Genomic DNA, 55939 nt, shown 5'->3' with positions numbered 1-55939 from the left:
TGAGCCGCTTCCGGGCGAACCAGCAGGGAGATGCGCCGCTGACGCTGGCGCGTCAGGCTGAATGCAACGGCTACTGGAACCAGCTGGCCGGGCTGACCCTGTCAAGCTGAGGCGGCCTGGAAAAACGGGCGCACAGGGCGCCCGTTTAATTTTTGCGTCACCGCCGTGGCTCACGAGGCCTTGCGCGCCATGATCTCAATAATCTGGGTATCCGTCTGGCGCATCGCGCCGCTGGCCAGCGCGCACAGGTTGGCGATCGACTGATCCACGTCGTGCGCCACGATCCCCTCGTTACCGCTCACCGCGCTGTCGTCCAGCGCCATCAGCACCGCCTTAAACGCGGCGCTGGCGCTGGTGGAGACCTTCATCGCACAGCTGTTGGAAGCCCCATCGCAGATCATTCCGCTCACATCGCCGATCATGCTGCCGATCGCCATGGCGACCGCCTCATAGCGACCGTCGATCAGCCAAGCGATGCCGGCCGCCGCGCCCATCGCCGCCGTCGTGGCGGCGCACAGGGCTGACAGCGTCGGCAGCTTACTGTGGATGTAGATCGCCGTCAGATGCGACAGCATCAGCGCTCGCGCCAGCTGCTCCTGCGAAGCCTGCATATGCTCGGCGACCACCACCACCGGCATCGTCGCGGTGATCCCCTGATTGCCCGAGCCGGAGTTACTCATGGCCGGCAACACCGCCCCCCCCATACGCGCATCGGAGGCGGCGGAGGTGCGGATCATGATCTCGCTGAGCAGATCGTGAGAGAGCAGGCCACGCTCACGCTGCTGGGCCAGCGTAGCGCCGATGTGCAGACCATAGCGACTGCGCAGCCCTTCTCGCGACAGCGCGCCGTTCAGCTCCGCCGCATCCAGAATAAAGGAGATACGCTCCAGCGGGACATCGCAGGCAAAACGGTAGACCTGCGCCAGCGAGGCCTGGGCCAAACAGTATCCCGCCTCCGTCGCGGCGTTCGCCACATCGGCAGCGCGAAAGATCTCGCGATCGTTATGCACGATACGCACCACGCGGGTATGATCGCCGGCGATGGTCACCTCCGCCCACGCCTCACCGGCGTAAACCCGAGCGCAGGAGAGCAGCACCTGCTCGCAGGGCTGCTCCATACCGACGCTGACCCGGCCCTCTGCCAGCAGCGCACGGGCGGCCGCCACCGACGCGGCGGAGGCGTTTTTAATCACCTCCAGTCCGGCGTCCGCGTCGCCCCCGAGCGCCCCCAGCGCCGCCGCGATCGGCAGGCCGACCATCCCGGTCCCCGGCACCGTGACGCCCATACCGTTCTTCATCAGGTTCGGCGACACGCGGCAGACAATGCGATCCACCGGCGCTGCCAGCTGACGCGCCGCGATGGCGGCGGCCAGGGCCAGAGAGACCGGTTCGGTACAGCCGACGGCCGGCTTGACCTCCTGACGCACGGCGCGAATAAACTCCGCCCACAGCGCGTCAGTATCACAGGCGTTTTGTATCGTATTCATGCTTCAAACCTTTGGTTATTACCGCTATCGTTGCACGTTATCCCTCAGGAAAAGGCCAGCAGCGGTGAGATACACAGCAGCAGCCCGGTGATAATAATCACCAGCAGGGATACGCCCTTATACTTATGCAGCGCCGGAACCCGGTACACCAGATAGGCGGGGATCAGGCATCCCACCATGCCGAAGATCGGGCTGCAGATGGAGGTAAAGCTCAGCACCGGCGCATTAAGGATAATCGCGCCCCAGGCCAGCAGGACGGCAAACACCATGATGCCGTTTTGAACCCAACGCGCCTTGATTCGCTCCGGCGGCATCATGCGCCGCAGCAGGTTCATCACGATTCCCTGAGTGGCTTCGCGAAAGCCCAGATACACCCCAAAGAATGCCGTCATCACCGCGAAGATATTCAGGATGACGCTCACCACGGTGACCCAGTTGCCGGCTCCGCCGTCGATGAACTGCGCGGCGATGGCCAGCGCGGAAATATTCTGCTGATAGGCCTTCACCGCCTCATCATGCCCCATCGCCAGCGTGAAGGAGACCGCATAAAAGAAGACCGTCACGAACAGAACGCCAAAGGCGATGTTCATCGCGCGCAGCGCCTTATAGCGTGCCACCTCGCGCGATTTGCAGTGCGCCCGGTATGAGATAACCATCGGGCTGAGCGTCTGAATGAACAGGATCGACGTCAGGGTAAACGGCAGCGTGATCACCGCATTTTTCACCAGCAGCCCCAGCGGCGGCAGCGCGCCCACGTTATACAGATGCCACATTCCGACCATGGCAATCCCCAGCGCGGCCACCACCAGCAGTTTGGTCAGCACCATAAAACTGGACAGCTTAAACAACAGCAGCTCACCGCGCGATGAGATGGCCACCAAGACACAGATCAGCGCCAGCCCGTAAAAGGGGTTCTCCGAGAGCAGCCCCTCCGTCACGCCGAAGGTGTGCAGGTAAGAGGCGCTGTCATTGGTAATGGCGGTGGAATAGACGAACATCCAAATCACCAGCATCACGAAGTAGAGCGCCCCCAGCAAGATCCCCCAGTTTTTCCCCAGGTAACCGCTGATCACGCTGGGATAATCGCGACACTCCGGCGACTCGGCCAACGTGTTGATAAACAGGCGCTGAAACAAATACATCGCCGGGTAGCCCACGACGGACGACAGCAGGAAAACCCACAGTCCCATCAGCCCAACCTGAACCGGCAAAAAGACGATACCGGCCCCGATCGCCATCCCGATGCTCATAATCACCCATCCCACATCGGTACTGTCAAAACGGGTGGCCTCCCGCCACTCGCTGTCGCTCATACCGTCCCGGGTGACGGCGGGGTGATCCGTCAGTGCCACACTGCTCATTTGTGTCGTCTCCATCGTCGCTCTCACTTGCCATTCAACGGCGGGATCCGTGGCCAATAGGAGTCTGTCTCTACCGTGCCGGAGCCGCCTGTAGGGAATTATCATCGTTATGATTTACAGAGTCGGATGCCGCGCAGCAGAGCGATGGCGCAATAACATCAGTAGGTGCAGGCGTTATTATTGTGATGTGATCATAGCGCTGTCGCGGGAGAAAATTTTTTCAACTCATCGCTCTGCTATCGGGGGTTACATAAAAAATTTTCTCTAAAAAGGGGAATATTTTGAATATTTACCTACAGAAAGAGGTAAAGGTAAAATTATTTTTTATATGAATAAGGAATATATTAATAATTTATTGATATCTGGCTTCTTTTTCTATCGAAGCGAAGGCAGAGGGGGTGAACGAGAAAAAATGCATCGGGAAAAAAAGTGTGCCGGCGATCCCAGTTTTTTATAGATATAGCGCACATTTTAGTTGATTGTTCTGTTTTTTTATTATTTTACTAAATTTCAAAATAAAACACTATCAACATGCCTGCGGCTGGACCATAAAAAAGGCCAGCCCGAGGGCTGGCCTGTTACGCGCTTATCGCTGCCGATTACGCATCGTTAAAACGGCGACGGCTGTGGCCGTTGTCGTCTGAGCGGGTGCTACGACTATCGCGATTGAACCCGCGATCGCCGCGGCGATCGTCAGAGAAACGACGCTGACCGCCAAAGCTGCGGCGATCGCCATCACGACCGCCGTCGCGGCCGCCGAAGCTGCGACGCTCACCGCCGCGCTCACCACCACGTTCGCCGCTGCGCTCGCGACGCTGCTCACGCGCCGGCGCATCACCGATCAGCTGCATGTTCATCGGCTTGTTCAGGATGCGGGTACGGGTAAAGTGCGTCAGCAGATCGCCCGGCATGCCTTTCGGCAGCTCGATGGTGGAGTGCGAACCGAACAGGCGAATGTTGCCAATATAGCGGCTGCTGATATCGCCTTCGTTAGCGATAGCACCCACGATATGACGAACTTCAACGCCATCGTCACGACCCACTTCGATGCGATACAGCTCCATATCACCGACTTCGCGACGCTCGCGACGCGGACGATCGCCGCCGCGCTCATCGCGCTCGCGACGGGCGAAGCGATCGCCACCGCGCTCATCACGCTCGCGGAATTCACGACGCGGACGACGCTCAACAACCGGATCCGGCGGCAGGATCAGCGGACGTTCGCCCTGCGCCATCTTCAGCAGCGCAGCGGCCAGCGTTTCCATATCCTGCTCGTCTTCCGGCTGCAGCTTAGCCAGCAGCGCACGGTACTGATCCAGATCGCTGCTCTCCAGCTGCTGCTGAACACGGGCGGCAAACTTGGCCAGACGGCGAGTGCTGAGCAGCTCGGCGTTCGGCAGTTCGACTTCCGGAATGGTCAGCTTCATGGTGCGCTCAATGTTGCGCAGCAGACGACGTTCACGGTTATCAACGAACAGCAGCGCACGACCGGCACGGCCGGCGCGGCCGGTACGACCGATACGGTGCACGTAGGATTCGGCATCCATCGGGATATCGTAGTTAACGACCAGGCTGATGCGATCGACGTCCAGGCCACGGGCAGCCACGTCGGTCGCGATCAGGATATCCAGACGACCGTCTTTCAGACGCTCCAGGGTCTGCTCACGCAGCGCCTGGTTCATGTCGCCGTTCAGCGCCGCGCTGCTGTAGCCGTTACGCTCCAGCGCTTCGGCCACTTCCAGGGTGGCATTCTTGGTGCGCACGAAGATGATCGCCGCATCAAAGTCTTCCGCTTCCAGGAAACGCACCAGCGCTTCGTTTTTACGCATCCCATACACCGTCCAGTAGCTCTGGCTGATGTCTGGGCGGGTCGTCACGCTGGACTGAATGCGCACTTCCTGCGGCTCATTCATAAAGCGACGAGTAATACGACGGATAGCCTCCGGCATGGTGGCAGAAAACAGAGCGGTCTGATGCTCCGCCGGGATCTGCGCCATGATGGTCTCAACGTCTTCAATAAAGCCCATACGCAGCATTTCGTCGGCTTCATCCAGCACCAGGCCACGCAGGCTGGTCAGGCTCAGCGTACCGCGCTTCAGGTGATCCAGCAGACGGCCCGGCGTACCGACCACGATCTGCGGCCCCTGACGCAGGGCGCGCAGCTGAACGTCATAGCGCTGGCCACCGTACAGGGCGACCGCGTTGATGCCGTGCATATGCTTAGAAAAATCCGCCATAGCTTCAGCAACCTGTACCGCCAGCTCACGGGTCGGCGCCAGCACCAGTACCTGCGGTGCTTTCAACGACGGATCGATATTGTTCAGCAGCGGCAGAGAGAACGCCGCCGTTTTACCGCTGCCGGTCTGCGCCATGCCCAGCACGTCGCGCCCGTTCAGCAGGTGAGGAATACAGGCCGCCTGAATCGGTGACGGCTTCTCATAGCCCAAATCATTCAGGGCTTCAATAATAGGTGCAGCTAACCCCAGGTCAGCAAAAGTAGTTTCGAACTCAGCCATGTAAACGTGCCTCATATGCAATGGCGGCCAGTCTGCATAACTCGTCTAGAAAACGAACAACATTTTTCATTGAAAAGTGTGAACCGGCTCAAATTAGATGAAATGACGAACAAAAAAACCTCGCCCGTTAGGACGATTAAATCAATGATTTAAGGATATAAATGCCCGTCAGCTTATTGCTGGTCCGATTCTGGTATGTCGTCTTGCTCTTGACCCAAGCGGGCCAATTCCAACAGTGCGTAACGGTTCTCAACAAAGTTATGAACGTTGTTGGCCACCGTCAGTTTGAACAATGCAGAAGCACTGCTCTTTTCCCCCAGACTCAGGTAATGTTTACCTAAATAGAAGTCAGTTTCACTGAGATGCTCAGCGAGCGAAGTGTTATCCGTTGCATCTGCCTGTAAACGTTCCATCAGCGTTTTCTCGCTGATTTTGCCCAGGTAGAATTCGACAATATTCCATCCCCATTGACTCCGGTTCGCTTTATTGTAGCGCTGGCTCAGCGCCGTAAGCGCCTGCTCCTGGTTAAGCTCACGCTCAGCCAGGTAAAGCCATAACGACCGGAACGGATCGTTGGGATCGTCTTGATAAAACGCCTGCAGATCATCTTGCGCTAGCGAATACCGCCCGCCGTAATAGAGGGCAATACCGCGATTTAAACGCGCATAGCTGTAAGTTGGATCAAGCTCTAGTACAGAATCAAACGCTTCATAGGCGGCATCAAAGTTGCCCGCCTGCGTTAAATAAATACCCAGATAGTTAAAAACCTCTGGCATATCAGGACGAATGGCCAGCGCCTGCGAAAAATCATTACGCGCTAACGCCCTCAGTCCGAGACTATCATACAGTACTCCGCGCTCATAGAGAAGCTGTGCGCGTTCATCATCCGTTAATGCTCGGCTGGCAAGGATCTGCTCCATGCGCGCAAGCATTACTTCCTGCTGCAGCGACGGCTGCAAAGGAATGGCCAGTACTTCGTTTTGGCGCCAATCAGCGTTGCTGCATCCTGCCAACAGAATTGCTGTCGCAACATAACACCAGCGCAAGATAGGCTTCATTTCCCAACTCCCGAAGACCAACACGGATAAACTTCCTATCATCCATCAACGTGCCACCACATCCGGCGATAGCGTAACAAACGGCTTCCCGAAAACGGGAAGCCGTAATACCAACGAGATTACTCTGCGTCAGCCGGTGCGTCCTGACCCGCAGCTGCGCTGGCGTTGGCTTCCTTGATGCTCAGACGTACGCGACCCTGACGGTCGACTTCCAGCACCTTAACAGCCACTTCCTGACCCATCTGCAGGTAGTCGGTCACTTTCTCTACGCGCTTGTCGGCGATCTGAGAAATATGAACCAGACCTTCTTTACCGCCGCCAATGGCCACAAAGGCGCCAAAGTCAACGATACGGGTCACTTTACCCTGATAGATACGGCCAACTTCGATCTCGGCGGTGATCTCTTCGATACGGCGAATGGCGTGTTTTGCCTTATCACCGTCGGTCGCTGCGATCTTAACGGTACCGTCATCTTCGATTTCGATGGTGGTGCCGGTCTCTTCCGTCAGCGCACGGATCACAGAGCCGCCCTTACCGATCACGTCCTTGATTTTCTCAGGATTGATCTTAATGGTATGGATACGCGGTGCGAACTCGGAGATATCGCCGCGCGGTGCATTGATCGCCTGCTCCATCACACCCAGGATATGCAGACGCGCACCCTTGGCCTGGTTCAGGGCAACCTGCATGATCTCGCGGGTGATGCCTTCGATCTTAATATCCATCTGCAGCGCGGTCACGCCGTCGCGGCTACCGGCCACTTTAAAGTCCATATCACCCAGGTGGTCTTCGTCACCCAGGATGTCAGACAGAACGACAAAGTTATCCTGCTCTTTCACCAGACCCATGGCGATACCAGCCACGGCGGCTTTGATCGGCACACCGGCGTCCATCAGCGCCAGAGAGGCACCGCAGACAGAGGCCATAGAAGAGGAACCGTTGGATTCGGTGATTTCAGAGACCACACGCACCGTGTACGGGAACGCATCCTGAGACGGCATTACCGCCAGCACACCGCGCTTAGCCAGACGGCCATGGCCGATTTCACGGCGCTTCGGTGAGCCCATCATCCCGGTTTCACCGACGGAGTACGGCGGGAAGTTATAGTGTAGCAGGAAACGGTCAGTACGCTCGCCGGTCAGCTCATCGATGTTCTGTGCGTCGCGCTCGGTACCCAGGGTCGCCGTCACCAGCGCCTGCGTTTCACCGCGGGTAAACAGCGCAGAGCCGTGGGTACGCGGCAGCACGCCGGTACGTACGTCCAGCGCACGGATCATGTCCTTCTCACGGCCATCGATACGCGGCTCACCGCGCAGAACGCGGCCACGCACCACGGCTTTCTCCAGCGCACCCAGGATGTCGCTGATCTCACCGGCATCCAGCGCATCGTCTTCTGCCAGCAGATCGGCGATGACGGATTCTTTGATCTCGTCAACTTTCGCGTAGCGGGCCTGCTTTTCAGTGATGTGATAGGCTTCACCCAGGCGGGCTTCGGCCATCTCGGCCACGCGGTGCTGCAGCGCAACGTTCACTTCCGGCGCATGCCATTCCCAGCGCGGTTTACCGACTTCAGCCGCCAGCGCCTTAATATTTTCAATCACAACCTGCTGCTGATCGTGGCCGAAGACCACCGCGCCCAGCATCTGATCTTCGCTGAGCAGATCGGCTTCAGATTCCACCATCAGCACGGCGTTATCAGTACCGGCTACCACCAGGTCCAGACGGCTCTGCTTAAGCTCATCCATGGTCGGGTTCAGCACGTACTGATCGTTGATGTAACCTACGCGAGCGGCGCCGATCGGGCCGTTGAACGGGATCCCAGACAGGCTCAGCGCGGCGGATGCGCCGATCATCGCCACGATATCCGGGCTGACCTGCGGGTTCACGGAAACCACGGTCGCAACGACCTGCACCTCATTGAGGAAGCCTTCCGGGAACAGCGGACGGATCGGACGGTCGATCAGACGCGCGGTCAGGGTCTCACCTTCACCCGGACGGCCTTCACGGCGGAAGAAGCCGCCGGGGAAACGACCGGCCGCGTAGGCGCGCTCCTGGTAGTTAACGGTCAGCGGGAAGAAGTCCTGACCTTCACGGGCTTTTTTCGCCCCCACCACGGTAACGAATACCGCGGTGTCATCCATGGTAACCATCACGGCTGCGGTGGCCTGGCGGGCCATCATGCCGGTTTCCAGCGTAACGGTATGCTGGCCGTATTGGAATTTGCGAACGGTTGGCGTTAACAAAGTCATTTTCCTTGTATCAATCGCGCACCGCCCCTGCGGAACGGTGCCTTCATATAACCGGAGGCGTTGCCACATTCTCGCGACTAATGCAAAGCGCCGTCCCAGACGGCGGCTTGCATTAGCCGCGCGAACCTCTGTAACAAGACGCCGGCTACACCCTTTTTATCTGCAACGACAATACATTAACCTGATTTGCCATTGCTTCCTAGAAGAAAGGGGCCAACGTTGGCCCCTTTGCTTCAGAAAATCGTTAGATTAGCGACGCAGACCCAGACGCTCGATCAGGCTGGAGTAACGTGCTACATCTTTACGCTTCAGGTAGTCCAGCAGCTTACGACGCTGGGAAACCATGCGCAGCAGACCACGACGGCTGTGGTGATCTTTTTTGTGCTCAGCAAAGTGGCCCTGCAGATGGTTAATCTGCGCGGTCAGCAGTGCAACCTGCACTTCGGTGGAACCGCTGTCGTTGGCATCACGACCGAACTCAGCAACGATTTTAGCTTTCGCTTCAACGCTTAGAGACATTATAGAACTCCAAATTTGAAAAGTTTAAAAAAACGGGCGCCGATCTCTAATTCAGCAACCCAATGTATAAGCCGCGCCATTCTACTCTGCACCCCGCTCATTGGCAAGAAATCAGCCGATTCTGAGCGCGGTTGGCACGCCGAAAATCTCAGGTCGGATCGTCCTCGGAGAGGCGCGACTCCACCACCATACGACGCGGCGCCAGGCGCCCCTGATCGTCCACTTCGCCGACGCCGATAAAGCGGTGCGCAGCCCCGACGCTGATGCGCACCATTCCGCTTTGCGGCAGGTCCGGCGTCTGTACCGGCTGCCCCAGCTGTACATAGCCAGCGACGATCTCCGACAGATTCACCTCCGGCAGGTGCGCGGCGGCCGTATCCATCGGCAGCAGCAGCGGATCGAGCAGCAGGCGAGGATCGCGCTCTTGCTGCTGCGCCTGCGCCAACAGCGCCTGCAGCTGCTCCAGCGTAACCATCCGCTCGCTCGGATAGCCGGAAACCTGCAGACGCCGCAGATAGATAACGTGCGCGCCGCAGCCGAGCACTTCGCCCAGATCGTCGATGATAGTGCGAATATAGGTGCCCTTGGAGCAGTGGATCTCCAACTCCAGCTCATCCCCTTCCCAGCGGATAAAGCGCAGCTCAAACACCGTGATCTCACGCGATTCGCGCGGCACGTCGATCCCCTGGCGGGCATATTCGTACAGCGGGCGCCCCTGGTACTTGAGCGCCGAGTACATGGAGGGCACCTGGCGGCCAGGGCCGCGGAACCCTTCCAGCGCCTGCGCCAGCTCGGCCTCGCTAAAGCTCAGCGGTCGCTCACACACCACCTGACCATCGGCGTCAGAGGTATCGGTACGCTGCCCCAAGCGGGCGATGACACGATAGCGCTTGTCGGCATCCAGCAAAAACTGAGAAAACTTGGTCGCTTCGCCCAGGCAAATCGGCAGCATCCCGGTCGCCAGCGGATCCAGCGCACCGGTATGCCCCGCCTTGTTGGCGTTATAGATGCGCTTTACCTTCTGCAGCACATCGTTAGAGGACATCCCCTGCCCTTTATCCAGCAGCAGGACGCCGTTAATATCGCGGCCGCGGCGACGGGGTCGAGACATTACGCCTCCTCATCACGATCGGCGGCGGTGCGGCGCGCCTCATCGTCTTTCACCACGTTGCTCACCAGATTGGACATGCGCATCCCCTCAACCAGCGAGGCGTCATAGGCAAACGTCAGCTCCGGCACCACGCGCAGACGCATCGCTTTGCCCAGCAGCATACGGATAAAACCGGACGCATCCTGCAGCGCCTTCAGACCGGCTTTTACCGTCTCCGGCTCACCGTCGTTCAAAAAGGTGACAAACACCTTGGCATAGGCCAGATCGCGTGAGACTTCGACGCCGGATACCGTCGCCATGCCAACCCGCGGATCTTTGACCTCACGCTGCAGGATAATGGCGATCTCTTTCTGCATTTCCTGCGCCACGCGCTGAGTACGGCTAAATTCTCTTGCCATGATAGTTTCTCCAGACAAACAGGGGGGCCAGAGCCCCCCGATTAGCTTATGCTGTTGTAACGCATATCACCGCCCGACGCGGGCGGTGCGACAGACTTAGTCGATAGAGCGTTTCACTTCGATGGTCTCGAAGACTTCGATCACGTCGCCCGGACGGACGTCGTTGTAGTTCTTCACGCCGATACCACACTCCATGCCGTTACGCACTTCGTTGACGTCATCCTTGAAGCGACGCAGGGATTCCAGCTCGCCTTCGTAGATAACCACGTTCTCGCGCAGAACACGGATCGGGCTGTGACGTTTGACTACGCCCTCGGTCACCATACAGCCGGCGATAGCGCCAAACTTCGGTGACTTGAACACATCGCGAACTTCCGCCAGGCCGATGATCTCCTGCTTGTACTCCGGCGCCAGCATACCGCTCATCGCCTGCTTAACTTCGTCGATCAGATCATAGATCACGGAGTAGTAGCGCAGATCCAGGTTCTCGGCTTCCACCACGCGGCGGGCAGAGGCGTCGGCACGGACGTTGAAGCCCAGCAGAATGGCGTTGGACGCCGCGGCCAAGGTCGCGTCGGTTTCGGTGATACCACCTACGCCAGAGCCCACGATCTTCACCTTCACTTCGTCGGTAGACAGCTTGCGCAGAGAGTCGGCAATCGCCTCGACAGAGCCCTGAACGTCGGCTTTCAGCACGATATTCAGCTCGGACACTTCGCCTTCCACCATGTTGGAGAACATGTTCTCCAGCTTGGCTTTCTGCTGACGCGCCAGCTTCACTTCGCGGAACTTGCCCTGACGGTACAGCGCCACTTCACGGGCTTTCTTCTCGTCACGCACCACGGTCGCTTCATCACCGGCCGCCGGCACACCGGACATCCCGAGGATCTCAACCGGAATGGACGGACCGGCTTCCGTGATTTCACGGCCCAGTTCGTCACGCATGGCGCGCACGCGGCCATACTCAAAGCCACACAGAACGATATCGCCCTTGTGCAGGGTACCTTCACGTACCAGCACCGTCGCGACCGGACCACGGCCCTTATCCAGGAAGGACTCGATCACCACGCCGCTGGCCATGCCGTTACGTACCGCTTTCAGCTCCAGTACTTCAGCCTGCAGCAGGATGGCGTCCAGCAGGTCATCGATCCCGGTACCGGCCTTGGCAGATACGTGGACGAACTGAGCTTCACCGCCCCAATCTTCCGGCATAACGCCGTACTGGGACAGCTCATTCTTCACGCGATCCGGATCGGCTTCCGGCTTATCGATCTTGTTCACCGCCACCACCAGCGGAACGCCGGCGGCCTTGGCATGCTGGATCGCTTCGATGGTCTGCGGCATCACGCCGTCATCGGCAGCCACTACCAGCACGACGATGTCGGTCGCCTGGGCGCCACGCGCACGCATTGCGGTAAACGCGGCGTGCCCCGGGGTATCCAGGAAGGTGATCATGCCGTTATCGGTCTGTACGTGGTACGCACCGATGTGCTGGGTAATACCGCCGGCTTCGCCTGCCGCCACCTTGGTGGAGCGGATGTAGTCCAGCAGAGAGGTTTTACCGTGGTCAACGTGGCCCATGATGGTCACGACCGGTGCACGCGGCTCAGCCGCTGCGCCGGTATCACGATCGTTCAGCACCGCCTCTTCCAGCTCGTTCTCACGACGCAGGATTACCTTGTGGCCCATCTCTTCAGCGACCATCTGAGCGGTTTCCTGATCGATAACCTGGTTGATGGTCGCCATTGCGCCCATCTTCATCATCGACTTGATAACCTGGGAACCCTTCACCGCCATCTTGTTGGCCAGTTCGGCCACGGTGATGGTTTCACCGATCACCACGTCGCGGTTAACCGCCTGAGCCGGTTTGGTAAAGCCCTGCTGCAGCGAGCTCGGCTTGCGCTTACCGCCTTTACCGCCGCGGTTGACCGCACGGGCCTCTTCGCGATCGGCCTTAGACTCAGACAGCTTGCTGCCTTTCTTCTGCTTAGCCGCTTTGCCACCGCGACCGCGTGCACGACGATCGCCTTCAACCTGGCGATCGTTCTCATCTTCCGCTTCGCGCGCGTGATGAGAGGTGGTCACGTGGTAATCGCTGTTATCTTCTTCGCTGGCGTTTTCGGTCCACTTGCCTTCGTTAGCTTCGGCCATACGGCGGGCTTCTTCAGCCACCTTACGGGCGTCTTCTTCCAGCTTGCGGCGCGCTTCTTCTTCAGCCTTGCGTTTCAGTTCAGCGGCTTCAGCTTCGCGCTTGGCCTTTTCCGCCTGCGCAGCTTTAGTTTTTTCGTCGATATGTTGGTTAGTCACTTTTTCTTTTTCCGCTGCTTCACGCTTAGCTTTTTCAGCGGCCTCACGTTTGGCTTGTTCTTCTTGTTGACGCTTGGCCTGCTCTGCAGCTTCACGCTTGGCCTGTTCGGCCATCTCGCGCTGTGTCTGCTCTTCTGCCTCGCGTTTCGCCTGTTCTTCCGCTTCGCGCTTCGCCAATGCCTCGGCTTCCGCCTGCTGGGCCGCCGCGTCGCTCTTCACATAGGTGCGCTTTTTACGGACTTCAATCTGCACTGACTTGCTTTTGCCGCCGGTGCCCGGGACACTCAGCGTGCTGCGGGTTTTACGCTGCAGCGTCAGTTTACCGGAAGATCCGCCGTGCTCACGGTTTAAATGAGCCAGCAGCGCTTCGCGTTCCTGGGGGCTCACAGAGTCGTCGGGTGATTTATTAATGCCTGCGTCAGCCAGCTGCTGTACCAGGCGCTCAACCGAAGTTTGGATCTCTGCTGCCAGTGATTTTACCGTTACTTCTGCCATGCTGTTCCTTCCTGCTACAGTTCATTATTCACTATCGCCAAACCAACAGATATTACGCGCAGCCATAATCAGCTCGCCCGCCTGTTCATTGTTCAGGCCTTCAATATCGGTCAGGTCGTCGACACCCTGCTCGGCAAGATCTTCCAGCGTGCATACACCGCGTGCGGCCAGCTTAAAGGCCACGCTGCGTTCCATCCCCGGCAGATTGAGCAGATCGTCCGCCGGTTTGTTGTCGCCCAGGCTCTCTTCCTGCGCCAGCGCCAGCGTCGTCAGCGCGTTCTTGGCACGGGTGCGCAGCGCCTCGACGGTCTCTTCATCCAGACCATCGATGGACAGCAGCTCGCGCTCCGGTACGTAGGCCAGCTCTTCCAGCGTGGAGAAGCCTTCCTCGACCAGCAGCGTAGCGAACTCTTCATCGATATCCAGATGCTTGGTGAAGGTATCGATGGCCGCATGGGCTTCCGCCTGGTGCTTGGCCTGCAGATCCTCCGCCGTCATCACGTTCAGCTCCCAGCCGCTCAGCTGAGACGCCAGACGGACGTTCTGACCGTTACGGCCGATGGCCTGAGCCAGGTTGGAGGCCTCTACGGCGATATCCATGGTGTGCTTGTCTTCGTCCACCACGATGGATGCAACGTCGGCAGGCGCCATGGCGTTAATGACGAACTGCGCCGGATTATCATCCCACAGCACGATATCGATACGCTCGCCGCCCAGCTCGCTGGAAACGGCCTGCACGCGCGCACCGCGCATACCAACGCAGGCGCCGACCGGATCGATACGCTTATCATTGGTCTTCACGGCAATCTTGGCTCGGGAGCCCGGATCGCGCGCGGCGCCCTTGATTTCGATCACTTCTTCGCCGATCTCCGGCACTTCGATGCGGAACAGTTCAATCAGCATCTCCGGACGGGAGCGGGTGACGAACAGCTGCGCACCACGGGCCTCCGGACGCACGGCATACAGTACGCCGCGAATGCGGTCGCCCGGACGGAAGTTTTCGCGCGGCAGCATGTCTTCACGGCCAATCACCGCTTCCGCGTTGTTGCCCAGATCCAGGGAGATGCTGTCACGGTTAACTTTCTTGACTACGCCGGTGACGATTTCGCCTTCGTGCTCACGAAACGCATCAACCACCATCGCACGCTCGGCCTCGCGTACTTTCTGTACGATAACCTGCTTGGCGGTCTGGGTGGTGATACGGTCGAAGGTCACTGATTCAATCTGATCTTCTACATAGTCGCCCAGATCCAGCGCCGGATCTTCAAAACGCGCCGCATCCAGCGTGATTTCACGGGTCGGCTGGGTCACTTCGTCAACGATCAGCCAGCGGCGGAAGGTATCGAAGTCACCGGATTTACGATCGATGGCGACACGCACATCGATTTCTTGCTCATATTTTTTCTTGGTGGCCGTGGCCAGCGCGGTTTCCAGCGCCTCAAAAATCTTCTCGCGCGGCAGCGCCTTTTCGTTGGAAACGGCCTCCACAACAGCCAGAATCTCTTTATTCATCCTAGTTGCCTCATCCGAACGTTAAAAGTGGGGTACCAGGTTCGCTTTCTGGACATTGCTCAGCGCGAACACTTCATCTTTGCCATCAACCGTGACCGTAATCATCTCGCCGTCTACCGCCTTGATGATACCCTGCCACTTCCGGCGGTTCTGCATCGCCATCCGCAGTACCAGCGTCACTTCCTCATTCAGAAAATGGGTGTAATGTTCGGCGGTAAACAGGGGGCGATCCATCCCCGGTGAGGAGACTTCCAGGTAATAGGCGACCGAAATTGGATCCTCTACGTCAAGAACAGCGCTGACCTGGTGGCTAACATCAGCACAATTATCAACAGTGATGCCTTCTTCACTATCGATATAGATTCGCAGCGTTGAATGGCGACCACGGATGAACTCAATGCCAACCAGCTCAAAGCCCAAGGCTTCTACCGGCGCCGTAATCATCTCTGTTAACTTTTGCTCTAATGTGGACAAGCCCACCCCCAAGACATAAAAAAAGGGCCTTATAGCCCAGTGATTCTGTTGTCAGATAACAAAAAACCCCGAATAATCGGGGCTTTATGCAACTGGACCCTATATACCGCCAAGCGGGATTCGAAGCCAGTCTCGCAAGTATATTTTTCAAATGATACTTCGCGGCCCGAGGCTCTGCGCTAACAGTATATTTGAAAACAGATACTGAAGGAAATTGGTTGCGGGGGCCGGATTTGAACCGACGACCTTCGGGTTATGAGCCCGACGAGCTACCAGGCTGCTCCACCCCGCGTCCGAATCGTGGCGAATTCTACTCTAACAGCGTAGAAAAAACAACATATCTAGGATTGGTACCGAGGACGGGACTTGAACCCGTAAGCCCTATTGGGCACTACCACCTCAAGGTAGCGTGTCTACCAATTCCACCACCTCGGCATTTTGGCACCATGACGCCTGACGCATCATGGCAAAACTCTCTGTGGGTACGATCAGTTCGGAATATCGCTGCTCGGCGTAGCCGGCGCTGCCGGAGTCGCAGGCTGTTCAGTCTTCACAGGCTGACCCAGGTTATCCCACTCACTGCCTTGCTTGCTCTGATGACCGCTCAGGTTGCCCAGCACCAGGCTCAGCACGAAAAACAGCGTGGCCAGGATGCCCGTAGTACGGGTCATAAAGTTACCGGTACCGCTGGAGCCAAACAGCGTCGCTGAGGCGCCTGCGCCAAATGAAGCGCCCATGTCAGCACCTTTACCCTGCTGCAGCATAATCAGGGCGATCAGCGCCACAGACACCAGCAGGAAAATTACCAAAAGAGCTTCATACATAGTCGTACCTGATTCCTTGCGGCCCATCCGCAGTCAAAAGCTTCTATCGAACCCATGGATAAAACATCCACTGAAGCGGGTGTGAATACTACCCAATGCCGTCATAGGGCGCAAGGGTAAATTTTCCACGCCGACGTGATTGGAGAAAAAACCAGCAAAAGAGAGCTTTCGCCGGTCAACTCGCCCTTAGCTGGCCGCCTTCACCGCATCGGCAATGACGTTCGCCAGATCGGTAACCTGTTGCAAATCCTCGCCCTCCACCATGACGCGGATCAGCGGTTCGGTACCGGATTTACGCAGCAGCACGCGGCCTCGCCCGGCCAACTGCCGCTCGACCTCGGCGCAGGCCTGCTGCACCGCGGCATCCTGCAGCGGATCGCACTGCCCGGCAAAGCGGACGTTGATCAGCACCTGCGGCAGCAGGGTCATGCCGCTGCACAGATCGGCCAGGCTCATATGGTTACGCGCCATCGCCGCCAGCACCTGCAGGCCAGCGACGATCCCATCGCCGGTCGTGGTCTGATCGAGGATGATGACATGGCCCGAGTTTTCAGCCCCCATGCGCCATCCCTTCTCTTGCATCGTCTCCAGCACATAGCGGTCGCCCACCTTAGCGCGCGCAAAGGGGATCCCCAGCTGCTTCAGCGCTAGCTCCAGCCCCATATTGCTCATCAGGGTGCCGACCACGCCGCCGTGCAGCTTACCCTGGCGCAGCGCCTCGCGCGCCACGATATACAGGATCTGATCGCCGTCGACCTTGTCGCCGCGGTGATCGACCATGATCAGGCGATCGCCGTCGCCATCGAAGGCCATGCCCAGATCGGCGTTTTCCGCCACGACGCGGGCCTGCAGCGCGCGGACATCCGTCGCCCCGCACTCTTTATTGATATTCATCCCGTCCGGCGAGGTGCCGATGGTGATCACCTCCGCCCCCAGCTCGCGCAGCACGTTCGGCGCAATATGATAGGTGGCGCCGTTGGCGCAGTCGGCGACGATCTTCAGGCCGCTCAGGCTCAGCGCGTTAGGGAAGGTGCTCTTGCAGAATTCGATGTAGCGCCCGGCGGCGTCAACGATACGGCTCGCCTTGCCCAGCTCAGCGGATTCCACGCAGGTCAGGGGTTTATCCAGCTCGGCCTCGATCGCGGCCTCGACCTCATCCGGCAGCTTGGTGCCGTCGATGGAAAAAAACTTGATCCCGTTATCGTAGTACGGGTTATGGGAGGCCGAAATAACGATACCGGCCTCGGCGCGGAAGGTGCGCGTCAGGTAAGCCACCGCCGGAGTCGGCATCGGCCCGGTAAAGGCGGCAGACAGACCGGCCGCCGCCAATCCAGCCTCCAGCGCGGACTCCAGCATATAGCCGGAGATACGGGTATCCTTACCGATGATGATCTTGCGTGAGCCGTGACGCGCCAGCACCTTACCTGCGGCCCAGCCCAGCTTCAGAACAAAATCCGGGGTGATCGGGCTGCTGCCCACTTTGCCGCGAATACCATCGGTACCAAAATATTTACGTTCGCTCATCTCTTTATTATTCCTTTGCTGAAAGCGTGGCTTCCACCACGCGCATGGCATCAACCGTTTCACGTACGTCGTGTACCCGGATAATCTGCGCCCCCTGCATGGCGGCGATCACGGCACAGGCGACGCTGCCCGCCACCCGCTGCGCGGGAGGCACATTCAGCAGCTGTCCGACCATAGACTTACGCGACATTCCCACCAATAGCGGCAGACCGTGGTGATGAAAGTGCGCCAGGTTAGCCAGAAGGCGGTAATTATGCGTCAAGTTCTTACCGAAGCCAAAGCCGGGATCGAGCAACAGCCGCTCCCGGGCGATCCCGGCGGCCACGCAGTGCGCGATCTGCGCACTGAGGTAAGCGTCCACTTCCGCCACCACATCGCTGTAGTGGGGGCTATGCTGCATGCCCTTCGGCTCGCCCTGCATATGCATCAGACAGACCGGCAGGCCGCTCTCCGCCGCCGCCGCCAGCGCCCCCGGCTCGCTCAGTGAACGGACGTCGTTAATCATATCGGCCCCGGCGGCGCTGCAGGCGCGGATCACCGCCGCCTTGGAGGTATCGACCGACACCCAGACCTCAAAACGCTGCGTCAGCGCCTCCACTACCGGCACCACCCGCGCCAGCTCCTCAGCCTCGCTCACCTCGGCGGCACCCGGCCGAGTCGACTCCCCGCCCACATCGATGATGGTCGCCCCGGCAACGATCATCGACTCCGCGTGTCGCAGCGCGGCATCCAGCGCGTTATGACGCCCTCCGTCAGAAAACGAGTCGGGGGTGACGTTCAGGATCCCCATCACCTGGGGATAGTTGAGATTCAGGGTGAGTTCACGTGACCTAAGCAGCATCGATGACACCTGTGCAAAAGAAAAATCATGCGTTATTGGAACGCAAAAAAAAACCCCGGGCAAGCCGGGGTTTCCATGCGCGACGGCGTAATTACTTTTCGCCGTCGTTATGCCGATCGTCATCGCTACGCGCGGCGTCGCTATCCGCGGCCGGCGCGGCCTGCTCCGCAGCGGCAGGCTGAGCTGCCGGTTGCTGGGCCTGCGCCTGGCGATTAGCCTGCTCGTCCAGCCAACCGGCCGGCGGGCGAACTTCGCGGCGCGCCATCAGATCGTCGACCTGCGGTGCATCGATGGTCTCATACTTCATCAGTGCATCCTTCATGGCATGCATGATATCCATATTGTCGGCCAGCAGCTGGCGGGCACGCTGATAGTTACGCTCGATCAGTGCCTTGACTTCCTGATCGATAATGCGGGCCGTCTCATCGGACATATGCTTCGTCTTGGCGACAGAGCGACCGAGGAACACCTCGCCCTCTTCTTCCGCATACAGCAGCGGCCCCAGCTTCTCGGAGAAGCCCCATTGGGTCACCATGTTACGGGCGATCGTCGTCGCCTGCTTGATGTCCTGCGAGGCGCCGGTAGAAACGTGCTCAGTGCCGTAAATCAGCTCTTCAGCCAGACGACCGCCGTAGGCCACGGAGATCATGCTCTCCAGCTTCTGACGACTGTAGCTGATAGAGTCGCCCTGCGGCAGGAAGAAGGTTACCCCCAGCGCACGACCACGCGGGATGATGGTGACCTTATGCACCGGATCGTGCTCAGGCACCAGGCGGCCGATGATCGCATGCCCGGCCTCGTGGTACGCCGTCGACTCTTTCTGCGCTTCGGTCATCACCATGGAACGGCGCTCGGCCCCCATCATGATCTTGTCTTTGGCCTTCTCGAACTCGACCATCGACACCACGCGCTTGTTGTTACGGGCGGCAAACAGCGCCGCTTCGTTGACCAGGTTAGCCAGATCGGCACCGGAGAAGCCCGGCGTACCACGCGCGATAACCGACGCGTCGATATCGGTCGCCAGCGGAACGCGGCGCATATGCACCTTCAGGATCTGCTCACGGCCACGCACGTCCGGCAGGCCTACCACCACCTGACGGTCAAAACGGCCGGGACGCAGCAGCGCCGGGTCCAGCACATCCGGACGGTTGGTCGCTGCGATAACGATGATACCCTCGTTACCCTCAAAACCATCCATCTCGACCAGCATCTGGTTCAGGGTCTGCTCACGCTCATCGTGGCCGCCGCCCAGGCCTGCGCCACGCTGGCGACCCACGGCGTCGATCTCATCGATAAAGATAATGCACGGTGCCGCCTTCTTGGCCTGTTCGAACATATCGCGTACGCGCGAGGCGCCGACGCCAACGAACATCTCCACAAAGTCAGAGCCGGAAATGGTAAAGAACGGAACCTTGGCCTCACCGGCAATGGCTTTAGCCAGCAGGGTCTTACCGGTCCCCGGCGGCCCCACCATCAGGATACCCTTGGGGATCTTGCCGCCGAGTTTCTGGAAACGGCTCGGATCGCGCAGGTACTCCACCAGCTCACCCACTTCCTCTTTGGCCTCATCGCAGCCGGCCACATCGGCAAAGGTGGTTTTAATCTGGTCTTCCGTCAGCATGCGCGCCTTGCTCTTACCGAACGACATGGCGCCTTTCCCGCCGCCGCCCTGCATCTGGCGCATGAAGAAGATCCACACCCCGATCAGCAACAGCATCGGGAACCAGGAGATAAAGATGGAGGTCAGCAGGCTCGGCTCTTCCGGCGGCTCACCGATCACTTTTACATTCTTGGTTAACAGGGAATCCAACAGTTTAGGATCGTTAATCGGGATATAGGTTGTATAACGGTTACCATCCTTCTTGGTAACGTTAATCGCACGCCCGTCGATACTGACCTCGCGTACCTGATCCTGGTTAACCTCGGTCAGGAACGTCGAATAGTCCACCCTACGGCTATTTGATTCGCTGGGCCCAAAGCTCTGGAAAACCGACATCAGCACGACCGCGATGACCAGCCAGAGAATTAGGTTTTTCGCCATGTCACTCAAGGGATTAACCTCTTTTTACAACTGTGTTAACAAACAGCGTTAGGGTACTACAGTTTCCGCCCTGTCGCTACGATGTATACTTCCCGCGAACGCGCGCGCGAAGCATCCGGCTTACGAATCTTAACCTTCGTAAACAGGGAGCGGATCTGGCCCAGATACTCGTCAAACCCCTCTCCCTGAAAGACTTTCACCACAAAACTACCGCCGGGCGCCAGAACATCCTTGGCCATCTCCAGCGCCAGCTCAACCAGGTACATGGAGCGCGGGATATCCACAGACGGCGTGCCGCTCATGTTCGGCGCCATATCCGACATCACCACCTGAACCTTAGCATCGCCAACTCGCTCCATCAGTGCGCCCAGCACCAATTCATCACGAAAATCCCCCTGGAGGAAATCGACGCCGACGATAGGATCCATAGGCAAAAGATCACATGCAATTATCCTGCCTTTATCGCCGATTTGTGTGACCACATACTGTGACCATCCCCCGGGAGCGGCGCCCAAATCTACCACGGTCATGCCTGGTCGGAAGATCTTATCCGAGCCCTGGATCTCGTCCAGTTTAAACCAGGCGCGCGAACGCAGCCCCTTTTTCTGTGCCTGCTGCACATATTTATCGCTAAAATGTTCCTGTAACCAGCGACTCGAACTGGCCGAACGTTTTTTACCCATCTTGAATACTCACTAAATCACAGGTTCATCTGCTTTGAAAACACCGAGGCGGCGCAAGACCGATTTGGTGATAATGCTGAGATGGCGCTAGAATGTACCGTTTTCAATCCCAACCTAAGCAAAAAAGACGATGAATCTGACTAACAAGCAAAAACAGCACCTGAAAAGCTTGGCCCATTCGCTGAAGCCTGTTGTGCAACTCGGCGCGAACGGCCTTACCGAAGGGGTGCTCGCAGAAATTGAACAGGCGCTGGCGCACCATGAGCTGATCAAGGTGAAGATCGCCGCTGAAGAGCGCGAAACCAAAACCCTGATCGCCAACGCCATCGTCCGTGAAACCGGTGCGTGCAACGTTCAGCTGATCGGTAACATCCTGGTGATTTACCGCCCGAGCGAAGAACGCAAGATCAGTTTACCCCGTTAATCTCTTTTCGTATAAAGAAAAGATATAACACAGAAAGACGTGCTTTCTCAGCATAACGCAAAGGCCGCAACGCGGCCTTTTCCTATCTTTACACTAGCGGACACGCTGCTGCACGGACGAGGGGCGCAGAGCGGGTAAAAGATCAGAGATACTCAACCTTAAGGATTTCGTACTCAACCTCACCGCCCGGCGTTTTGATCGTCACCACGTCACCCTCTTCTTTCCCGATCAGACCACGCGCAATCGGCGAGTTGACCGAAATCAGATTGTGTTTGAAATCTGCCTCATCGTCGCCCACGATGCGGTAGGTCTGCTGGTCTTCCGTATCCAGATTCTCCACGCTGACGGTTGATCCAAAGATAACCCGGCCATTGTTGGGCATCTTGGTCACGTCAATCACCTGGGCATTGGACAGTTTGGCTTCGATCTCCTGAATGCGGCCTTCGCAGAAACCCTGCTGCTCACGCGCGGCGTGATACTCCGCATTCTCTTTCAGGTCGCCGTGCTCACGCGCTTCGGCGATGGCCGCAATAATTTGCGGACGACGGGTTCCCTTCAGAAAATCTAACTCTTCACGCAGTTTCTCTGCACCACGCAACGTCATCGGAATCTGATTCATTGTTTTAGTCACCTCGAAATCTGCTTTGTCGGCGCCCGGAAGCCACGGCACGGGTAGCGCCCATCCGGCCCGGCGCCATACAAAAGAAACCTGACCAGAACGGCGATCCCGGTCAGGCACTATGCTGTCTTTTGTCGGCCATTCTAGCCTAGAGTCAGCGAAGTATCATCGTTTACTTTGACCCACATTGCGCCTTAGTATGACAGGCACATCACTTATTCGATTCACTTATCGGCTTCCGCGGGACTATGCGATTTTCACGATTATTGAGTGGACTGGCCTGTGCACTGGTGTTCAGCGTCCAAGCAACACCTGTGCAAGACTATGCCCAATATCTGCCAGAAGGCACCAATCTGGCGCTGATGGTGCAAAAAGTCGGCTCAACCACGCCGACCATCGACTATCACGGTCAGCAGATGGCGCTGCCCGCCAGCACCCAGAAGGTGATCACGGCGCTGGCGGCGCTGCTACAGCTGGGGCCGGACTTCCGCTTTAATACCACCTTTGAGACCCGTGGACAGATCAGCGCAGGCGCCCTAAACGGCGACCTTATCGTGCGCTTCGACGGCGATCCGACGCTGCGCCGCCAGAATATCCGCAACATGGTCGCCGCCCTGAAGAAACAGGGCGTCACGCGCATCAGCGGCGATATTCTCATCGATACCTCGGTGTTTGCCAGCCATGACAAAGCCCCCGGCTGGCCCTGGAACGATCTGACCCAGTGCTTCAGCGCACCGCCGGCCGCCGCCATCGTCGATCGCAACTGCTTCTCCATCTCGCTGTACAGCGCCCCGAAAGCCGGCGATCGCGCGTTTATCCGCGTCGCCTCCTATTATCCGGTGCACATGTTCAGCGAGGTGAAAACCCTGGCTCGCGGTTCTGCTGAGGCCCCCTATTGCGAGCTGGACGTCGTCCCCGGCGAACTCAACCGCTACACCCTGACCGGCTGCCTGACCCAGCGCGCCGACCCGCTGCCGCTGGCCTTCGCCGTACAGGACGGCGCCGCCTACGCCGGCGCCATCGTCAAAGACGAGCTACAGCAGGCCAACATCGATATTGCCGGCCATCTGCGCCGAGAAACCCAGGTCACCCCGCAGGGCACCATACTGGCGCAGACCCAGTCGGCGCCGCTGCACGATCTGCTGCGCGTGATGTTGAAAAAATCGGACAATATGATTGCCGATACCGTCTTCCGCACCATTGGCCACAGCTATTTTAACGTTCCCGGCACCTGGCGCGCCGGCTCCGATGCGGTGCGTCAGATCCTGCGCAAAAAGGCGGGGGTCAACCTGGGCAACTCCGTGGTGGTCGACGGCTCTGGCCTGTCGCGCCATAACCTGATCTCCCCGGCGACCATGATGGAGGTCCTGCAGTACATCGCCCAAAATGACAGCCAGCTGAACTTCATCAGCATGCTGCCGCTGGCCGGCTACGATGGAACGCTACAGTACCGCGGCGGTCTACATGAGGCGGGCGTTGACGGCAAGGTCTCCGCCAAGACCGGCTCCTTGCAGGGGGTGTATAACCTGGCCGGTTTCATCACCACCGCCAGCGGACAGCGTATGGCCTTTGTGCAGTACCTATCCGGCTATGCGGTTCCACCGCAGGATCAGCGTACCCGCCGTCAGCCGCTGGTGCGCTTTGAAAGTCGCCTGTACCGCGATATTTACCGCAATAACTAACGGGCCGCTATGAAAATTCTGATCGTGGAAGACGATACCCTGATCCAGCAGGGACTGGCCCAGGCGATGGCGCGGGAGAACTACGCCTGTGACTGTGCGGGCAGCGCGGCGAGCGCCAGCGCGCTGCTGCAGAGCGGTCACTACAGCCTGATCATCCTCGATCTGGGGCTGCCCGGTATGGACGGTGCCAGCGCGCTGCGTCAGTGGCGACGCGAGGGCATCGACGCGCCGGTGCTGATCCTGACCGCCCGGGACACCGTCAGCGATCGGGTCGGCGGGCTGGACGCCGGCGCCGATGACTATCTGGTGAAACCCTTCGCACTGGCCGAGCTGCTGGCGCGCGTCCGCGCCCTGATCCGTCGCATGCAGGGACTGTGCAACAACGCTCTGCAGGTCGACGATATCCATCTGGATCTCTCCAGCCAGCAGGTCAGCTGCGGCGGCCTGCCGCTGGAGATCACCCCCAAAGAGTTCGCTATCCTGACGCGCCTGATGATGCGCGCCGGGCAGACCATCAGCCGCGAAGTTCTCCAGCAGGATCTCTACTCCTGGCAGGATGAGCTTAGCTCCAACTCGCTGGAGGTACATATCCATAACCTGCGGCGCAAGCTGGGGAAAAACCGGATCAAAACCCTGCGCGGCGTCGGCTATCGGCTGGAGAAAACGCCGTGATCAGCCTACGCCGTACGCTGCTCATTATGCTGGCGCTGATCCTGCTGGTCACCCAGTTGGTCAGCGCGCTGTGGCTATGGCACGAAAGCCGGGAGCAGATAAGCTTTCTGGTTAACGAAACCCTCAGCGCCAAGGTGCGCACGGAGCAGGTTGATAAAGAGATCCGCGAGGCCATTGCCGCCCTGCTGATCCCCTCCCTGGTGATGATGGCCGTCACGCTGCTGCTCTCCTGGCTGGCCGTCAGCTGGATAGTCCGCCCGCTTAACCAGCTACAGGCGCGGCTAGAGAAACGTTCGCCCAGTAACCTGACGCCCATCGATATCGACAGCAGTATGACGGAGATCACCTCGATCACCCGTACCCTCAACCACCTGTTTAGCCGCCTGCAGCACACCCTGCGCCAGGAGCGTCTGTTCACGGCGGACGCCGCACACGAGCTACGCACCCCCCTCGCCGGCGTACGCCTACACCTTGAGCTGATGGAGCAGAGCGGCGTGCCGGAGGCCACTACGCTGGTGCAGCGCATCGATCAGCTGATGCACACGGTCGAGCAGCTGCTGATGCTGTCGCGCGTCGGACAGAATTTTGCCAGCGGCCATTACCCGCAGTTGGAGCTGATAAGCGAGGTGGTGCTCGCCCAGCGCAGCGAGCTGTGCGAGATGCTGGCGCTGCGTGGACAGCACCTGCGGCTGGAGACGCCGTCACAGCTAGCGATGCACGGCGATGCGATGCTGCTCCGCCTGATGCTGCGTAATTTGGTGGAGAATGCCCACCGCTACAGCCCAGAAGGCAGCGATATTCTCCTGCGGGTCACGCTGAGCGCGGACGAACACGGCTGTATCCTGCAGGTCATCGACAGCGGGCCCGGTATCGATGAATCGCGGGCCAGCGAGCTGACCGAGCCCTTTCACCGCCTTGATCGGCGCTTCGGCGGCAGCGGCCTGGGGCTGAATATCGTGGTGCGCATCCTACAGCTGCACAAGGGGCAGCTCACCCTGCGTAATAACCGCCCGGGGCCGGGGCTCAACGCCTGCTGCCGTCTGCCGCTGACGCCGCAGGATTTCGGTTAAAAAAAGGGCTGCCCTACAGGCAGCCCCAGATTCCGCGCGGATTGATTAACGCTGATAGATGATTTCGACGCCTTCGTCGTCGTCTTCATCCCAGTCGTCATCCTCTTCCCACTCGGCTTCGGCCTGCTCCAGCTGTTCACGATGGTAGTCATCCCACATGAACTCGGCTTTCTTGGCCTTCTCTTTCTCTTCTTCCACTTCCGCTTCGCGCGGATGGGCTTCCAAGAAGTTCATCACATCCCAGCACAGGGCGTTCACCCCTTCACGGTTGGCCGCAGAGATCAGATAGTGTTCGCCTTCCCAGCCCAGCGCATCGGCGATCGCCTGAGCGCGCGCCTTCGCCTCCTCCGGCGCCAGCAGGTCCGTCTTATTGAACACCAGCCAGCGCGGCTTCTGAGCCAGCTTCTCGCTGTACTTCTCCAGCTCACCGATGATCACCCGGGCATTCTCGACCGGATCGGACTCATCGATCGGCGCGAGATCGATCAGGTGCAGCAACACGCGGCAGCGCTCCAGATGACGCAGGAAACGGATCCCCAGGCCGGCGCCTTCTGATGCGCCTTCGATCAGCCCCGGAATATCCGCCACCACGAAGCTCTTCTCGCTGTCCATGCGTACGACGCCCAGGCTTGGCACCAGCGTGGTAAACGGATAGTCGGCCACCTTTGGCTTGGCAGCAGAGACCGCGCGGATAAAGGTGGACTTACCGGCGTTGGGCAGCCCCAGCATGCCGACGTCGGCCAGCAGCAGCAGCTCCAGGCTCAGATCGCGTTTATCCCCCGGCGTTCCGTTGGTTTTCTGGCGCGGCGTACGGTTAACAGAGGATTTAAAGCGGGTGTTGCCCAGGCCATGCCATCCCCCTTTGCCGACCATCAGCTTCTGCTGGTGGCGCGTCATATCGCCCAGCACCTCGCCGGTATCGACGTCCGTTATCCGGGTGCCGACCGGGACCTTAATCGTTACATCCTGACCACGTTTACCGGTGCAGTCACGGCTCTGGCCATTCTGGCCGCGTTCGGCGCGGAAAGACTTTTCAAAGCGATAGTCGATCAGCGTGTTCAGGTTTTCATCGGCCAGCAGGTATACGTCACCGCCGTCGCCGCCGTCGCCGCCGTCCGGTCCCCCTTTCGGGATATACTTCTCGCGGCGGAAGCTGACGCAGCCATTGCCACCATCACCTGCTTCGATGTGGATCACGGCTTCATCTACAAATTTCATTTACTGTCTCCGTAAATCAGTGACCGGACCGCCCGCTGGCAATCCGGTTTATGCGCGCTGGCGCGGCCACCAACGGTGACCAATCGCAGAAAACATGGCGCCGGCAACCACCACAAAAGCGCCGATATACCCCACCGTATTCAGGCTGGGCGTCATAAAGGTTTCCGGCCAGGCTAGCGCTAAAACGTCAGAAAACATCAGGGTAAACAGCGGGGTCAGCGTCACTATCGCCCCCACTTTCGCCACCTGCCAGCGCACCATGGCCTCGGCCAGCGCGCCGTAACCGACCAGCGTATTGACCCCACAGAACAGCAGGCACAGCAGCTGCCAGCCGCTCAGCTGATAAATCTGGCCCGGCTGCGCTAACGGCCACAGGCAGATCGCACATAAAGCATACAACAGACACAGGATCTGCTGCGAGGCCAGGCGACGCAATAATACTTTCTGGGCGATGCCATAGCATACCCAGACCCCGGCCGCCGCCATCCCGAGTAACACGCCCAGCGTGTAGTCCGTTAGACGGGTAAAAATCTCCGCCAGGCTGGTATTAAAAAACAGGAGCAGCCCACCGATCAGCAGCGCCGCGCCAATCACCTGCGCTGGCCGCATCCGCTCTTTCAGCACCAGTACGCTGGCGAACATCAGACCGACCGGAGAAAGCTGTCCAATCACCTGCGAGGTGGTTGGGCTCAAATACTGTAGCGAGGTGCTAAACAGGATAAAGTTCCCCAGCAGCCCCGCCGTCGCCACGGACAGCAGCAACAGCCAGCGTCGCTGTCGAAATACGCGCAGCGGCGGCAGCTGACCACGCAGGCACAGCACGCTGCCCAGCCCTAATGCCGCCATGGAGAAACGGTACCAAACGATGGTCTCAGGCGCCATGTCAGGCAGAACCTGCTTCATCGCGATCGGCAGCGCGCCCCAGAAAATCGCCGTCGTCAGCGCCAGCGAGATGCCCAGCGCCGCACTCTGTTTACTCTCCATGGACGCCCCTGTCCCTCTCTGTCTTCATAACGCAAAAAAGCCCCGCAAAGTATTGCGGGGCCTTACATCATTCAGGACGCGAAAAACTTATTCAGCAACGATGCTGATAAATTTACGGTTTTTCGGGCCTTTAACTTCGAACTTAACTTTACCGTCAGCCAAAGCGAACAGAGTGTGGTCACGACCGCAACCTACGTTGCTACCAGCGTGGAACTTGGTGCCGCGCTGACGAACGATGATGCTGCCTGCCAGAACTGATTCACCGCCGAAGCGTTTTACGCCCAGGCGTTTGCTTTCGGAATCGCGACCGTTGCGACTGGAGCCGCCAGCCTTTTTATGTGCCATTAATCCGCTCTCCTAAAATTAAGCGCTGATACCAGTGATCTTCACGTCAGTGAACCACTGACGGTGACCCTGCTGTTTACGATGATGCTTACGACGACGGAACTTGACGATCTTCACTTTCTCGCCACGACCGTGAGCAACAACTTCAGCCTTAACTTTACCGCCAGCTACAAAAGGAACGCCAATCTTGATGTCTTCGCCGTTAGCGACCATCAGAATCTGGTCAAACTCAACAGTTTCACCAGTTGCGATGTCCAGCTTTTCCAAGCGAACGGTCTGGCCTTCGCTTACTCGGTGTTGTTTACCACCACTTTGGAAAACCGCGTACATATAAAACTCCGCATTTCCGCACGCATGGCTCATAGTCCGATACGCGCTATAAATATTCACAATAGGGCGCGAATTCTACGCAAAAATCATTCAGAAGACAAGGGTAGAATCAGGAGAAAAGAAGAAAAAAAGCACAGTTTTCTCCCCGCCGTTTATCTAAATCATTTTTCAAGTACAATCATACTATAGTTGGCTGCCCATGGCAGCCTGGCAAGGGCTGCCGCCTGGCGGGACATCCATACACAGTTGAAATAAAACAATGAATTTAGAACAAATTACTGAGTTAACCGCGCAGGATATGGCGGATGTGAACGCGAGAATTCTTCACCAGTTAAATTCAGACGTCGCGCTTATCAACCAGCTTGGCTACTACATCATCAGCGGCGGCGGCAAACGGATCCGCCCGATGATCGCCGTACTGGCCGCACGCGCGCTCGGTTATCAGGGCGATCGCCACGTCACCATCGCCGCGCTGATCGAATTTATCCACACCGCGACGCTGCTGCATGACGACGTGGTGGATGAGTCGGATATGCGCCGCGGTAAGGCCACCGCCAACGCAGCCTTCGGCAATGCCGCCAGCGTACTGGTCGGCGACTTTATCTATACCCGCGCCTTTCAGATGATGACCAGCCTAGAGTCGCTGCGCATCCTGGCGCTGATGTCGGAGGCCACCAACGTCATCGCAGAGGGCGAGGTACAGCAGCTGATGAACGTCAATGATCCCGACATCAGCGAAGAAAACTACATGCAGGTGATCTACAGCAAAACCGCCCGTCTGTTCGAGGCGGCCGCGCAGTGTTCGGCGATCCTCGCCGGAGCAGATACCGCGCAGGAGCAAGCGCTACAGGATTACGGACGCTATCTGGGCACCGCATTTCAACTGATCGATGATTTGCTGGACTACGATGCCGATGGCAAGACGCTGGGCAAGAATACCGGTGACGATCTCAACGAGGGCAAACCGACCCTGCCGCTGCTGCACGCCATGCACCACGGATCCGCCGAGCGATCCGCGATGATCCGCCAGGCGATCGAGCAGGGCAATGGCCGTCATCTGCTGGAACCGGTGCTCGAAACCATGCAACAGGCCGGCTCGCTGGACTACACCCGCAGCCGAGCAGAAGAAGAGGCCGACAAAGCCATCGCCGCCCTGGCGCCGCTGCCGGACAGCCCCCATAAACAGGCCCTGATTGGACTGGCGAACCTGGCCGTCAACCGCAGTTTCTAAGCGGCTCCCATCGAGTCTAAGCGCCTGCGGGCGCTTTTTTTTTGCATGTGGCGCTGCAGCCATCATCACAGTTTTAACTTTCTATTAATCGCATTAGTTAGAAAGTAATTGAAAAGAAGAAGGGGTTTTCAGATAGTACCGAGGAGTTTTTTAAGCAGGCGCCATGAAGGTACTTTCAGTGATAAGGAAACCACCGATGAAAAAAACGCTCCCGGAAGACTGGCACCCGGCAGAGATCATTGCCGCACTGCATAAGCGCAGGCTGACGCTCACTCAGGTATCGCGTAACGCCGGTCTGTCCAGCTCGACGCTAGCCAACGCCTTGACGCGTCCCTGGCCCAAAGGCGAATGGCTGATCGCCGAGGCCCTCAGTATCCATCCCAGCGAGATCTGGCCCAGCCGTTACTACGATCCCGTCACCCATGAGCTGCTGGATCGCAAGCGCCTGATCCGCGACGCCGCCGCGATCAAAAAGATCTGAGCCACACCCGGTCGTCCACACCGCAGCCCCGCCGCGCACGGCACTCTTGCCGATACAAAAAAACCGCAGGCAATGCCTGCGGTTTTCAAGGGGTCGTGCTCAGACTTACTTATTGATAAAGTCTTCGCCCAGCGCGATATCTTTACGCAGCACCTCCAGCATGCTCTCCAACGCATGCTGTTCAAAGGCGCTCAGCGTGCCGATATTCAGGCGCTGTACCAGCCCCTCTTTACCCAGCAGCAGCGGTTGAGCAAAGAAGCGGGCATATTCGCCGTCGCTCTCGACGTAGCCGCACTCCACGACGTTTTCATCGCCCTGCATCGCCCGCACCAGCGACAGTGCGAAGCGCGCCGCCGCCTGGCCCATGGCCAAGGTTGCCGATCCGCCGCCGGCCTTAGCCTCTACCACCTCGGTGCCAGCGTTCTGAATACGCTTGGTCAGATCAGCCACCTCTTGTTCGCTGAGGCTGACACCCGGGATCTGCGAGAGCAGCGGCAGAATCGTTACGCCGGAGTGACCGCCAATCACCGGAATATCCAGCGTTGCCGGATCCAGGTGCTTCAGCTCACCGACGAAGGTGTTGGAGCGGATGATATCCAGCGTCGTCACGCCGAACAGTTTGTTCGGGTTATATACCCCCGCCTTCTTCAGCACCTCAGCCGCAATCGGCACCATGGTATTCACCGGGTTGGTGATGATACCGATGCAGGCGTTCGGGCTGGTACGCGCAACCTGTCCGATCAGGTTACGGATGATGCCGGCGTTAACGTTGAACAGATCGGAACGATCCATCCCCGGCTTACGGGCCACACCGGCAGAAATCAGCACGATATCCGCGCCCTCTAGGGCGGGGGAGGCATCCTCACCGCCGAAACCGCGCACCGTGACCGCCGTAGGTATATGGCTGAGATCAACGGCGACGCCCGGCGTTACCGGGGCGATATCGTAAAGGGAGAGTTCTGAACCTGAAGGCAGCTGAGTCTTAAGCAGAAGAGCGAGCGCCTGGCCGATGCCACCCGCTGCGCCGAGAACCGCAACTTTCATTCTATACTCCTTGTTACTATTTAAATGGAGAATGCCGTGAATGCATTACTACGCACATTAGTAGATCACTTTATAAAAAACAATCTGTTAACACTCAGATTGCGAGCTGACACACTAATTCCATGCTCTGCTGCAAGGTTTCTAGAAAAAATGACTTATCGATGAAAGATATAGCAATAATTTGTGCGCAAAATCCGCACATGCTTTACGTCGGATTACGCCTGCGTTACATCCACGCTGTGTTTTACATTACAACAACATCATATTAATAACATTTCATTTACCTTTTCCGTGCGTTTGCTCTCTTTTTCCCGATCCACGCGCGGTGACGGCTTTATGATCCGTCCGCTTTACGCCGTTTGCGCCGCTCATGCGCGAATGACACGGATATTTACAGACTAAATTGCATAAAAATTCACGAATACGCATAATAACCAGGTCTATAGCTACCTTACGGTGAAGAATGCGAAACACGACCAAACAAGAAGACCTGACTAAGGCATTCAAAGCGCTGCTCAAGGAAGAAAAATTCAGCTCTCAGGGAGAGATCGTACAGGCGCTGCAGGAGCTGGGCTTCGACAATATCAACCAGTCCAAAGTATCGCGTATGCTGACCAAATTTGGCGCCGTACGGACGCGTAATGCCAAAATGGAAATGGTCTATTGCCTGCCGGCCGAACTCGGGGTGCCAACCACCAGCAGCCCGCTGAAGAATCTGGTGCTCGACGTCGATCACAACGACGCCATCGTGGTTATCCATACCAGCCCCGGCGCGGCGCAGCTGATCGCTCGCCTGCTCGATTCGCTGGGGAAATCCGAGGGGATTCTGGGCACCATCGCCGGCGATGACACCATTTTCACCACGCCCGCCAAAGGATTTGCCGTCGAACAGCTTTATGCGGCCATTCTGGCGCTGTTTGAGCAAGAGCTGTAATCACCGCCGCAGGCAGCGGCAACCGTTCAGCCCTACGCCATGATAAAGCCCGCCCGCGGGCTTTTTTCTCAGAATCCCTACCGAGCATCGCCGCCCTTCGCGAGGGAATCGCACTTTTCGCCAAAATCATATAATTCGCTGTTATGTATTCGGTTTTTATATTCCTGTATCTTTTTTACACCGTTTTTAGCGCATTAAGATCTATCTACGCCCTACGCGACGTTAAAATAACATAACAAATAATTAGCGTGATATTAATTCATTGAGTTATTGCGTTATACTCGACAATGAGATGCAAATCACATTTTTACGACGACGTCCCGTCACAACAGAGGCATAACACAATGAAAATTAAAGCGACTATCGCCACGTTGGCTACCCTTTGCGCCCTTTCATTCGGCGCCGCTGCCGCCCAGCCCCCGGCCCAGGAAATCACGACGGCTCAGGCCTGCGACATGCAGCCGATGGGCGTTATCACGGTCAGCGGACTGGACGGTTCCATCGCCGATATCGATCAGCAGCTGGCGACCAAGGCCCAGTCCCAGGGCGCCAGCGCCTTCCGTATTATCGAGGAGCGTATCGACGGCAACTATCACGCTACGGCGCTGATCTACCGCTGATTCTCTCTCTGAGGCGCGAGCGAGCCCGTCAGGGCTCATTCCCCAAAAAGCAAAACCGCAGCCTGAGCTGCGGTTTTGTTTATCCGATAGCGGCGCTCGACGTTGCGCGAGTCACGCCTGATGCGCAGCGGACTTTTGCGCCAGCGCCTGCAGCAAACGGTCGTGAATATCGCCAAAGCCCCCGTTGCTCATCACCAGAATGTGATCGCCCGGCTGCGCGTTTTTCACGATCATCTCCACCAGCGTACCGAGATCGGCGCTCCAGTGCGCGGGCTGTACACAGGCCTCTGCCACCTCTGCCACCTGCCAGGGAATATGCTGTGGCTGATAAAGAAATACCTCATCGGCCCGACCCAGCGCAGGCGCCAGCTCATTCTTGCACACCCCCATCTTCATGGTATTGGATCGCGGCTCCAGCACGGCCAGAATACGGGCGGTGCCGCCTACCTTACCGCGCAGCGCCGCCAGCGTCGCCAGTATCGCCGTCGGGTGGTGAGCGAAATCGTCGTACACGCTGACGCCATAGGCCTGCCCGCGCAGCTCTAGGCGACGGCGTGCGTTAATAAAGCTCCCTAGCGCCCGGCAGGCCTCTGCGGGAGGAACGCCGACATGACGCGCCGCGGCGATCGCCATCAGCCCGTTGTGCATGTTGTGCTCCCCTACCAGCGCCCACTCGACCTCGCCGACGCACTCACCGTCCAGAGAGACGCTGAAGCGGCTGGCATCCGTCGACAGACGCGTCGCGCTCCAGGCGGCCTCATCGCCGCACAGCTCCTGCTCGCTCCAGCAGCCCATCGCCATCACCTGCTTCAGGTTGGCGTCGCCGGCCGGTAGAATAATCCGCCCTTGGCCCGGAACCAGTCGCACCAGATGGTGGAACTGCCGCTGGATCGCCCGCAGATCGTCGAAGATATCCGCATGATCAAACTCCAGATTGTTCAGGATCAGGGTGCGGGGGCAGTAGTGGACGAACTTAGAGCGCTTATCGAAAAAGGCGCAGTCATACTCATCCGCCTCGATAACGAAGAACGGACTCTTACCCAGGCGCGCCGATACGCTGAAGTTCCCCGGTACGCCGCCAATCACAAAACCAGGCTCATAGCCGCAGGACTCTAGGATCCAGTTCACCATCCCGGCGGTCGTGGTCTTCCCGTGGGTGCCGGCAACGGCGATCACCCAGCGGTGACGCAAAACCTCATCATGTAACCACTGCGGCCCGGAAACGTAGGGGATATTACGCTCCAGAATCGCCTCGACGCACGGGTTACCGCGCGCCATCGCATTGCCAATGATGACCAGATCCGGCTGGGGCTCTAGATGGGCAGGATCATAGCCCTCCAGCAGCGTAATTCCCTGCTGCTGCAGTAGCGTACTCATCGGCGGATAGACATTGGCATCCGACCCGGTAACGTCATGCCCCAGCTGGCGAGCCAATAACGCCAGCCCCCCCATAAACGTGCCGCAGACTCCAAGAATATGAATGCGCATAATACTTCCAGTAGATTGCATTGATTTAGTTCACATTCTAACGCTGAGTTCAGCGCAGACGAAAGGAAATTGCCTAGGAATGCCCCGATACATTAGCTAAAATGCGCTGCGAAAACGTTGGCGGTTTGTAAAAAAACCGCTGCTCCTCACAATCAGGGAATGTGTCATGAAAACGCTAGGCGAGTTTATCGTCGAAAAACAGCAGGATTTTCCTCACGCTACCGGTGAGCTTACCGCTCTTCTCTCCGCAATCAAGCTGGGTGCCAAAATTATCCACCGCGATATCAACAAGGCGGGGCTGGTCGATATCATCGGCGCCAGCGGTGCGGAAAATATTCAGGGTGAAGTGCAGATGAAGCTGGATCTGTACGCCAACGAGAAGCTCAAGGCAGCGCTGAAAGCGCGCGGTGAAGTGGCCGGCATCGCCTCAGAGGAGGAGGATGACATCGTCATCTTCGAAGGCGATCGCGCCAATAACGCCAAGTACGTGGTGCTGATGGATCCCCTGGACGGTTCGTCCAATATCGACGTTAACGTCTCCGTCGGTACCATCTTCTCCATCTATCGCCGGATTACCCCGCTTGGCACACCGGTCACCCGCGAAGACTTCCTGCAGCCGGGCAATCGCCAGGTCGCCGCCGGCTATGTGGTCTACGGCTCCTCCACCATGCTGGTCTACACGACCGGCAACGGCGTACACGCGTTTACCTACGATCCCTCCCTTGGGGTCTTCTGCCTGTCCCACGAGCGGCTGCGTTTCCCGCACAGCGGCAACATGTACTCCATCAACGAAGGCAACTACATCAAGTTCCCGCTGGGCGTGAAGAAGTACATCAAGTATTGTCAGGAGCAGGACAGCACCACGCAGCGCCCCTATACCTCCCGCTATATTGGCTCCCTGGTGGCGGACTTCCACCGCAACCTGCTGAAGGGCGGCATCTATATCTATCCGAGCACCGCCAGCCATCCGCAGGGTAAGCTGCGCCTGCTGTATGAGTGCAACCCGATGTCATTCCTGGCAGAGCAGGCCGGAGGCAAGGCCACCGACGGCTTCCGCCGCATCCTGGATATCGTGCCGGATGCACTGCATCAGCGCTGCCCGTTCTTTGTCGGCAGCTGCGCCATGGTAGAAGACGCCGAACGTTTCATGCATCAGTTCCCCGACGCATAATCCCCGCATCGGCGCGCGGCATTGCGCGTCGCGCGCTGTTCATTTTTGGAGTGGCGGCTATAATAGCCGTCACTCCATTTCTGGTTTGATGAAAGGAAACCGACATGAGCTTGATCAACGTCCCGGCCGGTAAAGATATGCCGGAAGATATCTATGTAGTGATCGAAATTCCGGCCAACGCCGATCCGATCAAATATGAAATCGATAAAGACACTGGCGCCCTGTTTGTAGACCGCTTTATGTCTACCGCTATGTTCTATCCGTGCAACTACGGCTACATCAACCACACCCTGTCTCTGGACGGCGATCCGGTAGACGTGCTGGTCCCGACGCCGTATCCGCTGCAGCCGGGCTCCGTGATCCGCTGCCGTCCGGTCGGCGTACTGAAGATGACCGACGAAGCCGGTGAAGATGCTAAGCTGGTTGCCGTTCCCCACAGCAAGCTGACCAAAGAGTACGATCACATTCAGGACGTTAACGACCTGCCTGAGCTGCTGCGCGCCCAGATCGCCCATTTCTTTGAGCACTACAAAGATCTGGAGAAGGGCAAGTGGGTCAAAGTCGAGGGTTGGGCTGACGCCGCCGCGGCCAAAGCGGAAATCATCGCCTCTTTCGAACGCGCCAAGAACAAGTAATGCCTTGACGCAGATAAAAAAACACCGCCTCATGGCGGTGTTTTTCTTTCAGTCTTCCTCACGCTTTAGCCAGTCCCCGCTGGCAATGCGCGGCAGCCCCTCTACCCCGTTGAGATAGATGTAGATCCAGGCACAGCCATAGGGCGTTTTGATCAGTTCGCGGCGATAATCCTTGCTGTTGCTCTTTAGCTCATCCAGCTCCGCCAGGATCGACGAGGTAATCCGGTACACTTCGCAGTAAACCCTTCCCTCTCCCGGAACCACCGCCGGATAATGGCCAAGATCGTACAGATCATAGCCTTCCAGCACATAATCGCCCAGCCAGGTGGCATTGGTCATCCAATGGCTGTTGCCCTGCTTACGGCGCAGACTTCCGTAGACAATCACTCGCATGGTTAAAACTCAAACTGATAGAGCAGATCAAGTGCCTGATTTACGCCAGACACCGCTTCCAGATACAGATTCGGCATCAGACGGTAACGCAGCGTCAGCGTGGCCAGCGAATCGAAGATCCCCACGCCATACTTCACCTGCAGCCCCGGCAAGACATAGCCGCTGACTACCACCTGAGAACTGTCACCAACCCCCTGCGAATCCAGCGTTAGATTGCTGACGCCGAAGGTTTCGCCGATTTTACCTACCAGTTTACCACTCTGCGCGACGCCCAGGCCGATCAGCATCGACGTCATCGCATTACTGTCTGCGCCGCTGCTGTCCAGCCCCTGACCGCGCAATAGGTAGGAAAGGGCTTCTTGTTGTGACATTGCCGGATCTGAGAATACTTCCAGTTTCGGCTGCTCGGCAAGTCCTGTAACGCGAACACCCACAGTAACATCGTTCGCCGTCGACTCCGGATTGCGTATCGCTTCAATATTCAGCAGTGGATTCCCCGGCGGCCCGGCGAAGACCAGCTCGCCCTGACGAATCAACAGATCCTGTCCATACGCGGCAAAACGCCCCTGCGGGATCATAATCTGCCCGTTCAGCCCCAGGCCGTTCTGATTCTGGCTCACCTTCAGCTCGCCTTTTAGCGCGGCCTTGAGACCAAAGGCGGAGAGGCGAACGTTGTTGCCGATGGCAATGGTCAGATCGGTATGCAGCGGGATCGAGGCGGAGACCGGCCTGATCGGCTGATGCGCATTGTTCAGCATCACCTCGTCGGAGGATACGCCGACCGCGCTCTCCGGCAGATCCTGCACCGTGATACGCGCCCAGGGAATATCCACCCGCCCGCTCAGCGCCAGCTGGCTTGGGGAGGCATCGAACACGATATTCGGCGAGACATCCAGCCGAACCATCGGCGGCACCGTCACCCGCAGGCGCGTACCGCTGGCGGCGATGCGGGCGCGCCAGGCATTCATATTACGCCAGTCCGCATTACCGGACAGATTCAGCTGTCCCTGCGAGGTCTTGATCACCCCCTGCAGCACCGAGCTCATGCCGTCAAAGTTGATCGCGAGGTTCGCATCGGTGACATCGAACGGCATGAACTGCCCGTCGATGTCCACGCCATCCAGCGCCAGACGGCCATACAGCTGCGGGTGCAGCGTCGTGCCGCCCAGGCGCAGCGACGCATTGAGCATACCCTGCGCCTTCTCCCCCTTCATCAGCGCCGGATTGAGCAGCGCCAGCGAAAGGCGCTGAATATCCACATTGCCGGAGAGATTACGCGCCCCCTGCAGGTTTGCGACGCGCACGTCGCCGCGCAGCTGGCCGTTGCCCTCGATACCGATCAGCCAGTTAAGGCGAGCTTGCCCCTGGGCCAGGCTGGCCTCTAGCGTGACCGTGCTCAGGGCCACCGGCAGCGTATTTCCCTGTACCTGCTGCGCTAGCTTAACGCCGTCGCCGCTGAGCGTAATCCGCGCCTGCGGCAGCCCTTCTCCCGCCTGCCAGCGGGCCTGAGCCCGTCCGCTGAAGCGTCCGTGCAGCTGGGTATCCGGCCCCAGAAACGGCTGTAGCATCGCCAGATCAAACCGCTCCAGCACCACGCTGACATTGCCGCTCTCCCCCACCTCGATGGTCTGCGGAACGCACAGACGTGCGTTGGGGTTCTCCCAGCAGTGGGGACCGATGGCCATCTGCTGTTTGTCGACGCCATAGTCCAGCGCGATGGGGCGGGTAAGGCGCCACTCGCCGACCGGCGTCGTAAAGTCGGTATCCGTCAGCGTGCCGCTCCAGCGCGCCCGATCCTGCGCCAAACTGCCGTTGAGGGTCAAACGGCCAGCCAGCGGCGTCCCCTGCATCACCAGCTGCAGCCGGTGCTTACGTTCATTGCCGGCGGCACGCAAGGTCAGCTGGCTGATATCAATATCGCCTTGCTTTAGGCTGTCCACACGCAGATCCAGCGACCCCTGAATCTGTTGATCCGAGCGGATATCCCCCAGCAGCGCGACGCGCTGAATGGTCAACGCCTGCCAACGTAGCCCGCGGGCCTGCAGATCGGCCAGCAGCTGGGGCGCCTGACGATCACCGCGCAGCTTCAGCGTCCCGCGCGCGGTCCCCGCCAGCCCCGGCAGCGTTCCATCCAGGCGCGGGGCATCGATACGCGCGTCCAGAGACCATTGCTTCTGCGCCAGATCGCCGTTCACCTCAATCCGGTTACGCCCCAGCGCGATGTGCAGTTGGGGGATCTGCCACTGCCCGGCCTGATTGCCGCGCAGCTGACCGCCAACATCCAACGCATTCTGTTTGATTCGCCCCGTCAGCTTCAGCTGCGGTACCTGCAGCTGCCAGCTGCCGCCATACAGGCTACCGCGGGTCTCGATTTTACCGTTCAGGCTCGACGGCCACGCCGGCCACTGACGCCCGGTATCGATCCCCGTCAGCGTCAGGCTGCTGCGCCAGCTTATCGCTTTGCTCCAGTCGACCAGCGCCTGCATATCGGCCTTGCCGCCCAGCGTCGCCAGCTGCAGTTGGCTCAGGGTAAACTGACGCTCGTTACCCTTTCCCGCGAGATCCAGCGCCGCATCCGGCAGCCCCTGGCCGCTAAACGCGCCGCGCAGCTGCAGTCGGTAATCATGGGCGCTTCCCGTCAGGCGCAGCGCCATATTGTTCACCTGATAGTCGGGCGTTCCCCCCAGCGGCCACCGCAGGCAGGGGCTATCAAGCGACAGCGACAGCGGCAGGCCGGCGTCAGCCAGGCGAGTATCCCCTTTCAGGGTCGCCCTCAGTGGACCGGACAGGTTGGCATCGAGAGCCAGCGTGTCGTACATCGCCCCCTTCAGCGCCAGGCGCAGCTTTTCGCCCTTCAGCGGCGCCTGATTCACGCTGGCGTTCAGCTGCAGATCCAGCGGCCAACGGCCGCTGAACGTCGCACTGCCGCGCGCCGACAGGCTCCCCTGCTGCGCCTGGACCTTCAGGGTATGCAGCGCCAGGCGCTGTTGATCCAACGCCGCGCGCAGTTCAAGAGACGTGATATCCAGATCGGTCGCCGCCCGGATCTGCACCTGGCGCGCGGAAATACGGCTCACCTGCAGATCCAGCGGCAGATCCAGCCTCATCGCCGCTGGCAGCAGCGGCCGAGAAAACAGCGCCGTCAGCGTCTCCCCCAGCGGCGTGGACGGGATCGTCGGCGCGGCGCTCTCCGCTGACGAAGAGGCGGCCGGCGAAGGCGGCAGCGACACCCGTAGCCCCTGAATATCGCTGGGCTGTAAACGCAGCTGCGATCCGCGCCACTCCGCCCCGCTACGCAAGGCATCCAGCGTGATCGCCGTGCCGTCTACCGTCACCTGCACGTCGTTAAGGCGCAGCAGGCGCAGCACTAAGGGATAGGGGGTACTCAAGCGCCCCAGCGGGGCTGATGGCGTCGCCTGCGGCTCACTCGGCGGCAGCGCCTGGGTATCGACATTCACCCGCACCCGCTGGGCGCTCAGCACGTTCAGACACAGCTCGCTGCGCTTCAGGCAGCTGATATCCAACGAGAGATGAAACTGCCCCACGGCGACATCAACCCCAGGCATCCGGTAGCCGACATCGCGCAGGGTCAGATCGCGCCAGCCCCCCTCCACCCGACCAATCTCCAGCCCAGGGACCCAGCGGGCGGCGGCATTGAGCGCCAGATGCAGCCCGCTTTGAGTCATCATCCCCCCCAGCAGCAGCGCCAGCAGCAGGAACAGCCCCAGCAGGAGCATCAGCGCATAGCGCCGGATGTTATACCACCTCATAGCTCAGGCCCCAGTCCGATATAAATCTGTACATCGTGCTTATCTTCACGCCCTACCGGCACACCAAGGTTGAGGCGAATGGGGCCGACCGGCGACACCCAGATCACCCCAACACCGGTCCCGGTGTGAAAGTCACTCTTGGTAAAATCGTTCACGGCCTCACCGGAGTCGATAAACACGCCGCCCCACCACTTGCCGCTCAGGTTGTACTGGTACTCCAGCGAGCCGGTCACCAGACGCGAGGCGCCGGTCAGCTTACCGTCGCTGCCCTTAGGCGAGATCGATTTATATTTATAGCCGCGGATACTGCGATCGCCCCCGGCAAAGAAGCGCAGGGATGGCGGCACCTTATTGAAATCGTTGGTTTCTATCCAGCCCAGATTGCCGCGCACCACGAAACGGTGCCGCTCCGCCAGCGTGCGGATCCAAACGTTCTGCGCCTGAAACACCGCAAAGTCGACCGATGACCCCCAATAGCGGTTGGACACGTCCACCGAGTAGCGCTGGGTATCCCCCCAGGTCGGCATCAGCCCGCCGCGCGAGCGCGTGCGGTTTACGCTGACGCCGGGATACAGCAGCATGGCGGTCTCGGTGAGATTCCCCTGCGTAAAGTGGTCGAGGCTCCAGCGCATATTAATGCCGCGCTGCCAGCCGCTGGAGAGCTCCCAGTAACGCGCCAGATTCAGGGTGGTCGAGTCGGACTGGGTGTCGTTCAGATCGGTGCGCTGAAAACCGCCCTGCACCAGATAGTACTGCTCCAGCGGGGCCTTCAGCAGCGGAATTTTATAGCTGAAGTCCGCCGTCTGCTCCGGCATGGAGAGATTCAGCGAGGTATCCAGGCTGTGGCCATAGGAGTTCATCCAGGGGCGCTTCCAGCTGACCTTCATCCGCGGACCGACGTCCGTCGCATAGCCGCCCCCCAGATCGACCATATTCTGGCTGCGCGGCGTCACCACCGCCTGGAGCGGCAGCGTCTGATCCGCCCCCAGCGCCTTAAAATCGGGCGACACCACCACCGAGTTAAACCAGTTGGTCGCCGACAGGTTGCCGCTGAACTTGGCCAAGTCATCGGCGCTGTAATACTCCCCGGACTTAAACGGGCGCAGGTTTTGTAAATAGGCGGTCTGGATCTGCGAGCCGCTGAACCGCACGTCGCCAAAGCGATAGCGAGGCCCGCTGTCGAATTCGATATCCCAGAATGCCTTGTGCTGATCCTCGATAACCCCGAGCTGATGCACCGGCATGGTGGCACCAAAGTAGCCACGCTGCAGCGCCAGCGAGTTCAAGGCATTTTTCAGATTGTCATAGTCGCCCTGATCGAGCACGCTGCCGATCGGCGGCAGCGACTTGGCCAGCAGCGCCTGATAGGCTGGATCGTCCTTCGCCGCCCCGCGAATACGCACATTGAGCCCGGCGATACGCACCGGCTCACCGGGCGTTACGTTAGCGATCAGCTGAGGACGGGAAAAGGTCGATCCGGGCCGGTACTCAAATTCAATGGTCGGCTGAAAATAGCCCAGCGCCCGCAGCCCTTGGCGAATGGCATCCGCCGCACGCACTCGAAAACGTCCATCGTTACTGATTTCATCTTCGTCGATGGTCGACAGCGTGGCCCGCACATTCTGCTGCAGCTGTCCGCTCAACCCCTCTACCACCAATCTGACCTGAGCAGCATGCGCCAGCGGCGCCGCCAATAACAGACACAGCAGGCCTATCCTACGCAATCGTGGCATGCAAACTCCCGCATTAAACTTATCGGTAACACTTTCCGCCGCAGTACATCATCCCAGCGTGACCCGCCAGGCCAAATGCTTTCTCCTACTGTGGCCGCACAACACGGACATATTGTGCGTAAAGCCTGCGTGGGATACAACGAAACAGGAAAATAACAATTATTCGACGTTAGACTGTGTCTCACACTATAACGATTCACATATAGCGTATGACATCTGCGTCTGCGTTTTCAGATTTTTCACCCATCAACTGCTCATTTATTAACGATTGGAGGGTATTTTGCACCATCACAACGACAGTACCCCTGCACCGCTCACGCCTGCGCAGGCGCTTCCTGGACGCACGCAGGCCATGAGCCTCTCAGGAATACATGCGCTTAACGGCCACGATATGTATGCCCTCCCTGCCGGTATGGAGGAGGCCCTGTTCGCCATGGGCTGCTTCTGGGGCGTAGAGCGCCTGTTCTGGCAGCAGCCGGGGATCTACAGCACCGCGGCGGGCTACAGCGGCGGTCTGACCCCCAATCCAACCTATCGCGAAGTGTGCAGCGGGCAGACCGGACACGCCGAAACGGTGCGGGTGGTGTTTGACCCCGCCCTTATCCGCTATGACGATCTGCTACGCCTGTTCTGGCAGCACCACGATCCGGCGCAGGGGATGCGTCAGGGCAACGACATCGGCACCCAGTATCGCTCTGCGCTGTTCCCCGTGACGCCCCAGCAGATGCAGGCCGCGCAGGCCAGCCAAGCCCGCTTTGCCCAGGCCATGCGTCAGGCCGGCGACCTGCGCCCGATCAGCACGGAGATCTGCGCCGCCGGGCCATTTTACTATGCCGAAGAGGAGCACCAGCAGTATCTGCACAAGCACCCGCACGGGTACTGTGGGCTGGGCGGGATAGGCGTCTGTCTGCCCGATTAAGCGCGCTATCGCCGCTAACTGGCGGCATAGCAAAGGGTTAGCGACGTGGCGTGCACATTTTCACCACTAGCTGGTTGCTTGTTGCTCCTGCTATACTAACCGGGTTGTGCGCTGCCTCGCCACCCTGTCCGGCTCGGCGCAGCGCCTGACCCGGGCCAGCCAAGACGGCCCGGTAGACTCCGGGGGGATCTTCTACCGGCCCCGATATACTCCCGATGGCGTCATACCGCCTCTCCGGCCTCCCGGACTGTTCCCGGTTAATACGGATAGATTATGTTAAACAGTATATTACTGATTATTTTACTGATAGCGATCAGTGCCTTTTTCTCGATCTCGGAAATATCCCTGGCAGCCTCGCGGAAAATAAAGCTGAAAACCATGGCAGATGAGGGCGATATAAATGCAGCGCGCGTCATGGCGCTGCAGGATCAGCCAGGCTATTTCTTTACCGTCGTTCAGATCGGCCTCAACGCCGTCGCCATCCTCGGCGGTATCGTCGGCGACGCGGCATTCTCACCGGCGTTCCGTCTGCTGTTCGACCGCTTTATGCCGCTGGAGGTCTCCCAGCAGGCTAGCTTTATATGCTCCTTCGTACTGGTCACCGGCTGCTTTATTCTGTTTGCCGACCTGACGCCGAAGCGCATCGGTATGATAGCCCCCGAAGCGGTTGCCGTACGGATTGTCAACCCGATGCGTTTCTGCCTGCTGCTGTTCCGTCCGCTGGTCTGGTTCTTTAACGGCTTGGCCAACCTGATCTTTCACCTGTTCAAGATCCCGATGGTGCGTAAGGACGATATAACCCCGGACGATATCTATGCCGTGGTCGAGGCCGGCGCGCTGGCCGGCGTACTGCGTAAGCAGGAGCATGAGATCATTGAAAATGTGTTCGAACTGGAGTCCCGCACCGTTCCCTCCTCAATGACGCCGCGTGAAAGCATCGTCTATTTCGATCTGGGTGAAACGGAGGATAGCATTAAAGAGAAGGTCTCCACCCACCCCCACTCCAAGTTTCTGGTCTGCGACGGCGCCATCGATCATGTCGTTGGCTATGTCGACTCCAAAGATCTGCTCAACCGGGTGCTGGGCAACCAGAGCCTGGTGCTCAGCAGCGGAGTACAGATCCGTAACGTGCTGATCGTCCCGGATACGCTGACGCTGTCCGAAGCGCTGGAGAGCTTCAAAAACGCAGGCGAAGATTTCGCCGTCATCCTCAACGAGTATGCGCTGGTCGTCGGGGTGATCACCCTGAACGACGTAATGACCACGCTGATGGGGGACTTGGTCGGCCAGGGACAGGAGGAGCAAATCATCGCTCGTGATGAAAACTCTTGGCTGGTCGAGGGCGTGACGCCCATCGACGATGTGATGCGGGTGCTGGATATCGAAGAGTTTCCCCAGTCCAGCAACTATGAAACCATCGGCGGCTTTATGATGTATATGCTGCGGAAGATCCCCAAACGTACCGATGCGGTGAAATACGCCGGCTACAAATTTGAGGTGGTGGATATCGATAGCTACAAGATCGATCAGCTGCTGGTGACGCGTCTCGCCGAACGGCTACCGCCGATGTCGCCGGACGCAGACGGCGACGCAGAGGCGTCGCAGCAGGCGGACAAATAATCGGCGGGCGGTGACGCTAACGCCGAGCCGCCATGCCCATTCTGCGCCTCAGGCCATCTCTGCCTGCAGGCGCAGCACCTGACGATTGATCTCCGACATGACGCTGAGATGGCGTTTATCCCTCACCTTGGGCAGTAAAATACGCCCCATATCAAACTCAAACGCCCCGACCCCCTGAATATACAGGCGGCCGCGAAACAGCGTCTTCACGTATTTGGCCACCAGCAGCGGGTTATACCGCTGAAAAATTTTCATTTTACCTCTCCCTCAGTGACATTCGCAGCGGGGCAACTTTCCCCCGGCCAAACCGGCATGCGAACGTAGCGCACGATGAACGATAACTATAGACAGCTTTACCTTCCGTTAGTGCAACCGATACCGAATATTTCTCTAAATTTACCTTAGCTGACAGAATGGTATGCAAAAAGTAATAGCGTTCGTAAAATTTATATGCAATTAGTAAGGTTTTATCGTGAAAAATCGGAAGATTTATCTGTGGAGAGGGCGCGCGCCAGTGCACGATAGAATGACGGCGTGCGGCGGCGCCCGCGCGAACGCCGCCGAGGGCTTAATACAGCGATACCCGGAACCCCGGATTCAACAATGATTCCGCGGGGATATAGCTTAGCGTTTTACCCTGCCAGTCTCGCACCTGAGCTCCCGCGGCGAAAGCGATGGCATGACCGGCCGCCGTATCCCAGATATGGGTCGGCCCAAAGCGCGGATAAAGCTGCGCGACCCCCTCCGCCACCAAACAAAACTTCAGCGATGATCCCACCATCATCGTCTGGTGTTCGCCCAGCTGCTGCAGATAGTCCGTCAGCTCCGCGTCGCCGTGTGAACGGCTGATCACCACCAGCGGGGGGATCGCGTTACGTACCCCGATCTCCATGCGCACCCCATCCTGCTCTTTCCAGGCCTTACCGTCGCAGGCACAGTACAGCACACCGCTGGTCGGCACGTAGACGACTCCCAGCGTGGGTACCCCCTGTTCGATCAGCGCAATATTGACGGTAAACTCACCGTTGCGCTGCAAAAACTCCTTGGTGCCATCCAGCGGATCGACCAGCCAATAACGCTGCCAGTCGCGCCGCTGCGGCCAGGCCGGCGGCGCCTCCTCCGACAGCAGCGGGATCGCCGGGGTAATGCGCAGTAATCCTGCCTTGATTATCTCATGCGCCGCCAGATCGGCGGCCGTGACCGGGGACTGATCGCCCTTATAGGCCAGCGCCAGCGGCTGATCGCCCTGATATACCGTCATTATCACCGCCCCCGCATCGCGCGCCAGCTGACAAATCTGCTCTAACATACGCTCTCCTCCCCCTGGTTCGGATACGGATACACCTGCGTCATTGCACCATGCGACGCTCGCAGAATGCGTAGGCGTATCCCACTGTGCTCATCATGGGTTTTGCCACCGATAAACGCCAGCGCAAGCGATAATTTTCCCCGGGAAATACGGCAATTCCGCTGCACGCCACAAAAGGGATGGCGCACAATATAAATTGCATTTAAAATACACCTTATAGAGCACACGTTAAGGAGCACATCATGACATACCGCGATCGCCCGCTCGGTGAACTGGCCATCAGCATTCCACGCGCCACGCGTCTATTCCGCCACCACGCGTTAGATTTTTGCTGCGGCGGTAAGCAGACGCTCCAGCGCGCGGCGGCCCGCCAATCGCTGGACCTGGCCATGCTGGAAAGTCAGCTGGCCGAGCTGGACAGCGCACCACAGCCGCATCGGGACTGGCAACAGGCGCCCCTGGCTGAGCTAACCGCCTTTATCCTCACCCGCTATCATCAGCGTCACCGCGCGCAGCTGCCCGAACTGGTATTGATGGCACAGAAGGTCGAACGCGTGCATACCGACAAGGTGGGCTGCCCACGGGGACTCGCTAAACAGCTCGACTCGCTACGCCAGGAGTTGGACGACCATATGATAAAGGAAGAGCGTATCCTGTTTCCGTTGATCGAACAGGGGGAGGGTGCCCGCTGCCAGGGACCCATCTCGGTAATGGAGCATGAGCATCGCGACGCGGGAGAACGGCTGGAGGTCATCCGCTTCCTGACGGATAACATGACACCGCCGGCGGGGGCCTGTACAACCTGGCGCGCGCTGTATGCCGGCATTAGCGAGCTGATTAACGATCTCATGGAGCACATCAGCCTGGAAAATAATCTGCTGTTTCCACGCGCGCTCAACGACACCTGAAGGCGACCTAAAAAAACGGGGCCGCACGGCGTGCGACCCCGCAATAGAGCCGAATTACAGGATATCCAGCAGTTCGACGTCAAACACCAGCGCGCTGTACGGTGCGATAGCGGCACCGGCACCGCGCTCGCCGTAGGCCAGCTGATGCGGAATATACAGCTGCCAGCGTGAGCCGACCGGCATCATGCTCAGCGCCTCAATCCATCCGGCGATAACGCCGCCCACCGGAAACTCTGCCGGCTCACCGCGCTGCTCAGAGCTGTCAAACACCGTACCGTCGACCAGACGGCCGGTGTAGTGCACCCGGACTTTATCCTGACGAGACGGAATCGCGCCTTCACCCTGCTTCAGCACTTTAAACTGCAGCCCTGACTCCGTAACGGTCACGTCATCCTGCTGCGCATTCTCCGCCAGGAAGCGCTCACCGGCTTCCGCCAGCGCTTTCTGCTGCTCGCGGCGCACCGCGTCAGCGCGCTCATGGATCTCACGCAGCGCGCGGTGAACCGTCTCTACCGGTACCGCCGGCGCATTGCCTTCCATCGCATCGCGCAGCCCCGCCAGCAGCGCTTCCGGCTGCAGGCCCTGCAGACCGGACTCATTAAGCTGCTGACCGACCTGGAGGCCAATACCATAACTTGCTTGCGCTTCTATACTGTCAAAAGCAGGGGTCGACATGATGTTTCCTTTAGTCACTGAAAGTAGAACGCGCAGCATAACAGCGCGGCCGCAGTGGGTAAAATCTTGTCGCCGTAAGGGTGACTTTTGTCAGCGAAAAAGAAACAATAGCCGTAAACATACCGCCGGCGCCCGCCGCCCCTAATGCGGTCGGATCTTTCGGATTGTTATCCTGTTTCTGTCGTCCCAAAGCGTATAGGCTGAGCGTGGTCACGGAGATAGCGGCCTGTCATGGTAGAGAGGTTAACATGGGCAGAATTGCGCCCAAAAAGCACAAGGTACCCGCCTATAGCGGCGTAGCGATCCAGGATATATGGCGGCGTCTGCGCCAGGGGATCGCCCTGTCCGCCGTGCGGCTGCGGAAAGCGGATCTACGCCGTATACCACGGCGGTGCCGGACGGCGCTGCGCACGCTCTGGCACTGGCCGGATCACATCGATTGGATGGCGCCGCTGCCCGCCCTTCACCGTCGCTGGCTCACCGTCGCCTGCGCCGTGCTACTGCTGGCGCTACTGTGGCCCAGCGATGACGCGGCCCCGCCCAGACCGTCTCCCGCGCTCCAAACGACGGCATCGCCGATGCAGGCCACGCTGCAGCCGCAGCGCGAAGCGCCAACCCCCTCGGATGCCAACGACTGGCAAGCCTACCCGATCCTGCCGGGACAGACCCTAGCCCAGCTGCTGCGGGAGCATAACCTTGACGTCACCGATGCCTTTGCCATGGCGCGGGTCGAAGGCGATGATCGCCCGCTGAGCAACCTCAAGGCCGGACAGCACGTCATGATCCGCCGCGGCCCCCAGGGGCAAATTCTCGCCCTGAAACTCGAGACCACGGACGATCGGCAGATCGCCTTCCGTCGAGAAAGCGACGGCAGCTTTATTCGCCTGCGCTAAGCTGCGCCAGCAGCCAGTCGCGTAGCGCCACGGCCTGATTGCACTGGCTATCGCGGCTGCCGTACAGCAGGGTCAGCGACTCACCTTGACGCAGCAGCTGCACCAGCGGCTGCCAGGCCCGCGGATTGGCCGCCAGCTCGTCTCGGTAGCGAGCGACGAAGGCGGGCCAGTCTAGATGCGCATGATGAAACGCCTGACGCAGCGCCGTCGACGGAGCGACCTCTTTCAGCCAGTTGACGCCGTCCAGGCGCGCCTTGGCGATGCCACGCGGCCACAGGCGATCGGTAAGAAAGGTATGGGGAGAAAAGGGTGCCCGCACGTCATACACCCGCTGCAGCGCGATCGATGCCATGATATTGCCTCCGCAGATGAGATACCGGTGTCCCGCCGCCGCGCAGACGCTCGGGGGCGCCGGCGCCGATGGCCAGGGATACGCGCTGACGTACCGTCGCGACGCGCCCTGCCGCTGAGACAGCCGTCAGAAGTTACCATGGTACATGCCGCAGGACGGCCAGAAAAGCAAAACGCCGGCGCAGGGCCGGCGTTTTGGGTTATTGCGCGAGTAAATTACTCAGCAACAACAACGACGTTCAGCTGTGCGAATACGTCGCTGTGAACCTGGAAGTGAACTTCGTGATCACCCAGGGTACGCAGCACGCCATTCGGCAGGCGAACTTCGCTTTTCGCGACTGCAACACCGGCAGCGGTCACTGCATCGGCGATGTCACGGGTACCGATAGAACCGAACAGTTTACCTTCGTCGCCCGCTTTGGACGCGATGGTAACGGTGGCCAGTTCATTGATCTTGACAGCGCGTGCTTCAGCAGCAGACAGGGTTTCAGCCAGTTTGGCTTCCAGATCTGCGCGACGTGCTTCAAAGAACTCGACGTTTTTCTTGGTTGCCGGGACAGCTTTGCCCGTCGGAACCAGGAAGTTACGAGCGTAACCTGCTTTAACGTTAACCTGATCACCCAGGCTACCCAGGTTTGCTACCTTATCAAGCAGAATAACTTGCATTACCTTATCCTCTCAAAAGTCGTTAATTGACAACGCGGCCGATTACTGATGGCGATCAGTGTACGGCAGCAGGGACAGGTAGCGTGCGCGCTTGATAGCACGAGCCAGCTGACGCTGGTATTTTGCACGGGTACCGGTGATACGGCTCGGTACGATCTTACCGCTTTCGGTGATGTAGTTTTTCAGCGTAGCGATGTCTTTATAGTCGATCTCTTGAACGCCTTCCGCGGTGAAACGGCAGAACTTGCGACGACGGAAATAACGTGCCATTTGGCTAGTCTCCAGAATCAATCAATTCAATCTGCTCGGCATGCAGCACTAACTTGTTCAGGCCATTTCGACCCATATGGCAACTGACGAAGCCATGCACTCGCAGTGCGCTGCCGACCGTTAATCTGTGGGTCATTGCCTCGAGCCCCGCTCCGCTGACAATCACGGGCATTCTGCACCATGCTTGTCGGCTGAATCCGGCTTCCTGCTGTTGCGATCTGTGCTCAAGCACAAACTGACAGTGAGGAATGCCGGAGGGACTGACCTTTCGTATGGGTGCCTTGCACACCGTGCCAGCCAACACCAAACGATTTACGGTCATTGCGACAATTACTCTTCAGAATCCCCAGCTTCAGTTTCTTCGCTGGTTTCGTTAGCGAAATCTTCGCGACGCTCACGGCGCTCGTCTTTCGCTTTAACCATCGGAGAAGCTTCGGTTACGGCGTGCTTAGTACGCATAACCATGCTGCGGATAACGGCGTCGTTGTAGCGGAAGTTAGTTTCCAGCTCATCGATCACTTCCTGCGAAGCTTCAACGTTCATCAGAACGTAGTGGGCTTTGTGCAGTTTATTGATCGGGTAAGCCAGCTGACGGCGGCCCCAATCTTCCAGACGGTGGATCTTGCCTTCTGCGCCAGTGATGGCACCAGTGTAACGCTCGATCATGCCCGGAACTTGTTCGCTCTGGTCAGGATGAACCATAAAAACGATTTCGTAATGACGCATCGAAATTGCTCCTTACGGATTATTCAGCCTCCTGTCGGGGTCAGCCGCAGCCCATGGAGGCAAGGAACGTATTTGTGGGCGGCTGAAAAATGACGCGTCATAATACTGATGCTGGGGGGGAAACTCAAGCCATCGCGCAAATTAATTCTGCGCCGCCGGAGACAATTGGATACAAAAGACGAACGGACACCCGTCGGGAGGCTGCTACAGTTAAGGTAGAGGGTTAAACCGTGATGCAAATCACATATCATCAGGACGATGCTCATCAGACAATGCGGACCCCATCCGTAAGGAGCCTCCGATGAAACCTGCCTTCGCTTTCATCACACTGTGTCTGCTGTGCGGCAGCGCCGCGGCGGCCACTGAAATCAGCGCCAGCCAGGGAAACGCGATGCCGGCCAGCGAGTTTGCCGTCATCAGCGTCAATCACGATGTCATTAACGTGCAGGATGCCATGAGCGATATTCGGGCGCAGGCCGACGCCGACGGCGCCGCCTACTACCAGATCATCGCGATTCATGAACCGCTCTCTCACGGGCAAATCCACGTCAGCGCCGTACTCTACCACTGACGCCCCCTTACCGCCGCGCCGTAGGACGCGGCGGTATTTTACAGACAGCGGCTGAAAAACACCGTACCGCAGTCCAGCGCCGACGCCGTGATCTTATGGGCAATCCCCGGCTCGGTCACCACGCTGACGTTATCCATCAGATGCTGCGACGCCAGGGCCTGCGCCAGACGCTGACTCTCCGCCGCGGGCACCAGATCATCCGCCAAACCGTGCCAAATCAGCAGCGGCCGATCCGCCAGCTGCGCCAGACGCCCGCTGACGTCATAGTCGGCCAGCGCACTCACCCGCTGGCGAACCCACGCCCGCTCATCCTCCGTTGGCTGATGCTGACGCGGAAACAGGCGCTGCGACAGGGACAGATAAAAGCCCGACCCCATAAAGCTGGCGGTGGCGCGTAGCCAGGGATAGCGAGCCTTGGCGCCCAGCGCCGTCATTCCGCCCAGCGAGGCGCCCGCAACCCCCACCCGCCCGTCCAGAATCAGCCCCGCGCGCAGGAAATGGTCATACAGCGACGGCAGCTCATCGATATTCGATTTTAGGATGTCCCAGAAATGGGCCAGACGGCGACGCTCATCGCCGTCATAGCGGCTGCCATGCATATCCGCCTCCGGCAGCAGTACGCGAAATCCCGCGGCGGCAAAGGCATAGCCAAAATAGGAGTACATCTCCTTAGAGGAGGTAAACCCATGATAAAAAAAGATCGTTGGCAAAGCGCTGTCGCGCTGACCCGCGGGTACGGCGTGCAGCAGCGGGATCCCGCCCACCGTCTGTTCGAACATTTCAACCATCGACAGCCTCTCGATACACATCGGCAAAAGCGCATCATCGCCCGGCGAGCGCACGCAGACAAGCCCCCGACGCCTCTGCGCGCGCAATGCGGCGTTTCTCCAGGAAATCCGCGTCAGACAGCGCTAAGATAATCATCACTATCCTTTTCCCAGCCAACGGACCGCCCGATGAAAACCTGCAAACTGACCCTGACCCTGCTGTTGACCCTGCTGCTGGGAGCCTGCAGCGTAATGGATGGCAAGCCGATGCCGCCGCCGATCGCAGGCCACGCGCAGGAGGTGCGCCGTAACCAGACCGAAGGGCTGAGCAAAATGTGGAATATTAGCGCCAGTGTCTATGGCAGCCCGATGAATGTTCAGGAGGTTATTCAGCAGAGGGCGGATGCCGCCGGCGCCCGCTATTACTATATTGTGATGCTGCAGGAGACCGGGGTGCCGGGGCAGTGGTATAGCGTGGCGACGCTGTACCGCTAACCCGCTGTTTTTAACAAAATTTACATACTGCCAATAAAAGTCTACAACCACTGTTTCATTATAAAACGGCTGTGTAGATTTTTTGGCCGCGCGTTCACCGCGTCACGGTGAAGCAATGAGGAGGGACGGCGCAGCCAAAGTCCACGTCCATAACGGACCCTTACCTGGAGGCTGCCATGAGCCGTTCCCCGCTACTCACATCGCTGCTTTTCTCTATTGGCCTGATCGGCACCTCGGCGCAGTCGGCCGAATATGCCCGCGCCGACCTCGTCACCGATCTCAGCAGGATGGGGATGATCTCCCTAAGGGGGATCGTGGGCAATCCCCAGGATGTCGAACGGCGCATCGCCCACCAGGCAGACCAGCGCGGTGCCCGCTATTACCGCATTCTACACATGTGGGAAAGCGATGGTCAGCAAGGGTGGCAGGCGACGGCCGCGCTCTACCGCTGAGTCGCACGCCGCTAACGACGCGCGTCGTTAGGCCTTGGCGCTACGCTGACGCACCGCTTCAAACAGGCAGATACCGGTCGCCACCGAGACGTTAAGCGACGAGACGCTGCCCGCCATCGGAATGCTGATCAGCTCATCGCAGTGCTCACGGGTTAAGCGGCGCATACCGTCACCCTCCGCCCCCATCACCAGCGCCATCGCGCCGGTCATTCGGCTTTGATACAGGCTGTGATCTGCCTCGCCGGCGGTGCCGACGATCCAGATGCTCTCCTGCTGCAGCAGACGCATCGTGCGCGCCAGATTGGTGACCCGGATCAGCGGCACGTTTTCCGCCGCGCCGCAGGCAACCTTTTTGGCGGTCGCATTCAGCTGAGCGGAGCGGTCGCGCGGCACAATCACCGCATCCACGCCGGCGGCGTCGGCGCTGCGCAGGCAGGCGCCCAGATTATGCGGGTCCGTGACGCCATCCAGGATCAGCAGGAACGGCGGATGATCGAGCCCGGCCAGCAGGTCCGGCAGATCGTTTTCCTGATACTGTCGTCCCGGCTTCACTCGCGCCACGATCCCCTGATGCACGGCCCCTTCGACCTTCTCATCCAGCCACTGGCGCTGGGCGACCTGTACCCGGATACCGCACTCCTCCAGCTGCTGCAGCAGCGGCAGCAGCCGGCGGTCTTCACGCCCCTTCATCACGAATACGTCGAGGAAGCGCTGCGGATCCTGCTCCAGCAGGGCCTTAACGGCATGAATACCGTAAATGATTTCACTCATAATTATTTGGTTTATTGCTCATCGCCGACCCCCACGGGGCCGGCGTTATGATGGGTTAATGGACAATAGGGATATCGTCCGTATCGCGCATTAGTCGGTCGTTTTCTTCCGCGCCCGCTTGGCCTTGGTCGATGCGGCGATTTTACGCGTCTGAGCCGACGGCTTTTTACCTTTGCCTTTTCCCTTGCCTTTCTGGGCAGGAGCGGCCTCATCGCCGCGGCGCTGGACGCTATCCGGCGCAAAATTGGCCGGCATCTTACCACCGCGCCGAGCGCTGCGCGACGGCTTCTTCTCCGCCCCGCCGTTCGCCTGACGCGCCTTGTTCCGAGCCGTCTTACCCGCGCCGCGCACGCCGCGCGCCGTCGAGATCAGGGCGAAGTCGATCTTGCGCTCATCCAGATGTACCGCATCGACCTTCACCTCCACCTTATCGCCCAGCCGATATACCTGGCCGGAGGACTCCCCGATCAGGCGCTGGCCGATCTGATCAAAGCGGTAATAGTCGTTATCCAGGGTCGATACATGCACCAGCCCATCGATAAACAGATCGTCGAGGCGGACAAAGAAGCCAAAGCCGGTAACGCTGGTGATGATACCGCCGTAGGTCTGACCGACGTGATCCTGCATAAAGTCGCACTTCAGCCAGTCGGAGACATCGCGCGTCGCCTCATCGGCGCGCCGCTCCGTCATGGAGCAGTGTTCCCCCAGCTGCAGCATGTCTTCCGAGTGGTAATGCCAGCCGCCGCTCGGCGTCCAGCGCTCGGCGTGGCCATGCTCGCGCGCCAGCAGGTACTTAATGCCACGGTGCAGCGACAGGTCGGGATAGCGCCGGATAGGCGAAGTAAAGTGGGCATAGGCCTGCAGCGCCAGACCGAAGTGACCGCGGTTTTCCGGATCGTATACGGCCTGCTTCATGGAGCGCAGCAGCATCGTTTGCAGCATCTCATGGTCGGGACGATCCGCCACCTTATCCATCAGCAGAGCGTAGTCCTTCGGCTCCGGCTGAGTTCCGCCCCCCAGGGAGAGCCCCAGCTCCGCCAGGACGCTGCGCAGCGCCATCACATGGTCTTCGCTGGGCTTGTCATGAATACGGAACAGCGCCGGCTCGTGGTTTTTCTCCATAAAGCGCGCCGCCGAGATATTGGCCAGGATCATACACTCTTCGATCAGCTTATGGGCATCGTTACGCACCGTGGGCTCGATACGCTCGATGCGCCGCTCAGCGTTGAAGATAAACTTAGCTTCTTCGGTTTCAAAGGAGATACCGCCGCGCTCTTCGCGGGCGTGATCCAGCGCCTTATACAGCGCGTGCAGCTCCTCCAGCGGCTTGACCAGCGCATGGTACTGCGCACGCAGATCCGGATCGCCGGCCAGGATATGCGCCACCTTGGTGTAGGTCAGACGCGCGTGGGAGCTCATGACCGCCTCATAAAACTTATAGGAGGAGAGGCGTCCGCTGGCCGCGATGGTCATTTCACACACCATACACAGACGATCGACCTGCGGGTTCAGCGAGCACAGCCCGTTGGAGAGCACCTCCGGCAGCATCGGCACGACCTGAGAGGGAAAGTACACCGAGTTACCGCGGCTGCGCGCCTCGTGGTCCAGCGCGGTATTGGGTCGCACATAGTAGCTGACGTCGGCAATGGCAACCCACAGGCGCCAGCCGCCGCCGCGTTTCTTCTCGCAGTACACCGCATCGTCGAAGTCACGCGCATCCTCACCGTCAATGGTGACCAGCGGCAGATCGCGCAAATCGATACGTCCCACCTTCGCGGCCTCGGGAACGTCTTCGCTCAGATCGGCCACCTGACGCTCGACCTGCTCCGGCCAAGAGTGGGGAATATCATGGCTGCGCAGGGCGATATCGACCGCCATGCCGGTGCCCATATTGTCACCGAGCACCTCAACGATCTTGCCGACGGCCTTGGTGCGCCGCGTCGGACGCTGGGTCAGCTCGACCACCACCACATAGCCCATGCGGGCGCCGGCGATGGCATCCGACGGGATCAGGATATCAAAGCTCAGACGGCCATCGTCCGGCACCACAAAGCCGGTACCGGCGTCGGTAAAGTAGCGCCCGACGATCAGCCCGGTGCGCGGCTCCACCACGCGCACCACGCGCACCTCTTTGCGCCCGCGCCGATCGGTGCCGGTCACCTGCGCCAAGATCACGTCGCCGTGCATGCACATCTTCATCTGCTCCGGCGACAGATAGAGATCGTCTTTCTGCCCCTCGCTGCGCAGGAAGCCGAAGCCATCGCGGTGACCAATCACCGTTCCTTTAATCAGATCAAGACGC

At 59.0% G+C, this 55939-nt stretch carries 56 protein-coding genes and 2 tRNA genes (2 of these 58 only partly in view); 18 read left to right on the top strand and 40 right to left on the bottom strand.

Annotation, left to right across the window (positions count from 1 at the left end):
* Positions 1-110, top strand: the end of a protein-coding gene (locus BRD58_RS02335) for a U32 family peptidase (protein ID WP_069578099.1). Its footprint begins 769 nt before the window's first position; the window shows 110 of its 879 coding nt (coding positions 770-879); the start codon falls outside the window, past its left edge; it ends in the stop codon at positions 108-110.
* A gap of 60 nt (positions 111-170) precedes the next feature.
* Here BRD58_RS02335 and BRD58_RS02330 read toward each other — a convergent pair whose 3' ends face one another.
* The 19 genes from BRD58_RS02330 to rlmE form a co-directional block, all read right to left on the bottom strand.
* Positions 171-1487, bottom strand: a complete 1317-nt coding sequence (locus tag BRD58_RS02330; RefSeq protein ID WP_012847287.1) for an L-cysteine desulfidase family protein — start codon at positions 1485-1487, stop codon at positions 171-173.
* Positions 1488-1531: 44 nt separating this feature from the next.
* Positions 1532-2863 (bottom strand): SLC5/6 family protein, encoded by a 1332-nt coding sequence (locus BRD58_RS02325; protein ID WP_034168797.1) that lies wholly within the window; start codon positions 2861-2863, stop codon positions 1532-1534.
* 584 nt (positions 2864-3447) lie between these two features.
* Complete coding sequence (locus tag BRD58_RS02320; protein ID WP_073381514.1) at positions 3448-5364, bottom strand: DEAD/DEAH family ATP-dependent RNA helicase; 1917 nt, start codon at positions 5362-5364, stop codon at positions 3448-3450.
* The gene (yrbN, locus tag BRD58_RS18345; protein ID WP_109579756.1) at positions 5357-5434 is read right to left on the bottom strand and encodes a protein YrbN; all 78 of its coding nucleotides are present in this window, start codon (positions 5432-5434) and stop codon (positions 5357-5359) included. The genes BRD58_RS02320 and yrbN overlap by 8 nt, the downstream gene beginning before the upstream one ends.
* A 103-nt stretch (positions 5435-5537) precedes the next feature.
* A complete protein-coding gene (gene nlpI, locus BRD58_RS02315; RefSeq protein ID WP_012847283.1) occupies positions 5538-6422 on the bottom strand; it encodes a lipoprotein NlpI in 885 nt (294 codons plus the stop codon).
* Between the two features lie 119 nt (positions 6423-6541).
* Positions 6542-8665 (bottom strand): polyribonucleotide nucleotidyltransferase, encoded by a 2124-nt coding sequence (gene pnp, locus BRD58_RS02310; RefSeq protein ID WP_034168263.1) that lies wholly within the window; start codon positions 8663-8665, stop codon positions 6542-6544.
* Between the two features lie 255 nt (positions 8666-8920).
* Positions 8921-9190: a 30S ribosomal protein S15 gene (gene rpsO, locus BRD58_RS02305; RefSeq protein WP_005281373.1), complete on the bottom strand. Its 270-nt coding sequence runs from the start codon at positions 9188-9190 to the stop codon at positions 8921-8923.
* 148 nt (positions 9191-9338) lie between these two features.
* The gene (truB, locus tag BRD58_RS02300) at positions 9339-10301 is read right to left on the bottom strand and encodes a tRNA pseudouridine(55) synthase TruB (protein ID WP_012847281.1); all 963 of its coding nucleotides are present in this window, start codon (positions 10299-10301) and stop codon (positions 9339-9341) included.
* On the bottom strand, positions 10301-10699 hold the full coding sequence (rbfA, locus tag BRD58_RS02295; protein WP_015460818.1) for a 30S ribosome-binding factor RbfA: 399 nt from the start codon (positions 10697-10699) through the stop codon (positions 10301-10303). The genes truB and rbfA overlap by 1 nt, the downstream gene beginning before the upstream one ends.
* A gap of 96 nt (positions 10700-10795) precedes the next feature.
* Positions 10796-13501, bottom strand: coding sequence for a translation initiation factor IF-2 (gene infB, locus BRD58_RS02290; protein ID WP_012847279.1), 2706 nt, complete (start codon positions 13499-13501; stop codon positions 10796-10798).
* Between the two features lie 24 nt (positions 13502-13525).
* A complete protein-coding gene (nusA, locus tag BRD58_RS02285) occupies positions 13526-15013 on the bottom strand; it encodes a transcription termination factor NusA (RefSeq protein WP_012847278.1) in 1488 nt (495 codons plus the stop codon).
* A 21-nt stretch (positions 15014-15034) separates the two neighbouring features.
* Complete coding sequence (rimP, locus tag BRD58_RS02280) at positions 15035-15487, bottom strand: ribosome maturation factor RimP (RefSeq protein ID WP_015460817.1); 453 nt, start codon at positions 15485-15487, stop codon at positions 15035-15037.
* 215 nt (positions 15488-15702) lie between these two features.
* Positions 15703-15779: transfer RNA gene (locus BRD58_RS02275), tRNA-Met, on the bottom strand.
* A gap of 56 nt (positions 15780-15835) precedes the next feature.
* Positions 15836-15922: transfer RNA gene (locus BRD58_RS02270), tRNA-Leu, on the bottom strand.
* A 53-nt stretch (positions 15923-15975) separates the two neighbouring features.
* The gene (gene secG, locus BRD58_RS02265; RefSeq protein WP_012847276.1) at positions 15976-16311 is read right to left on the bottom strand and encodes a preprotein translocase subunit SecG; all 336 of its coding nucleotides are present in this window, start codon (positions 16309-16311) and stop codon (positions 15976-15978) included.
* A gap of 186 nt (positions 16312-16497) precedes the next feature.
* Positions 16498-17835: a phosphoglucosamine mutase gene (glmM, locus tag BRD58_RS02260; protein ID WP_012847275.1), complete on the bottom strand. Its 1338-nt coding sequence runs from the start codon at positions 17833-17835 to the stop codon at positions 16498-16500.
* Between the two features lie 7 nt (positions 17836-17842).
* A complete protein-coding gene (gene folP, locus BRD58_RS02255) occupies positions 17843-18676 on the bottom strand; it encodes a dihydropteroate synthase (RefSeq protein WP_073381510.1) in 834 nt (277 codons plus the stop codon).
* A gap of 91 nt (positions 18677-18767) precedes the next feature.
* A complete protein-coding gene (ftsH, locus tag BRD58_RS02250; RefSeq protein WP_041692700.1) occupies positions 18768-20717 on the bottom strand; it encodes an ATP-dependent zinc metalloprotease FtsH in 1950 nt (649 codons plus the stop codon).
* Positions 20718-20773: 56 nt separating this feature from the next.
* A complete protein-coding gene (gene rlmE, locus BRD58_RS02245) occupies positions 20774-21400 on the bottom strand; it encodes a 23S rRNA (uridine(2552)-2'-O)-methyltransferase RlmE (protein ID WP_012847272.1) in 627 nt (208 codons plus the stop codon).
* A 130-nt stretch (positions 21401-21530) separates the two neighbouring features.
* Between rlmE and yhbY the strand changes: the two genes are divergently transcribed.
* Positions 21531-21824 carry a ribosome assembly RNA-binding protein YhbY gene (gene yhbY / locus BRD58_RS02240; protein ID WP_012847271.1) on the top strand — a complete coding sequence of 98 codons (294 nt, stop codon included), beginning with the start codon at positions 21531-21533 and terminating at the stop codon, positions 21822-21824.
* Between the two features lie 142 nt (positions 21825-21966).
* Here yhbY and greA read toward each other — a convergent pair whose 3' ends face one another.
* A complete protein-coding gene (gene greA, locus BRD58_RS02235; RefSeq protein ID WP_012847270.1) occupies positions 21967-22443 on the bottom strand; it encodes a transcription elongation factor GreA in 477 nt (158 codons plus the stop codon).
* Positions 22444-22691: 248 nt separating this feature from the next.
* Between greA and dacB the strand changes: the two genes are divergently transcribed.
* From dacB to pmrB, 3 genes are read left to right on the top strand one after another with little or no spacing between them, the layout of a single operon-like run.
* Entirely contained in the window at positions 22692-24125 is a 1434-nt protein-coding gene (gene dacB / locus BRD58_RS02230) for a serine-type D-Ala-D-Ala carboxypeptidase (RefSeq protein ID WP_034168262.1), read from the top strand.
* A 9-nt stretch (positions 24126-24134) separates the two neighbouring features.
* Positions 24135-24797: a two-component system response regulator PmrA gene (pmrA, locus tag BRD58_RS02225; protein ID WP_073381508.1), complete on the top strand. Its 663-nt coding sequence runs from the start codon at positions 24135-24137 to the stop codon at positions 24795-24797.
* Positions 24794-25867: a two-component system sensor histidine kinase PmrB gene (gene pmrB, locus BRD58_RS02220; protein ID WP_015460812.1), complete on the top strand. Its 1074-nt coding sequence runs from the start codon at positions 24794-24796 to the stop codon at positions 25865-25867. Before pmrA ends, pmrB begins: the two co-directional genes overlap by 4 nt.
* Before the next feature lie 45 nt (positions 25868-25912).
* Here the strand turns inward: pmrB and cgtA are convergent, their stop codons facing one another.
* The 4 genes from cgtA to rplU all read right to left on the bottom strand — a co-directional run bounded on the left by cgtA (position 25913) and on the right by rplU (position 28744).
* A complete protein-coding gene (cgtA, locus tag BRD58_RS02215) occupies positions 25913-27085 on the bottom strand; it encodes an Obg family GTPase CgtA (protein ID WP_073381506.1) in 1173 nt (390 codons plus the stop codon).
* A gap of 48 nt (positions 27086-27133) precedes the next feature.
* On the bottom strand, positions 27134-28069 hold the full coding sequence (locus BRD58_RS02210) for a DMT family transporter (protein ID WP_012847265.1): 936 nt from the start codon (positions 28067-28069) through the stop codon (positions 27134-27136).
* An 87-nt stretch (positions 28070-28156) separates the two neighbouring features.
* Positions 28157-28414 carry a 50S ribosomal protein L27 gene (rpmA, locus tag BRD58_RS02205; RefSeq protein ID WP_012847264.1) on the bottom strand — a complete coding sequence of 86 codons (258 nt, stop codon included), beginning with the start codon at positions 28412-28414 and terminating at the stop codon, positions 28157-28159.
* 18 nt (positions 28415-28432) lie between these two features.
* A complete protein-coding gene (gene rplU / locus BRD58_RS02200) occupies positions 28433-28744 on the bottom strand; it encodes a 50S ribosomal protein L21 (protein WP_005281302.1) in 312 nt (103 codons plus the stop codon).
* A gap of 259 nt (positions 28745-29003) precedes the next feature.
* Here rplU and ispB point away from each other — a divergent pair, with 259 nt between their 5' ends.
* Complete coding sequence (gene ispB, locus BRD58_RS02195) at positions 29004-29975, top strand: octaprenyl diphosphate synthase (RefSeq protein WP_012847263.1); 972 nt, start codon at positions 29004-29006, stop codon at positions 29973-29975.
* A 196-nt stretch (positions 29976-30171) separates the two neighbouring features.
* Positions 30172-30456: a helix-turn-helix domain-containing protein gene (locus tag BRD58_RS02190; protein WP_012847262.1), complete on the top strand. Its 285-nt coding sequence runs from the start codon at positions 30172-30174 to the stop codon at positions 30454-30456.
* Between the two features lie 105 nt (positions 30457-30561).
* On the opposite strand, the gene mdh is transcribed toward BRD58_RS02190, so the two are convergent.
* Complete coding sequence (gene mdh / locus BRD58_RS02185; RefSeq protein WP_034168261.1) at positions 30562-31500, bottom strand: malate dehydrogenase; 939 nt, start codon at positions 31498-31500, stop codon at positions 30562-30564.
* Positions 31501-31963: 463 nt separating this feature from the next.
* Between mdh and argR the strand changes: the two genes are divergently transcribed.
* Together argR and BRD58_RS02175 are read left to right on the top strand one after the other, a co-directional pair.
* Positions 31964-32434 (top strand): transcriptional regulator ArgR, encoded by a 471-nt coding sequence (gene argR / locus BRD58_RS02180; protein ID WP_012847259.1) that lies wholly within the window; start codon positions 31964-31966, stop codon positions 32432-32434.
* 344 nt (positions 32435-32778) lie between these two features.
* Positions 32779-33054: a YdgH/BhsA/McbA-like domain containing protein gene (locus tag BRD58_RS02175; protein ID WP_012847258.1), complete on the top strand. Its 276-nt coding sequence runs from the start codon at positions 32779-32781 to the stop codon at positions 33052-33054.
* A 111-nt stretch (positions 33055-33165) separates the two neighbouring features.
* Here BRD58_RS02175 and mpl read toward each other — a convergent pair whose 3' ends face one another.
* Positions 33166-34542: a UDP-N-acetylmuramate:L-alanyl-gamma-D-glutamyl-meso-diaminopimelate ligase gene (gene mpl / locus BRD58_RS02170; RefSeq protein ID WP_012847257.1), complete on the bottom strand. Its 1377-nt coding sequence runs from the start codon at positions 34540-34542 to the stop codon at positions 33166-33168.
* A 166-nt stretch (positions 34543-34708) separates the two neighbouring features.
* Between mpl and fbp the strand changes: the two genes are divergently transcribed.
* Positions 34709-35713, top strand: coding sequence for a class 1 fructose-bisphosphatase (gene fbp, locus BRD58_RS02165; RefSeq protein WP_073381504.1), 1005 nt, complete (start codon positions 34709-34711; stop codon positions 35711-35713).
* A 104-nt stretch (positions 35714-35817) separates the two neighbouring features.
* Positions 35818-36348, top strand: coding sequence for an inorganic diphosphatase (gene ppa, locus BRD58_RS02160; protein ID WP_012847255.1), 531 nt, complete (start codon positions 35818-35820; stop codon positions 36346-36348).
* A gap of 48 nt (positions 36349-36396) precedes the next feature.
* Here ppa and BRD58_RS02155 read toward each other — a convergent pair whose 3' ends face one another.
* The 3 genes from BRD58_RS02155 to tamA are packed head-to-tail and all read right to left on the bottom strand — an operon-like array spanning position 36397 to position 42244.
* Positions 36397-36741 (bottom strand): gamma-glutamylcyclotransferase family protein, encoded by a 345-nt coding sequence (locus tag BRD58_RS02155; protein WP_012847254.1) that lies wholly within the window; start codon positions 36739-36741, stop codon positions 36397-36399.
* Between the two features lie 2 nt (positions 36742-36743).
* Positions 36744-40511 (bottom strand): autotransporter assembly complex protein TamB, encoded by a 3768-nt coding sequence (gene tamB, locus BRD58_RS02150; protein ID WP_069578090.1) that lies wholly within the window; start codon positions 40509-40511, stop codon positions 36744-36746.
* Positions 40508-42244, bottom strand: a complete 1737-nt coding sequence (gene tamA, locus BRD58_RS02145; RefSeq protein ID WP_012847252.1) for an autotransporter assembly complex protein TamA — start codon at positions 42242-42244, stop codon at positions 40508-40510. The genes tamB and tamA overlap by 4 nt, the downstream gene beginning before the upstream one ends.
* A 352-nt stretch (positions 42245-42596) precedes the next feature.
* Between tamA and msrA the strand changes: the two genes are divergently transcribed.
* The gene (gene msrA, locus BRD58_RS02140) at positions 42597-43163 is read left to right on the top strand and encodes a peptide-methionine (S)-S-oxide reductase MsrA (protein WP_012847251.1); all 567 of its coding nucleotides are present in this window, start codon (positions 42597-42599) and stop codon (positions 43161-43163) included.
* 273 nt (positions 43164-43436) lie between these two features.
* Positions 43437-44783, top strand: a complete 1347-nt coding sequence (locus tag BRD58_RS02135) for a hemolysin family protein (RefSeq protein WP_012847250.1) — start codon at positions 43437-43439, stop codon at positions 44781-44783.
* 48 nt (positions 44784-44831) lie between these two features.
* Here the strand turns inward: BRD58_RS02135 and BRD58_RS02130 are convergent, their stop codons facing one another.
* Together BRD58_RS02130 and cysQ are read right to left on the bottom strand one after the other, a co-directional pair.
* The gene (locus BRD58_RS02130; RefSeq protein WP_012847249.1) at positions 44832-45038 is read right to left on the bottom strand and encodes a DUF1107 domain-containing protein; all 207 of its coding nucleotides are present in this window, start codon (positions 45036-45038) and stop codon (positions 44832-44834) included.
* 313 nt (positions 45039-45351) lie between these two features.
* Positions 45352-46092: a 3'(2'),5'-bisphosphate nucleotidase CysQ gene (gene cysQ, locus BRD58_RS02125; protein ID WP_069578088.1), complete on the bottom strand. Its 741-nt coding sequence runs from the start codon at positions 46090-46092 to the stop codon at positions 45352-45354.
* Positions 46093-46334: 242 nt separating this feature from the next.
* Here cysQ and ytfE point away from each other — a divergent pair, with 242 nt between their 5' ends.
* On the top strand, positions 46335-47000 hold the full coding sequence (ytfE, locus tag BRD58_RS02120) for an iron-sulfur cluster repair protein YtfE (RefSeq protein WP_073381503.1): 666 nt from the start codon (positions 46335-46337) through the stop codon (positions 46998-47000).
* Between the two features lie 54 nt (positions 47001-47054).
* On the opposite strand, the gene BRD58_RS02115 is transcribed toward ytfE, so the two are convergent.
* The gene (locus tag BRD58_RS02115; RefSeq protein ID WP_012847246.1) at positions 47055-47675 is read right to left on the bottom strand and encodes a peptidylprolyl isomerase; all 621 of its coding nucleotides are present in this window, start codon (positions 47673-47675) and stop codon (positions 47055-47057) included.
* Between the two features lie 248 nt (positions 47676-47923).
* Between BRD58_RS02115 and BRD58_RS02110 the strand changes: the two genes are divergently transcribed.
* Positions 47924-48568 carry a LysM-like peptidoglycan-binding domain-containing protein gene (locus tag BRD58_RS02110; protein WP_034168258.1) on the top strand — a complete coding sequence of 215 codons (645 nt, stop codon included), beginning with the start codon at positions 47924-47926 and terminating at the stop codon, positions 48566-48568.
* Here the strand turns inward: BRD58_RS02110 and BRD58_RS02105 are convergent.
* The 5 genes from BRD58_RS02105 to rpsF all read right to left on the bottom strand — a co-directional run bounded on the left by BRD58_RS02105 (position 48552) and on the right by rpsF (position 50581).
* Positions 48552-48920, bottom strand: a complete 369-nt coding sequence (locus tag BRD58_RS02105) for a DUF488 domain-containing protein (RefSeq protein ID WP_015460803.1) — start codon at positions 48918-48920, stop codon at positions 48552-48554. The two genes, BRD58_RS02110 and BRD58_RS02105, sit on opposite strands and share 17 nt — an antisense overlap.
* Positions 48921-49135: 215 nt before the next feature.
* The gene (gene rplI, locus BRD58_RS02100) at positions 49136-49585 is read right to left on the bottom strand and encodes a 50S ribosomal protein L9 (protein WP_015460802.1); all 450 of its coding nucleotides are present in this window, start codon (positions 49583-49585) and stop codon (positions 49136-49138) included.
* Positions 49586-49627: 42 nt separating this feature from the next.
* Complete coding sequence (gene rpsR / locus BRD58_RS02095; protein ID WP_000135199.1) at positions 49628-49855, bottom strand: 30S ribosomal protein S18; 228 nt, start codon at positions 49853-49855, stop codon at positions 49628-49630.
* Positions 49856-49859: 4 nt separating this feature from the next.
* The gene (gene priB, locus BRD58_RS02090) at positions 49860-50177 is read right to left on the bottom strand and encodes a primosomal replication protein N (protein WP_014524173.1); all 318 of its coding nucleotides are present in this window, start codon (positions 50175-50177) and stop codon (positions 49860-49862) included.
* A gap of 8 nt (positions 50178-50185) precedes the next feature.
* Positions 50186-50581 carry a 30S ribosomal protein S6 gene (gene rpsF, locus BRD58_RS02085; RefSeq protein ID WP_012847242.1) on the bottom strand — a complete coding sequence of 132 codons (396 nt, stop codon included), beginning with the start codon at positions 50579-50581 and terminating at the stop codon, positions 50186-50188.
* A 301-nt stretch (positions 50582-50882) separates the two neighbouring features.
* On the opposite strand from rpsF, the gene BRD58_RS02080 reads away from it, so the two are divergent.
* A complete protein-coding gene (locus tag BRD58_RS02080) occupies positions 50883-51152 on the top strand; it encodes a YdgH/BhsA/McbA family protein (protein WP_012847241.1) in 270 nt (89 codons plus the stop codon).
* A gap of 38 nt (positions 51153-51190) precedes the next feature.
* Here BRD58_RS02080 and yjfP read toward each other — a convergent pair whose 3' ends face one another.
* Positions 51191-51940: an esterase gene (gene yjfP, locus BRD58_RS02075; RefSeq protein ID WP_069578084.1), complete on the bottom strand. Its 750-nt coding sequence runs from the start codon at positions 51938-51940 to the stop codon at positions 51191-51193.
* Positions 51941-52108: 168 nt separating this feature from the next.
* On the opposite strand from yjfP, the gene bsmA reads away from it, so the two are divergent.
* Positions 52109-52414, top strand: a complete 306-nt coding sequence (gene bsmA / locus BRD58_RS02070) for a biofilm peroxide resistance protein BsmA (RefSeq protein ID WP_073381499.1) — start codon at positions 52109-52111, stop codon at positions 52412-52414.
* 176 nt (positions 52415-52590) lie between these two features.
* Positions 52591-52866: a YdgH/BhsA/McbA family protein gene (locus tag BRD58_RS02065; RefSeq protein ID WP_012847238.1), complete on the top strand. Its 276-nt coding sequence runs from the start codon at positions 52591-52593 to the stop codon at positions 52864-52866.
* A gap of 27 nt (positions 52867-52893) precedes the next feature.
* Here the strand turns inward: BRD58_RS02065 and rlmB are convergent, their stop codons facing one another.
* Both rlmB and rnr read right to left on the bottom strand, forming a co-directional pair.
* Positions 52894-53637, bottom strand: a complete 744-nt coding sequence (gene rlmB / locus BRD58_RS02060; protein ID WP_012847237.1) for a 23S rRNA (guanosine(2251)-2'-O)-methyltransferase RlmB — start codon at positions 53635-53637, stop codon at positions 52894-52896.
* Positions 53638-53727: 90 nt separating this feature from the next.
* Positions 53728-55939 carry the 3' portion of a ribonuclease R gene (rnr, locus tag BRD58_RS02055; protein WP_069578080.1) on the bottom strand. The gene runs 239 nt beyond the window's last position, so 2212 of the gene's 2451 nt are visible here — the last part of the coding sequence; its start codon lies off the right edge, out of view; its stop codon occupies positions 53728-53730.

The sequence above is a fragment of the Edwardsiella piscicida genome (assembly GCF_001896205.1).
In the GTDB taxonomy this organism is placed as follows: domain Bacteria; phylum Pseudomonadota; class Gammaproteobacteria; order Enterobacterales; family Enterobacteriaceae; genus Edwardsiella; species Edwardsiella piscicida.
Note: the sequence above shows the minus strand (reverse complement) of the source record. Positions and strands in the feature narration are given on the sequence as shown.

What these genes read in the sequence shown, in the direction of transcription:
- BRD58_RS02330 (WP_012847287.1), bottom strand. Translation starts at nt 1,487, where the DNA reads ATGAATACGATACAAAACGCCTGTGATACTGACGCGCTGTGGGCGGAG.
- BRD58_RS02325 (WP_034168797.1), bottom strand. Translation starts at nt 2,863, where the DNA reads ATGGAGACGACACAAATGAGCAGTGTGGCACTGACGGATCACCCCGCC.
- BRD58_RS02320 (WP_073381514.1), bottom strand. Translation starts at nt 5,364, where the DNA reads ATGGCTGAGTTCGAAACTACTTTTGCTGACCTGGGGTTAGCTGCACCT.
- yrbN (WP_109579756.1), bottom strand. Translation starts at nt 5,434, where the DNA reads ATGAAAAATGTTGTTCGTTTTCTAGACGAGTTATGCAGACTGGCCGCC.
- nlpI (WP_012847283.1), bottom strand. Translation starts at nt 6,422, where the DNA reads ATGAAGCCTATCTTGCGCTGGTGTTATGTTGCGACAGCAATTCTGTTG.
- rpsO (WP_005281373.1), bottom strand. Translation starts at nt 9,190, where the DNA reads ATGTCTCTAAGCGTTGAAGCGAAAGCTAAAATCGTTGCTGAGTTCGGT.
- truB (WP_012847281.1), bottom strand. Translation starts at nt 10,301, where the DNA reads ATGTCTCGACCCCGTCGCCGCGGCCGCGATATTAACGGCGTCCTGCTG.
- rbfA (WP_015460818.1), bottom strand. Translation starts at nt 10,699, where the DNA reads ATGGCAAGAGAATTTAGCCGTACTCAGCGCGTGGCGCAGGAAATGCAG.
- infB (WP_012847279.1), bottom strand. Translation starts at nt 13,501, where the DNA reads ATGGCAGAAGTAACGGTAAAATCACTGGCAGCAGAGATCCAAACTTCG.
- nusA (WP_012847278.1), bottom strand. Translation starts at nt 15,013, where the DNA reads ATGAATAAAGAGATTCTGGCTGTTGTGGAGGCCGTTTCCAACGAAAAG.
- secG (WP_012847276.1), bottom strand. Translation starts at nt 16,311, where the DNA reads ATGTATGAAGCTCTTTTGGTAATTTTCCTGCTGGTGTCTGTGGCGCTG.
- glmM (WP_012847275.1), bottom strand. Translation starts at nt 17,835, where the DNA reads ATGAGCGAACGTAAATATTTTGGTACCGATGGTATTCGCGGCAAAGTG.
- folP (WP_073381510.1), bottom strand. Translation starts at nt 18,676, where the DNA reads ATGCTGCTTAGGTCACGTGAACTCACCCTGAATCTCAACTATCCCCAG.
- ftsH (WP_041692700.1), bottom strand. Translation starts at nt 20,717, where the DNA reads ATGGCGAAAAACCTAATTCTCTGGCTGGTCATCGCGGTCGTGCTGATG.
- rlmE (WP_012847272.1), bottom strand. Translation starts at nt 21,400, where the DNA reads ATGGGTAAAAAACGTTCGGCCAGTTCGAGTCGCTGGTTACAGGAACAT.
- yhbY (WP_012847271.1), top strand. Translation starts at nt 21,531, where the DNA reads ATGAATCTGACTAACAAGCAAAAACAGCACCTGAAAAGCTTGGCCCAT.
- greA (WP_012847270.1), bottom strand. Translation starts at nt 22,443, where the DNA reads ATGAATCAGATTCCGATGACGTTGCGTGGTGCAGAGAAACTGCGTGAA.
- dacB (WP_034168262.1), top strand. Translation starts at nt 22,692, where the DNA reads ATGCGATTTTCACGATTATTGAGTGGACTGGCCTGTGCACTGGTGTTC.
- pmrA (WP_073381508.1), top strand. Translation starts at nt 24,135, where the DNA reads ATGAAAATTCTGATCGTGGAAGACGATACCCTGATCCAGCAGGGACTG.
- cgtA (WP_073381506.1), bottom strand. Translation starts at nt 27,085, where the DNA reads ATGAAATTTGTAGATGAAGCCGTGATCCACATCGAAGCAGGTGATGGT.
- BRD58_RS02210 (WP_012847265.1), bottom strand. Translation starts at nt 28,069, where the DNA reads ATGGAGAGTAAACAGAGTGCGGCGCTGGGCATCTCGCTGGCGCTGACG.
- rpmA (WP_012847264.1), bottom strand. Translation starts at nt 28,414, where the DNA reads ATGGCACATAAAAAGGCTGGCGGCTCCAGTCGCAACGGTCGCGATTCC.
- rplU (WP_005281302.1), bottom strand. Translation starts at nt 28,744, where the DNA reads ATGTACGCGGTTTTCCAAAGTGGTGGTAAACAACACCGAGTAAGCGAA.
- ispB (WP_012847263.1), top strand. Translation starts at nt 29,004, where the DNA reads ATGAATTTAGAACAAATTACTGAGTTAACCGCGCAGGATATGGCGGAT.
- BRD58_RS02190 (WP_012847262.1), top strand. Translation starts at nt 30,172, where the DNA reads ATGAAAAAAACGCTCCCGGAAGACTGGCACCCGGCAGAGATCATTGCC.
- mdh (WP_034168261.1), bottom strand. Translation starts at nt 31,500, where the DNA reads ATGAAAGTTGCGGTTCTCGGCGCAGCGGGTGGCATCGGCCAGGCGCTC.
- argR (WP_012847259.1), top strand. Translation starts at nt 31,964, where the DNA reads ATGCGAAACACGACCAAACAAGAAGACCTGACTAAGGCATTCAAAGCG.
- BRD58_RS02175 (WP_012847258.1), top strand. Translation starts at nt 32,779, where the DNA reads ATGAAAATTAAAGCGACTATCGCCACGTTGGCTACCCTTTGCGCCCTT.
- mpl (WP_012847257.1), bottom strand. Translation starts at nt 34,542, where the DNA reads ATGCGCATTCATATTCTTGGAGTCTGCGGCACGTTTATGGGGGGGCTG.
- fbp (WP_073381504.1), top strand. Translation starts at nt 34,709, where the DNA reads ATGAAAACGCTAGGCGAGTTTATCGTCGAAAAACAGCAGGATTTTCCT.
- ppa (WP_012847255.1), top strand. Translation starts at nt 35,818, where the DNA reads ATGAGCTTGATCAACGTCCCGGCCGGTAAAGATATGCCGGAAGATATC.
- BRD58_RS02155 (WP_012847254.1), bottom strand. Translation starts at nt 36,741, where the DNA reads ATGCGAGTGATTGTCTACGGAAGTCTGCGCCGTAAGCAGGGCAACAGC.
- tamB (WP_069578090.1), bottom strand. Translation starts at nt 40,511, where the DNA reads ATGAGGTGGTATAACATCCGGCGCTATGCGCTGATGCTCCTGCTGGGG.
- tamA (WP_012847252.1), bottom strand. Translation starts at nt 42,244, where the DNA reads ATGCCACGATTGCGTAGGATAGGCCTGCTGTGTCTGTTATTGGCGGCG.
- msrA (WP_012847251.1), top strand. Translation starts at nt 42,597, where the DNA reads ATGAGCCTCTCAGGAATACATGCGCTTAACGGCCACGATATGTATGCC.
- BRD58_RS02135 (WP_012847250.1), top strand. Translation starts at nt 43,437, where the DNA reads ATGTTAAACAGTATATTACTGATTATTTTACTGATAGCGATCAGTGCC.
- BRD58_RS02130 (WP_012847249.1), bottom strand. Translation starts at nt 45,038, where the DNA reads ATGAAAATTTTTCAGCGGTATAACCCGCTGCTGGTGGCCAAATACGTG.
- cysQ (WP_069578088.1), bottom strand. Translation starts at nt 46,092, where the DNA reads ATGTTAGAGCAGATTTGTCAGCTGGCGCGCGATGCGGGGGCGGTGATA.
- ytfE (WP_073381503.1), top strand. Translation starts at nt 46,335, where the DNA reads ATGACATACCGCGATCGCCCGCTCGGTGAACTGGCCATCAGCATTCCA.
- BRD58_RS02115 (WP_012847246.1), bottom strand. Translation starts at nt 47,675, where the DNA reads ATGTCGACCCCTGCTTTTGACAGTATAGAAGCGCAAGCAAGTTATGGT.
- BRD58_RS02110 (WP_034168258.1), top strand. Translation starts at nt 47,924, where the DNA reads ATGGGCAGAATTGCGCCCAAAAAGCACAAGGTACCCGCCTATAGCGGC.
- BRD58_RS02105 (WP_015460803.1), bottom strand. Translation starts at nt 48,920, where the DNA reads ATGGCATCGATCGCGCTGCAGCGGGTGTATGACGTGCGGGCACCCTTT.
- rplI (WP_015460802.1), bottom strand. Translation starts at nt 49,585, where the DNA reads ATGCAAGTTATTCTGCTTGATAAGGTAGCAAACCTGGGTAGCCTGGGT.
- rpsR (WP_000135199.1), bottom strand. Translation starts at nt 49,855, where the DNA reads ATGGCACGTTATTTCCGTCGTCGCAAGTTCTGCCGTTTCACCGCGGAA.
- priB (WP_014524173.1), bottom strand. Translation starts at nt 50,177, where the DNA reads ATGACCGTAAATCGTTTGGTGTTGGCTGGCACGGTGTGCAAGGCACCC.
- rpsF (WP_012847242.1), bottom strand. Translation starts at nt 50,581, where the DNA reads ATGCGTCATTACGAAATCGTTTTTATGGTTCATCCTGACCAGAGCGAA.
- BRD58_RS02080 (WP_012847241.1), top strand. Translation starts at nt 50,883, where the DNA reads ATGAAACCTGCCTTCGCTTTCATCACACTGTGTCTGCTGTGCGGCAGC.
- yjfP (WP_069578084.1), bottom strand. Translation starts at nt 51,940, where the DNA reads ATGGTTGAAATGTTCGAACAGACGGTGGGCGGGATCCCGCTGCTGCAC.
- bsmA (WP_073381499.1), top strand. Translation starts at nt 52,109, where the DNA reads ATGAAAACCTGCAAACTGACCCTGACCCTGCTGTTGACCCTGCTGCTG.
- BRD58_RS02065 (WP_012847238.1), top strand. Translation starts at nt 52,591, where the DNA reads ATGAGCCGTTCCCCGCTACTCACATCGCTGCTTTTCTCTATTGGCCTG.
- rlmB (WP_012847237.1), bottom strand. Translation starts at nt 53,637, where the DNA reads ATGAGTGAAATCATTTACGGTATTCATGCCGTTAAGGCCCTGCTGGAG.